This is a genomic window from Streptomyces phaeochromogenes, assembly GCF_001418655.1.
GTDB classification, from domain to species: domain Bacteria; phylum Actinomycetota; class Actinomycetes; order Streptomycetales; family Streptomycetaceae; genus Streptomyces; species Streptomyces phaeochromogenes.
In genome coordinates this window covers 1-56,325 of record NZ_LIQZ01000311.1, presented here as the reverse complement: position 1 = coordinate 56,325, position 56,325 = coordinate 1, and the positions used below count along the sequence as shown (strand labels likewise).

Annotated in this window: 51 protein-coding genes and 1 pseudogene; 32 read left to right on the top strand and 20 right to left on the bottom strand. The window is 70.4% G+C overall.

Features of this window, described 5'->3' with window-relative positions; translation table 11 throughout:
* Positions 1-105: 105 nt before the first annotated feature.
* Positions 106-275: pseudogene (locus tag AOK17_RS52730) on the top strand (GNAT family N-acetyltransferase); the annotation flags it as partial.
* 67 nt (positions 276-342) lie between these two features.
* On the opposite strand, the gene AOK17_RS34805 reads toward AOK17_RS52730, so the two are convergent.
* Complete coding sequence (locus AOK17_RS34805) at positions 343-975, bottom strand: TetR/AcrR family transcriptional regulator (RefSeq protein WP_055616582.1); 633 nt, start codon at positions 973-975, stop codon at positions 343-345.
* 137 nt (positions 976-1,112) lie between these two features.
* On the opposite strand from AOK17_RS34805, the gene AOK17_RS34800 reads away from it, so the two are divergent.
* From AOK17_RS34800 to AOK17_RS34790, 3 genes are all read left to right on the top strand, one after another.
* Positions 1,113-2,060 (top strand): MBL fold metallo-hydrolase, encoded by a 948-nt coding sequence (locus tag AOK17_RS34800; RefSeq protein WP_079053445.1) that lies wholly within the window; start codon positions 1,113-1,115, stop codon positions 2,058-2,060.
* Positions 2,061-2,240: 180 nt separating this feature from the next.
* A complete protein-coding gene (locus AOK17_RS34795; RefSeq protein WP_055616580.1) occupies positions 2,241-3,854 on the top strand; it encodes an MFS transporter in 1,614 nt (537 codons plus the stop codon).
* Positions 3,851-4,795 (top strand): fumarylacetoacetate hydrolase family protein, encoded by a 945-nt coding sequence (locus AOK17_RS34790; RefSeq protein WP_055616579.1) that lies wholly within the window; start codon positions 3,851-3,853, stop codon positions 4,793-4,795. The genes AOK17_RS34795 and AOK17_RS34790 overlap by 4 nt, the downstream gene beginning before the upstream one ends.
* Before the next feature lie 140 nt (positions 4,796-4,935).
* Here the strand turns inward: AOK17_RS34790 and AOK17_RS34785 are convergent, their stop codons facing one another.
* Positions 4,936-5,898 (bottom strand): threonine ammonia-lyase, encoded by a 963-nt coding sequence (locus AOK17_RS34785; RefSeq protein WP_055616586.1) that lies wholly within the window; start codon positions 5,896-5,898, stop codon positions 4,936-4,938.
* 305 nt (positions 5,899-6,203) lie between these two features.
* Here AOK17_RS34785 and AOK17_RS34780 point away from each other — a divergent pair, with 305 nt between their 5' ends.
* The 8 genes from AOK17_RS34780 to AOK17_RS34745 all read left to right on the top strand — a co-directional run bounded on the left by AOK17_RS34780 (position 6,204) and on the right by AOK17_RS34745 (position 16,383).
* Positions 6,204-9,053 (top strand): PQQ-dependent sugar dehydrogenase, encoded by a 2,850-nt coding sequence (locus tag AOK17_RS34780; protein ID WP_079053444.1) that lies wholly within the window; start codon positions 6,204-6,206, stop codon positions 9,051-9,053.
* Positions 9,054-9,070: 17 nt separating this feature from the next.
* Positions 9,071-10,840 carry a ThuA domain-containing protein gene (locus tag AOK17_RS34775; RefSeq protein ID WP_055616578.1) on the top strand — a complete coding sequence of 590 codons (1,770 nt, stop codon included), beginning with the start codon at positions 9,071-9,073 and terminating at the stop codon, positions 10,838-10,840.
* Positions 10,841-11,043: 203 nt separating this feature from the next.
* Positions 11,044-11,454 carry a winged helix-turn-helix transcriptional regulator gene (locus AOK17_RS34770; protein ID WP_055616577.1) on the top strand — a complete coding sequence of 137 codons (411 nt, stop codon included), beginning with the start codon at positions 11,044-11,046 and terminating at the stop codon, positions 11,452-11,454.
* Positions 11,455-11,548: 94 nt separating this feature from the next.
* Positions 11,549-12,421, top strand: a complete 873-nt coding sequence (locus tag AOK17_RS34765; protein ID WP_055616576.1) for a zinc-binding dehydrogenase — start codon at positions 11,549-11,551, stop codon at positions 12,419-12,421.
* Complete coding sequence (locus AOK17_RS34760; protein ID WP_055616575.1) at positions 12,418-12,939, top strand: SRPBCC domain-containing protein; 522 nt, start codon at positions 12,418-12,420, stop codon at positions 12,937-12,939. Before AOK17_RS34765 ends, AOK17_RS34760 begins: the two co-directional genes overlap by 4 nt.
* A 452-nt stretch (positions 12,940-13,391) precedes the next feature.
* The gene (locus AOK17_RS34755; RefSeq protein ID WP_055616574.1) at positions 13,392-14,882 is read left to right on the top strand and encodes a DUF1996 domain-containing protein; all 1,491 of its coding nucleotides are present in this window, start codon (positions 13,392-13,394) and stop codon (positions 14,880-14,882) included.
* A gap of 210 nt (positions 14,883-15,092) precedes the next feature.
* A complete protein-coding gene (locus AOK17_RS34750) occupies positions 15,093-15,668 on the top strand; it encodes a nitrobindin family protein (RefSeq protein WP_055616573.1) in 576 nt (191 codons plus the stop codon).
* Positions 15,669-15,717: 49 nt separating this feature from the next.
* Positions 15,718-16,383 carry an SDR family NAD(P)-dependent oxidoreductase gene (locus AOK17_RS34745; RefSeq protein ID WP_055616572.1) on the top strand — a complete coding sequence of 222 codons (666 nt, stop codon included), beginning with the start codon at positions 15,718-15,720 and terminating at the stop codon, positions 16,381-16,383.
* Positions 16,384-16,398: 15 nt separating this feature from the next.
* Here the strand turns inward: AOK17_RS34745 and AOK17_RS34740 are convergent, their stop codons facing one another.
* Positions 16,399-16,791, bottom strand: coding sequence for a DUF2255 family protein (locus AOK17_RS34740; protein WP_055616571.1), 393 nt, complete (start codon positions 16,789-16,791; stop codon positions 16,399-16,401).
* 18 nt (positions 16,792-16,809) lie between these two features.
* The gene (locus AOK17_RS34735) at positions 16,810-17,031 is read right to left on the bottom strand and encodes a hypothetical protein (protein ID WP_055616570.1); all 222 of its coding nucleotides are present in this window, start codon (positions 17,029-17,031) and stop codon (positions 16,810-16,812) included.
* 116 nt (positions 17,032-17,147) lie between these two features.
* Here AOK17_RS34735 and AOK17_RS34730 point away from each other — a divergent pair, with 116 nt between their 5' ends.
* On the top strand, positions 17,148-18,935 hold the full coding sequence (locus tag AOK17_RS34730) for an FAD-binding dehydrogenase (RefSeq protein ID WP_055616569.1): 1,788 nt from the start codon (positions 17,148-17,150) through the stop codon (positions 18,933-18,935).
* A 47-nt stretch (positions 18,936-18,982) separates the two neighbouring features.
* Here AOK17_RS34730 and AOK17_RS34725 read toward each other — a convergent pair whose 3' ends face one another.
* Entirely contained in the window at positions 18,983-19,198 is a 216-nt protein-coding gene (locus tag AOK17_RS34725; protein ID WP_055616568.1) for a tautomerase family protein, read from the bottom strand.
* Positions 19,199-19,266: 68 nt separating this feature from the next.
* Complete coding sequence (locus tag AOK17_RS34720) at positions 19,267-20,100, bottom strand: SDR family oxidoreductase (protein WP_079053443.1); 834 nt, start codon at positions 20,098-20,100, stop codon at positions 19,267-19,269.
* A 182-nt stretch (positions 20,101-20,282) separates the two neighbouring features.
* On the opposite strand from AOK17_RS34720, the gene AOK17_RS34715 reads away from it, so the two are divergent.
* From AOK17_RS34715 to AOK17_RS34705, 3 genes are all read left to right on the top strand, one after another.
* Entirely contained in the window at positions 20,283-21,143 is an 861-nt protein-coding gene (locus tag AOK17_RS34715; RefSeq protein ID WP_055616567.1) for a helix-turn-helix transcriptional regulator, read from the top strand.
* A gap of 108 nt (positions 21,144-21,251) precedes the next feature.
* Complete coding sequence (locus AOK17_RS34710) at positions 21,252-23,411, top strand: ATP-binding protein (protein WP_055616566.1); 2,160 nt, start codon at positions 21,252-21,254, stop codon at positions 23,409-23,411.
* 104 nt (positions 23,412-23,515) lie between these two features.
* A complete protein-coding gene (locus tag AOK17_RS34705) occupies positions 23,516-24,241 on the top strand; it encodes a hypothetical protein (protein ID WP_055616565.1) in 726 nt (241 codons plus the stop codon).
* Between the two features lie 73 nt (positions 24,242-24,314).
* Here AOK17_RS34705 and AOK17_RS34700 read toward each other — a convergent pair whose 3' ends face one another.
* Together AOK17_RS34700 and AOK17_RS34695 are read right to left on the bottom strand one after the other, a co-directional pair.
* Positions 24,315-25,229, bottom strand: coding sequence for a squalene/phytoene synthase family protein (locus AOK17_RS34700; protein ID WP_157881454.1), 915 nt, complete (start codon positions 25,227-25,229; stop codon positions 24,315-24,317).
* A gap of 74 nt (positions 25,230-25,303) precedes the next feature.
* Positions 25,304-26,218, bottom strand: a complete 915-nt coding sequence (locus AOK17_RS34695; RefSeq protein ID WP_055616563.1) for a lytic polysaccharide monooxygenase — start codon at positions 26,216-26,218, stop codon at positions 25,304-25,306.
* Between the two features lie 138 nt (positions 26,219-26,356).
* Here AOK17_RS34695 and AOK17_RS34690 point away from each other — a divergent pair, with 138 nt between their 5' ends.
* The 4 genes from AOK17_RS34690 (at position 26,357) to AOK17_RS34675 (ending at position 29,621) form a co-directional block, all read left to right on the top strand.
* Complete coding sequence (locus AOK17_RS34690; RefSeq protein ID WP_055616562.1) at positions 26,357-27,037, top strand: ABC transporter permease; 681 nt, start codon at positions 26,357-26,359, stop codon at positions 27,035-27,037.
* Positions 27,034-27,699 carry an ABC transporter permease gene (locus AOK17_RS34685; RefSeq protein WP_055616583.1) on the top strand — a complete coding sequence of 222 codons (666 nt, stop codon included), beginning with the start codon at positions 27,034-27,036 and terminating at the stop codon, positions 27,697-27,699. Before AOK17_RS34690 ends, AOK17_RS34685 begins: the two co-directional genes overlap by 4 nt.
* Positions 27,696-28,631: an ABC transporter substrate-binding protein gene (locus AOK17_RS34680; RefSeq protein ID WP_055616561.1), complete on the top strand. Its 936-nt coding sequence runs from the start codon at positions 27,696-27,698 to the stop codon at positions 28,629-28,631. Before AOK17_RS34685 ends, AOK17_RS34680 begins: the two co-directional genes overlap by 4 nt.
* A 78-nt stretch (positions 28,632-28,709) precedes the next feature.
* A complete protein-coding gene (locus tag AOK17_RS34675; protein WP_055616560.1) occupies positions 28,710-29,621 on the top strand; it encodes a hypothetical protein in 912 nt (303 codons plus the stop codon).
* Between the two features lie 95 nt (positions 29,622-29,716).
* On the opposite strand, the gene AOK17_RS34670 is transcribed toward AOK17_RS34675, so the two are convergent.
* From AOK17_RS34670 to rhaI, 7 genes are all read right to left on the bottom strand, one after another.
* Entirely contained in the window at positions 29,717-30,871 is a 1,155-nt protein-coding gene (locus AOK17_RS34670) for a betaine/proline/choline family ABC transporter ATP-binding protein (protein ID WP_055616559.1), read from the bottom strand.
* A gap of 22 nt (positions 30,872-30,893) precedes the next feature.
* A complete protein-coding gene (locus AOK17_RS34665; RefSeq protein WP_055616558.1) occupies positions 30,894-31,541 on the bottom strand; it encodes a LutC/YkgG family protein in 648 nt (215 codons plus the stop codon).
* The gene (locus AOK17_RS34660; RefSeq protein WP_055616557.1) at positions 31,538-33,004 is read right to left on the bottom strand and encodes a LutB/LldF family L-lactate oxidation iron-sulfur protein; all 1,467 of its coding nucleotides are present in this window, start codon (positions 33,002-33,004) and stop codon (positions 31,538-31,540) included. Before AOK17_RS34660 ends, AOK17_RS34665 begins: the two co-directional genes overlap by 4 nt.
* Positions 33,005-33,077: 73 nt before the next feature.
* Complete coding sequence (locus AOK17_RS34655; RefSeq protein WP_055616556.1) at positions 33,078-33,833, bottom strand: (Fe-S)-binding protein; 756 nt, start codon at positions 33,831-33,833, stop codon at positions 33,078-33,080.
* Positions 33,834-34,035: 202 nt separating this feature from the next.
* Positions 34,036-35,475: a rhamnulokinase gene (locus AOK17_RS34650; RefSeq protein ID WP_055616555.1), complete on the bottom strand. Its 1,440-nt coding sequence runs from the start codon at positions 35,473-35,475 to the stop codon at positions 34,036-34,038.
* Between the two features lie 43 nt (positions 35,476-35,518).
* Complete coding sequence (locus tag AOK17_RS34645) at positions 35,519-37,558, bottom strand: bifunctional rhamnulose-1-phosphate aldolase/short-chain dehydrogenase (RefSeq protein ID WP_055616554.1); 2,040 nt, start codon at positions 37,556-37,558, stop codon at positions 35,519-35,521.
* Positions 37,559-37,752: 194 nt separating this feature from the next.
* On the bottom strand, positions 37,753-38,913 hold the full coding sequence (gene rhaI / locus AOK17_RS34640; protein ID WP_055616553.1) for an L-rhamnose isomerase: 1,161 nt from the start codon (positions 38,911-38,913) through the stop codon (positions 37,753-37,755).
* A gap of 307 nt (positions 38,914-39,220) precedes the next feature.
* Here rhaI and AOK17_RS34635 point away from each other — a divergent pair, with 307 nt between their 5' ends.
* The 9 genes from AOK17_RS34635 (at position 39,221) to AOK17_RS34595 (ending at position 49,096) form a co-directional block, all read left to right on the top strand.
* Complete coding sequence (locus AOK17_RS34635; protein WP_055616552.1) at positions 39,221-40,738, top strand: sugar ABC transporter ATP-binding protein; 1,518 nt, start codon at positions 39,221-39,223, stop codon at positions 40,736-40,738.
* Positions 40,735-41,775 (top strand): ABC transporter permease, encoded by a 1,041-nt coding sequence (locus AOK17_RS34630; RefSeq protein WP_055616551.1) that lies wholly within the window; start codon positions 40,735-40,737, stop codon positions 41,773-41,775. The genes AOK17_RS34635 and AOK17_RS34630 overlap by 4 nt, the downstream gene beginning before the upstream one ends.
* Positions 41,768-42,763: an ABC transporter permease gene (locus AOK17_RS34625; protein WP_055616550.1), complete on the top strand. Its 996-nt coding sequence runs from the start codon at positions 41,768-41,770 to the stop codon at positions 42,761-42,763. The genes AOK17_RS34630 and AOK17_RS34625 overlap by 8 nt, the downstream gene beginning before the upstream one ends.
* Before the next feature lie 24 nt (positions 42,764-42,787).
* Positions 42,788-43,873: a rhamnose ABC transporter substrate-binding protein gene (rhaS, locus tag AOK17_RS34620; RefSeq protein ID WP_055616549.1), complete on the top strand. Its 1,086-nt coding sequence runs from the start codon at positions 42,788-42,790 to the stop codon at positions 43,871-43,873.
* Positions 43,874-43,901: 28 nt separating this feature from the next.
* Positions 43,902-44,222, top strand: coding sequence for an L-rhamnose mutarotase (locus AOK17_RS34615; protein ID WP_055616548.1), 321 nt, complete (start codon positions 43,902-43,904; stop codon positions 44,220-44,222).
* Between the two features lie 97 nt (positions 44,223-44,319).
* Positions 44,320-45,741 (top strand): BNR repeat-containing protein, encoded by a 1,422-nt coding sequence (locus tag AOK17_RS34610; protein ID WP_055616547.1) that lies wholly within the window; start codon positions 44,320-44,322, stop codon positions 45,739-45,741.
* Between the two features lie 78 nt (positions 45,742-45,819).
* Positions 45,820-46,845: a LacI family DNA-binding transcriptional regulator gene (locus AOK17_RS34605; RefSeq protein ID WP_055616546.1), complete on the top strand. Its 1,026-nt coding sequence runs from the start codon at positions 45,820-45,822 to the stop codon at positions 46,843-46,845.
* Positions 46,846-46,983: 138 nt separating this feature from the next.
* A complete protein-coding gene (locus tag AOK17_RS34600) occupies positions 46,984-48,285 on the top strand; it encodes an alpha/beta fold hydrolase (protein WP_055616545.1) in 1,302 nt (433 codons plus the stop codon).
* A 76-nt stretch (positions 48,286-48,361) separates the two neighbouring features.
* Positions 48,362-49,096 (top strand): PIG-L deacetylase family protein, encoded by a 735-nt coding sequence (locus AOK17_RS34595; RefSeq protein ID WP_055616544.1) that lies wholly within the window; start codon positions 48,362-48,364, stop codon positions 49,094-49,096.
* 29 nt (positions 49,097-49,125) lie between these two features.
* Here AOK17_RS34595 and AOK17_RS34590 read toward each other — a convergent pair whose 3' ends face one another.
* Positions 49,126-49,323 (bottom strand): DUF5999 family protein, encoded by a 198-nt coding sequence (locus AOK17_RS34590; protein WP_055616543.1) that lies wholly within the window; start codon positions 49,321-49,323, stop codon positions 49,126-49,128.
* A 216-nt stretch (positions 49,324-49,539) separates the two neighbouring features.
* On the opposite strand from AOK17_RS34590, the gene AOK17_RS34585 reads away from it, so the two are divergent.
* Positions 49,540-50,379, top strand: coding sequence for a pentapeptide repeat-containing protein (locus tag AOK17_RS34585; RefSeq protein ID WP_055616542.1), 840 nt, complete (start codon positions 49,540-49,542; stop codon positions 50,377-50,379).
* Here AOK17_RS34585 and AOK17_RS34580 read toward each other — a convergent pair.
* The gene (locus tag AOK17_RS34580; protein WP_055616541.1) at positions 50,347-51,870 is read right to left on the bottom strand and encodes a cytochrome P450; all 1,524 of its coding nucleotides are present in this window, start codon (positions 51,868-51,870) and stop codon (positions 50,347-50,349) included. The genes AOK17_RS34585 and AOK17_RS34580 overlap by 33 nt on opposite strands.
* Positions 51,871-51,978: 108 nt before the next feature.
* Here AOK17_RS34580 and AOK17_RS34575 point away from each other — a divergent pair, with 108 nt between their 5' ends.
* The gene (locus AOK17_RS34575; protein WP_055616540.1) at positions 51,979-52,587 is read left to right on the top strand and encodes a TetR/AcrR family transcriptional regulator; all 609 of its coding nucleotides are present in this window, start codon (positions 51,979-51,981) and stop codon (positions 52,585-52,587) included.
* 97 nt (positions 52,588-52,684) lie between these two features.
* The gene (locus AOK17_RS34570) at positions 52,685-53,410 is read left to right on the top strand and encodes a DUF2470 domain-containing protein (RefSeq protein WP_055616539.1); all 726 of its coding nucleotides are present in this window, start codon (positions 52,685-52,687) and stop codon (positions 53,408-53,410) included.
* Positions 53,411-53,443: 33 nt separating this feature from the next.
* Here the strand turns inward: AOK17_RS34570 and AOK17_RS34565 are convergent, their stop codons facing one another.
* The 3 genes from AOK17_RS34565 to AOK17_RS34555 all read right to left on the bottom strand — a co-directional run.
* A complete protein-coding gene (locus AOK17_RS34565) occupies positions 53,444-54,514 on the bottom strand; it encodes a hypothetical protein (protein WP_055616538.1) in 1,071 nt (356 codons plus the stop codon).
* Between the two features lie 88 nt (positions 54,515-54,602).
* Positions 54,603-55,850, bottom strand: a complete 1,248-nt coding sequence (locus tag AOK17_RS34560; RefSeq protein WP_055616537.1) for an FUSC family protein — start codon at positions 55,848-55,850, stop codon at positions 54,603-54,605.
* Positions 55,851-56,002: 152 nt separating this feature from the next.
* On the bottom strand, positions 56,003-56,325 hold a 323-nt coding region (locus AOK17_RS34555), incomplete at its 5' end, for an FBP domain-containing protein (protein ID WP_169801972.1).

Below are 56,325 nucleotides of genomic sequence, written 5' to 3'. Positions count from 1 at the left end.
GCCCCCGCCTCCGCCCCCGCCCGAGGCCGGAGGCGATGGGCGCGAGAACGGAAGGCGCCCCGGCATCGATCCCCGTCAGTCGGGGGGATAGGGCTTCGGCTCGTCACCGACGTGGTCGCGATGCTGTGCCACTGCGGTTTCCGCGTACGCGGCCTGCAGTGGCTGCAGATCGAGACGCTGTCGGACACCGCCGCGACGCCGCGACGCCGCGCTCCGCCGAGCACGACGGCTTGGTCCGCGAGGGCGTGCTGCGCTCATCCGCCAAGGCCCACGGCCTGCGCACCCGGGAGCATCGTCGCGTCCGGCGCGCATAGCGCCCACGGCTTCCGGCGCGACGGTTGTTCAGGAGGGCGTGAGGATGCCCGTGAGGACGATGTCGAGTGCCGCGTTGAGGCTGTCGGGCAGGTCGAAGGGCGGCGGCTCTTCCCTGATCCAGCGCAGGACGGTCGTGAAGTAGCAGGCCGCGAGCAGGGCGCCCGCCTGGTCGGAATCGACTTCGGGCCGGATCTCGCCGCGCTGCTTACCTTCCTCGACGATCTTCGTGAGTTCGATTTCCAGTGACGGATCCTGGAACAGCCGGCCGAACCGCGCGGAGGCGCTCATGAGGACCGTGGTCTCCCCGCGGGAGGCGACGTTCAGTTCGGCCATCTCCCGCAGGTAGCGCCTGAGGCGCTCACCGACCGGCAGGACCTCGGCATGCTCCTGGCCGAGGATCGCCGCGACCGACGCCCGGCGACGGACGCCCCACTCCTCCAGGAAGCCCACCTTCTGCGAGTAGTGGTTGAAGACGGTGGCCCGGGCGACGTCGGCGGTGTCGGCGATCTCGTCCATGGTCGTCGCCTCGAACCCCTGGGTGACGAACAGCCCGACCGCCGCTTCGTACAGCTGATCACGTACCTGGCGGCGCTTTCGCTCCCGGCGCCCGGGGGCCGGTGCCTCGTTCGCGGGGACGGCTCCTGCGTCCGGGATCTTCATGGCCTCCAGTACAGCACAGCGCCGCACGCCTCTTGACCGTATCCGCGGGTGGACTCTAGATTTCCGGTCATAGATGGACTCAAGTCCATCATTGGATTCCCATCTCGCAATGTTGCGGGACGCGGAAAGGAGGCAGCGTGGCTTCCGTAGTTCCCATGGCGGGCCGTGCAGACGTCGGCGGCGGGTGTCATGTGTGGCTTCCGGACCGGGGCGGCTGGGGCATGAGCAATGCCGGGCTGGTCGTCGGCCGGGGCGAGTCCCTGCTCGTCGACACCCTCTACGACCTGCGGCTGACCCGCGCGATGCTCGACGCGCTGGCTCCGGTGACCGCCGCCGCCCCCATCTCGACCGTGGTCAACACCCACGGCAACGGCGATCACTGGTTCGGCAATCAGCTCGTGGCCCGGGCCGAGATCATCGCGGCCCGCGGGTCACTGGCCGACATGCGGCAGGTGGGCCCGTCCGAGATGCGGCAGCTGGTAGCAGACCGGGGACTCACCGGGCGGTTCGCCCGCAGGATCTTCGGCGCCTTCGACCACACGGACATCGAGCCCGTCCTGCCCGGCCGGGTCTTCGACGGTGAACTGGTCCTGGACGTCGGCGGCACGGAGGTCCGGCTGGTCGACGTGGGCCCTGCGCACAGCTCCGGCGACACCATCGTCCATGTGCCGCGGGCGGGGGTCGTCTACACCGGCGACATCGTGTTCGCCGGCGCCGCTCCCGTCGTGTGGCACGGGCCGTTCGCCAACTGGCTCGCCGCCTGCGACCTGCTCCTCGGTCTCGACGCCAACACCATCGTGCCCGGGCACGGACCGGTCACCACCAAGAAGGCCGTCCGGGACATCCGCGACTACCTCGAATTCGTCCACGAGCAGGCCACGACCCGGTTCACCGCCGGACTGCCCGCCATGGACGCCGCACGCGACATCCGCCTCGGACGATTCGCCGGGCTGGACGAGAGCGAACGCCTCGCCGTCAACGTGCACACCGTCTACCGGGAACTGGACCCCTCCCTGCCCCCGCTCGACGGCCCCGGCCTGTTCGGCCGCATGGCCGAACTCGCCTGCCCTCACCCCGGTTTCTGATCCCTGAGCCTTTCGATCCACCGGCCAATTCCCGGACCGCCCACCGGCCACCCATCGTCCGCCCATCGGCCATTCACCGGGCCACCCACCGGTCTTTCACCCAACCGCCCACCGGACAACCCACCGGTCACTCACCCGACCACCCACCGGTCATTCCCCGGACCGACCTGAGGAGGAGACATGGTCTCCAGACCCGCCCACGAACCACCCACCGCGCCGGCCGACGGCCCGCCCGCCCGGCACACGGGCACGATCATCGCCGGCTGCCTCGCGGTGTGCCTGGCCCAGATCGGACTGGTGCTGCCCGCCGCGATCAACGGCGTCATCCAGCGCTCCCTGCAGACATCCGGCGCGGAACTGACGTGGATCAGCGACGCGTTCCTGGTTCCGGCCGCCGTGCTCGCGCTGACCTTCGGCGTACTCGGCGACCTGTACGGACGCAAGAAGCTGCTGGTGGGTGGTGCGCTGCTGGCCGCCGTCGGCTACGCGGTCTCCGCGACCTCCGACTCAGCGGCCCAGCTGATCACCGGCCAGGCACTCTCCGGCATCGGCGCCGCCGCGCTCTTCCCCGCCTCACTCGCCGTGATCACCGCGAGCACACCGACGCCCGCCGCCCGGGCCCGCGCGCTCGCCTCGTGGACCACGGCCCTGTCTCTCGGCGCGCTCATCGCCCCGCTGCTCTCCGGCGCTGTCGTCGAACACACCTCCTTCCGCTGGGCGTTCGCCGCCACCGGGGTGCTCGCTCTCGCGGCGGCGGCAGCGGCCTGGCTGCTGACCGGCGAGTCCAGCGCCCCCGAAGGCCGCTCCCTGGACTGGCCGGGGCAGATAACCATCGGCCTGGCACTGCTGGCCCTGCTGTACGGCATCATTCAGGGCCCCTCCGACGGCTGGGGATCGGCGCCCGTCGTCCTCTCCCTCGTTGCCGCCGCGGTTCTGCTGGCGGCCTTCATCCGCGTGGAGAACAGCAGTGCCTCGCCGATGCTGCGACTGGAGCTGTTCCGTATCCCGGCCTTCGCCGCCTCGGCCGCGATGGCGGTCATCGGGATGTTCGGCTTCCTGGGAGGCGCGTACGACCTGAGCATCCGGCTGGGCGTGATCCAGCACCAGAGCCCGCTGCAGTCGGCGGTTCCCTTCCTGGTGATCCAGGGCATCACACCCTTCATCTGGCCGCTGCTGGTACGGCTGCTGCACAGCGTCGGCCCCGGTCCGATGCTCGTCACCGGCTTCATGTCGTTGGCCGTCGCCCAGCTGTGGCTGCGGGAGGTGCCGATCCACGAGACCGGCCTGGTGCCCCTGCTCGGCCCGCTGGTTCTCAACGGCGTCGGCTTCGGACTGGTCGTCGCCGCCATCACCGCGGCTGCCGTCAACGTCGTACCGCCCAGTCTCACCGGCATGGCCAGCGCCACCACCAGCCTGGTCCGCGACCTCGGCCAGACCCTCGGCCCGGCCGTCGTCGGCGCGGTCGCCCTGGGCCTGGCGACCAGCCGGCTGACGGACGGCCTCGCCGGGGCGGGACTCACACCCGCCGAACACGGAACAGCCACCGCCGTCCTTGAAGCGGGCGGACCCATCGCCCTGCACACCGCCGAACTCGGCCCGCTCAGCGCGAAACTCTCCCCCTTCACCGAACGGGCGCTGGCCGACGGCTACAACGCGGGACTCGTCCTGACCGCCGTCGCCTGCGTGGTCGCCGCCGCGATCGCCGCTGTTTTCCTGGGAGTCAGGACCCGTGGCGGCGACGCGGGCCGGAAGCCCGAGGCACGGACAGCCGAGCCCGAAGGGGTCCGGCCGTGAAGTACGCGACCTTCCTCCACGACGGACAGCAGCGGTCGGGCGTCGTGGCCGACGACCGAATCCATCCCTTCGACCCCGGCGTCGGCCTGCTGGAGCTCATCCAGGCAGGCGAGACCGAGCTGCGGGCCGCCGGCGCCCGGGCCCTGACCGGATCACGGCCCCTCGCGCTCGGCGGGATCCGGCTCCTGCCGCCGCTCCAGCCGCCGACCGTACGGGACTTCATGACCTTCGAAGGGCATGTGGCCGCGGTCGCCCAGGGATACGGCGACACCGTGCCCGAAGAGTGGTACGCCCAGCCGGCGTTCTACTTCACCAACCCGTACGCGATGATCGGCGCCCACGACGACGTCCCCGTTCCGCCGGGCTGCCGGCGCTTCGACTTCGAACTGGAGGTCGCCGCTGTCATCGGACGAGCCGGGCGGGATCTGAGTCCCGAGCAGGCCCGGGAGCACATCATCGGCTACACGATCCTCAACGACTGGTCCGCCCGCGATCTTCAGGGCCCGGAGATGAAGGTCAAACTCGGCCCGGCCAAGGGAAAGGACACCGCCACCACCCTCGGCCCCTGGCTGGTCACCGCCGACGAACTCGATCCACACCGCGACCCCGAAGGCTTCCTGGATCTCGAACTCACCGTCGACGTCAACGGCGTGACCATCGGTCAGGACACCCTCGCCAACATGGCCTGGACCTTCGAGGAAATGGTCGCCTACGCCTCCCGGGGCACCTGGGTCCGGCCCGGCGACGTCCTCGGCTCCGGCACGTGCGGCAACGGAGGGTGTCTGGCCGAGCACTGGGGCCGAGCCGGCACATTCGAACCGCCGCCCCTGGAGCCCGGCGACACCGTCACCATCACGGCCCAGGGCCTGGGCACCGTCAGCAACACGGTGGTCGGGGGAGTGGCGCCCTTGCCCATAGCCACGGCGCGCCGAAGGCTGTGAAACCCCGCGGGCAGGTGGCGCCGGCACGGGCGGGGGTCAGCGCTTCCCCCCTCGGCCTCGGCGCACCCGACCTTGGCACGCCCGACCTTGGTACACCCGATCCCGGCACACCCGATCTCTGCACACCCGATTCCACCGGCTCACATGCGGACCCACCGACGGTAGGCGTCCAGGTCGACATTGCTGCCGCAGAGGACGGTGGCCACATGGCGGCCCGCGAAGCGGTCGCGATCTTCCAGGACGGCCGCGACGCCGAGGGCCGCTGAGGGTTCGACGACCAGGCCCGCGCGCTCCAGGAGCATCCGCATGCCCGCGACGATGGACGCCTCGCGGACCAGGACGGCGTCGTCGGCGACCGTGAGCAGGTCGTCCAGGACTGCGGGGATGGGGTGCCGCCCGGCGACGCCGTCGGCGATGGTGTCGGTCGAGTCGGTGGAGACGACCCGACGCTGTTGCCAGGACCGGGTCATCGCGGGTGCGCCGAGGGGCTGCACGCAGATCACCTCCACGTCCGGCGAAAGGGTCTTCAGGACGTGCCCCACTCCGGTGGCCATCGCGCCGCCGCCCAGGGCGATCAGGACCGCGTCGAAGGAGGAGGCCCCGTCGGCCAGTTCCAGGCCGATGGTCGCCGCGCCCTCGCAGGTCTCGATGTCGAGGCTGTCCTCGACGAGCCGGACGCCACGCTGTTGCGCGATGCTCACGGCCCGTTCGCGGGCCATCTCGAAGTCGCCGTCGACCAGTTCCAACTCCGCACCCAGCGCGCGGATCCGATCGAGCTTGGCGGCGGGCGCCCTGCGCGAAGCCACGACCGTCACATCGAGGCCGCGGCGGCGACCGGACCAGGCGAGCGCCAGGCCGAGGTTCCCGGCACTGGCGCACACCGCGGCCGTACGGCCCTGGCCGGTCAGCAGGCCGGCGACAAGCTCAGTACCGCGGGCCTTGAAGCTCCGCACCGGATTCGCCGTCTCCAGCTTGATGCTCACCGTGCAGCCGAGCTCGCGCCCCAACGCGTCGCACCGGTACAGCGGAGTGTCCAGGAAGACCGGGTCGATCTCCCGGCGGGCCGCGCGGATCCGGGCGAGATCGAGACGCGTCGTGACCATGACCAGCAACCTACCCTTCCGCGCTGCCGCGGTCGTGGTCGCGATCAACAGCCCTACGCCGCCCATGACTTCGCATGTCGCGGTCGCCCGGGCAAACAGGGGTTCCAACTTTGTCCCGTACGTGGAAGAAGTATCGAGATCATGCGTGAAAGGGGTTACGGAGCTCAACAAAGCTCGCTAACTTCCTTGAAATGAACCGGTCATAGAGCCGCAACCGGTCGTGACGGCGCGACGGCGCGCGCCTGTGCACTGCTTGGCAGCCCGGCGAGGGCTGCCGTCATCCCACCCCACTTTGGGAGACCTCTGTGCGCAACAAACCGCTCAGACGCAGACGTATCCGTTACCTGCTGACCGCCGTGGCCTGCGCCGTCGGCTGCCTGCTGCCCTTGCCCCAGGCCGCCGCCCGCCAGGCGGATCCGGCCGCCGGACCCAAGGCGGCGGCCGTCGAGTACCAGCAGGTCACACTCGCCAAGGGTGTGGCCGAGACGGGCGAGCCCATGACCCTGGCGGTGCTGCCGGACCGCTCGGTCCTGCACACCTCCCGTGACGGCACGGTCCGGCTCACGAACGCCGCGGGGACCACCGCCGTCGCGGGCAAGCTGGATGTGTACAGCCACGACGAGGAAGGCCTGCAAGGCGTCGCCGTGGACCCCGGCTTCGCGTCCAACCGGTCCATCTACCTCTACTACGCCCCCAAGCTCAGCACTCCGGCCGGTGACGCCCCGGCCGACGGCACGGCCTCCGACTTCGCCCCCTTCGACGGGGTCAACCGGCTGTCCCGGTTCGTGCTGAAGACCGACGGCACCCTGGATCTCGGCAGCGAGAAGAAGATCCTCGACGTGCCGGCCTCCCGCGGCATCTGCTGCCACGTGGGCGGCGACATCGACTTCGACGCGGCCGGAAACCTGTACCTGTCCACCGGCGACGACACCAACCCGTTCGCCTCCGACAGCTACACCCCGATCGACGAGCGCTCCACCCGCAACCCCGCCTTCGACGCCCAGCGTTCCTCGGCCAACACCAACGACCTGCGCGGCAAGGTCTTGCGGATCAAGGTCAACGCCGACGGGTCGTATGCGATCCCGAGCGGCAACCTCTTCGCGCCCGGCACCGCGAAGACCCGTCCCGAGATCTACGCGATGGGCTTCCGCAACCCCTTCCGTATGAGCGTCGACAAGCCCACGGGCATCGTCTACCTCGGCGACTACGGCCCCGACGCAGGCACCGCCAGCCCGACGCGCGGACCGGGTGGGCAGGTGGAGTTCAACCGGATCACCAAGGCCGGAAACTTCGGCTGGCCGTACTGCACCGGCGACAACGACGCCTACATCGACTACAACTTCGCCACCGGCGGCTCCGGGTCCGCCTTCAACTGCTCGGCGCCCACGAACAATTCGCCGAACAACACCGGCCTCACCGCGCTGCCTCCCGCCCAGCCCGCCTGGATCCCGTACGACGGCGGGTCCGTACCGGAGTTCGGCAACGGCTCGGAGTCCCCGATGGGCGGCCCGGTCTACCGCTACGACTCGGCCTCCACCTCCGAGGTGAAGTTCCCGCAGGAGTACGACGGCGACTACTTCGCCGGGGAGTTCGGCCGTCGCTGGATCAAGCGCATCGAGTCCGGCACCGACGGCACCGTGCAGTCCATCAACGCCTTCCCCTGGAGCGGCACCCAGGTGATGGACATGGCCTTCGGCCCCGACGGCGCCCTGTACGTCCTCGACTACGGCACCGGCTACTTCAGTGGCGACGAGAACTCCGCCCTGTACCGCATCGAGCACGTCACCGACGGGCTCGCCCCGACCGCACAGGCGAAGGCCGACGTCACCTCGGGCAAGGGGCCCCTGGCCGTCTCGTTCTCCTCGGCCGGCAGCACCGACCCGGACGGCGGTGCCCTCAGCTACGCCTGGACCTTCGGCGACGGCGCCACCTCCACCGCCGCCAACCCCTCCCACACGTACGCGACCAACGGCCAGTACACAGCCACGCTGAAGGTCACGGACACCACCGGCAAGTCCGCGACGGCCTCCGTGCAGATCACGGTGGGGAACACCGCGCCCACGGTGAAGCTCGACCTGCCCGCGGACGGAAGCATCCACGACTTCGGCGACGCCATCCCGTTCAAGGTGACGGTGACCGACCCCGAGGACGGCACGATCGACTGCTCCAAGGTCAAGGTCACCTTCATCGTCGGACACGACAGCCACGGCCATCCGCAGACCTCGACCACCGGATGCACCGGCACACTGCAGACGCTGGCGGACGGCGAGCACGACCCCAACGCCAACATCTTCGGCGTGATCGACGCCGAGTACACCGACAAGGGCGCCGGCGGCCAGCCCGCGCTGACCTCGCACGACCAGCACGTCGTCCAGCCCAGCCACCGGCAGGGCGAGCACTACGGCGCCTCCGCCGGCGTCGACGTGATCTCCCACGGTCCCGCACACGGCGGGAAGACCGTCGGCAACATCGAGAACGGCGACTGGATCTCCTTCCAGCCGTACGCCCTCGGCAACGCGACACAGTTCACCGCCCGGGTCTCCTCGGCGGGCGCCGGCGGCACCATCGAGGTCCGCGCCGGATCCACGACCGGCACCCTGCTCGGCACGGTAACCGTGCCGGTGACCGGCGGGTGGGAGACCTTCCAGGACGTGACGGCCGGCCTGAACAACCAGCCCACCGGCTCCACCTCCCTCCACCTCGTCTTCAAGGGCGGCAGTGGCGCGCTCTTCGACGTGGACGAGTTCTCCTTCACCACCTCCGGCGGCAGCACCCGCTCGGGTGAGGTGAAGGGCGTGAACGCCAAGTGCCTGGACATCGACAACGCCCAGACCAGCGACGGCACCAAGGTGCAGATCTGGACGTGCAACGGATCCGCCGCCCAGAAGTGGACGGTCTCCGGTGACGGCACGCTGAGGGCGCTGGGCAAGTGCCTGGACGTGTCCGACGCAGGCACGGCTGACGGTACGAAGATCCAGCTCTGGACCTGCAACGGGTCGGGCGCGCAGACGTGGGCGGCCCAGTCCGACGGCACGGTCCGCAATCCGCAGTCCGGCAAGTGCCTGGACGCCTCGGGCGGCACCTGGAACGACGGAACGGCGGTCCATCTGTGGACCTGCCACGCCAACGCCAACCAGAAATGGACCCTGCCGTAGGAGGGAGGAGACCGACCATGCGTACTTACCTGAAAGCGGCCCTCGGCCTGTTCGTGGGCGCCGCGCTCTGTCTGACCCCGCAGGCCGCGGCGCTGCCCGGATCGGTGGGCCAGTCAGCCACCGGTTCCGCGACCGCTGAAGCACGGCCACTAGAGGCGGCCGACCCGGCGTACAAGATCCTCGTCTTCTCCAAGACGGCGGGCTTCCGCCACTCCTCGATCGACGAGGGCATCGCGGCCCTGCGCGGTCTGGGCGCCGCGAACAACTTCACCGTGGACGCGACCGAGGACTCGGGGACCTTCACGACCGGCAACCTCGCGCAGTACAAGTCCGTCGTCTTCCTGTCGACGACCGGCGACGTGCTGAACGCCGCCCAGCAGACGGCCTTCGAGCAGTACGTCCAGGGCGGCGGCGGATACGTCGGCATCCACGCCGCCGCCGACACCGAGTACGACTGGCCCTTCTACGAGGGCCTGGCAGGCGCGCTCTTCCACTCGCACCCGGCCATCCAGTCCGCCACGGTCGAGGTGGAGGACCGGGCGCACGACGCAACCGCCCATCTCGGCAGCACCTGGCAGCGCACCGACGAGTGGTACAACTACCGCACCAACCCGCGCACCACCGCCCGCGTCCTGGCCTCGCTCGACGAGTCCAGCTACTCCGGCGGGAACATGTCCGGCGACCACCCGATCGCCTGGTGCAAGGACTACCAGGGCGGCCGGGCCTTCTACACCGGCGGCGGGCACACCGAAGAGTCGTACGACGAGCCCGCCTTCCGGCGGCACCTCCTCGGCGGCATCCGCTGGGCCGCCGGCATGACGGACGCCGACTGCCGCCCGGAGACCGGCTACACACCACTGTTCGACGGCTCGTCCACCACCGGCTGGAAGCAGGCAGGCCCCGGGCAGTTCAGCCTCGCGGACGGCACCCTCACCTCCGTGGGCGGGATGGGGCTGTTCTGGTACAACGCCCGGGAGTTCACCGGCGATTACTCCCTCAAGCTCGACTGGCGGATGGCCGGGGACGACAACTCCGGTGTCTTCATCGGCTTCCCGGCCTCCGACGATCCCTGGACGGCGGTGAACAACGGCTACGAGATCCAGATCGACGCCACCGACGCCGTCGACCGCACCACGGGCTCCGTCTACGGCTTCAAGTCGGCGGACATCGCCGCACGGGACGCCGCGCTGAATCCGCCGGGGGAGTGGAACACCTACGAACTCCGGGTCACCGGCGAGCGGTTGGAGATCTTCCTCAACGGCCGGAAGGTCAACGACTTCACCAACACCGATCCCGTACGCAGCCTGCGACAGGGGCACATCGGCATCCAGAACCACGGCGACGGCGACGACGTGTCCTTCCGCAACATCCGCGTCAAGCAGGCCGGCGGCCAGGAGCCCGGCCCTCGCTCGGGTGAGGTGAAGGGCGTCAACGGCAAGTGCCTGGACATCGACAACGCCCAGACGGCCGACGGTACGAAGGTGCAGATCTGGACGTGCAACGGGTCGGGGGCGCAGAAGTGGTCGGTCCCCGGTGACGGCACGCTGAGGGCGCTGGGCAAGTGCCTGGACGTGTCCGAGGGAGCCTCGGCGGACGGTACGAGGATCCAGCTCTGGACGTGCAACGGGTCGGGTGCGCAGACGTGGGCGGCCCAGTCCGACGGCACGGTCCGCAATCCGCAGTCCGGCAAGTGCCTGGACGCCTCCGGTGGCACCTGGAACGACGGAACGGCGGTCCATCTGTGGACCTGCCACGCCAACGCCAACCAGAAATGGAGCCTGCCCTGACGAACCGGCCGACCGGCACGGCACGGTGAACCACCCGCATCTCTCATGACTTCGCCCCGCTCGCCGGTGTGAGCGGGGCGAAGTCATGGTGCAGTGCCAGGCCCTTCCGTTTGCGAACTCAAACGCTACGCGCGGCAGGTGGGTTACGACCGAATCGAATGTAGGTACCTCTAGGTGCGTAGCGGTCCTGACAGAAGAGACGGATGACCACCAAGGCGAAGCCGACGCGCAAGATCGAGTCCGGCACGTACGAGGCGTACATGCACGACTGCCCCGCGGTGGCCTTGCTCTCGACGATCAGCAACCGGTGGGTCAGCCTGACGATGTGCACCCTCGGGGCGAACGGCGATGCAATGCGATACAGCCACATCAGCCGCGAGATCCCGGGCGTCAGCCAGAAGATGCTCACTCAGACCCTGCGCATGCTCGAGCGCGACGGCATGGTGGAGCGGACGGTCACACCGAGCGTGCCGGTACGTGTCGACTACGAGCTGACCCCGCTCGGGCAAGGCCTGTACGACCTGCTGTCCCAGGTACGCGACTGGGCCGCGGACAAAACCGATGATGTCGACGAGGCGCGAGCACGCTACGACACCCGGCAGGCCGACCAGTAGCCGACCAGTAACGACGACAGAAGCCCCGTGGGGACTGTGTGCCTGACCGTTTCGGGGCGTAACGAACTTTAAAGGACCCGAGGCTGTCGAGGTCTTGGAGGTACCTCTCCCGGAACCGGGTCCCCTGGAGGTCCGCATCAAGGTCGCGGCTGCCGCGCTCAATCCCGCCGACGCCGCTGTGTGGGCCGGGATCTTCCGGTCGTCGGAGGAGGTCGAGTACACCGGTCTGGGTCTGGACGCGGCCGGGACGGTCGACGCGGTCGGCACGGGTGTCGCGCTCAAGGTCGGGACCCCGGTGATCGCGTTCGACGCCCCAGTGCTGCGCTCGACGAAGGCCCAGGCCGAATATCTGGTGACCGATGTCCATTCCGTCGCCCCCGCCCCGGAGGGTATGGATCTGACGCTCGCGGCGACGATCCCTCTCAACGCGATGACCGCGTCACTGGCCCTGGACCACCTCCCGCTGCGCCCTCGCGACACTGTGCTCGTCACGGGTGCCGGCGGGGCCGTCGGCGGCTACGCCGTTGAGTTGGCGCGGACGCGGGGCGTGCGGATCGTGGCGCAGGGGCGGCCCGAGGACGAGGAGTTTCTCCGAGGGCGTGGCGCCACCTGGTTCGTGTCGCGCGACGAGGAGTTGAGTGAGGCGGTGCGCCGGTTCGTGCCGGACGGTGTGGACGGCGTGCTCGACGCGGCGGCACTGGGCGCCCCCGCGCTGGCGGCTGTCCGCGACGGCGGCGTCTTCGTGAGCGTGAGGGGTGACGTGCTGCCGGCCCCGGAGCGGGGTGTGGCCGTGCGGCTCACCACCGCCGGACCGGAAGCGACCCGTCTCTCGTACCTCTCCGCACTCGCCGAGGTTGGCGTGCTGACGCCCCGCGTGGTGCGGATCTACCCGCTGTCGCAGGCCGCCGAAGCCCACGCCCGGCTCGCCCGGGGCGGCCTGCGCGGCCGGATCGTACTGGTGCCGTGAACGCCGCCACCGCCGCCACCGCCGCCACCGACGGCACCGCCGACACCGATGGCACCGGAAGGGAGCGGATCGTGCGTGAAGGCCCCATTGTCACGGCGGTGACCAGGATCTCCGCTCCGGTGGAGGACGTGTGGCGCGTGCTCGTGGCGTTCGACGAGTATGCGCAGTGGCACCCGGTTCTGTCCCTCGACGCGAAGCCCGAACAGGTCGTGGTCGGGGCGGAAGTTCAGGGCCGCCGCTCGGGCGCCGACACCGGCCGGCAGGACGTCACGATGAGGATCGTCGACGTGCAGGCCCCCCACCGGCTCGTCTGGGAGGGCGGATCGCTCGACGCGATCCACGGCAGGCACTCGTTCGTGCTCACCGCCCAGCCGGACGGCACCACCGAACTCACCGACTCCGAGGAGTTCCACGGCGCCGCCGTCGCCGAACTCACCCCGACACTCGGCCGGCTCAGGGAGGAACACCCCCGATACGGAGCCGCTCTGCAGGCACGCGTGGAGGGACTGTCCGGCTGACGAGGTCGGTGAGCGTACGAGAAACCGTTCAGGTGGCCGAACATGAACGCCGTTGACACCGAACGCCGCCACAGCGCCCACACGATGACGACCCGCCAGACGGCGCAGCTACCGGCGTAGCCGCGCACACGAGGCCAACCGGCTCAACTCCCGTGTCGGCCCCGGCTTTTGTGTGGTGCCAGGTGCACTGGACGGGCCGTCGCGCCCCTTCTGCCGGTTTTCCGCCGGCAGGTGCCCCGCCTTCGCGGGCGGCAAACGCGTGAAGTTCGTAGATGCCTCGCGGGGAAAGTGGTCGCTCCGGCGCCCGAGTCCGGCTCCTATGCCCGGATTGCGGGTGGAGGAAACTATGAATCTGAGAATTCAGTGAACATCCTGTGACCACATCCGTATCAAGGGAGAGCTTCGCCCACACCGGAAGTCCCGCCGGTTCCGAGGATGTTCAGAGAGGCCTGATGAGACGCAACACGCGGAAGAAGTCGAAGACCACCGTTCGGGTGGTGGGCGCTGCGGCGGCACTGGCCATGGGGGCCGGCGGACTCGTCGCGGCCAACATCTACGCCTCTGCCGATGAAACCGGCGCAGCGAAGGGCACGGCCCAGAACCAGGCGTTGGCGGCCGGAACCTCCACGATCGACTGCCCCGACGTCGGCCAGCAGTTGAAGGCGGTGCCCGACAAGGCCCGAACCCAGGTCGACAGGGAGCTTGCCCTGCTCGACAAGCAGGTGTCCGAGGCCTACCAGCGCCTCTCCACCTCCCAGCAGGCGATCCAGCAGGACGCCAACTTCGCGCAGAACGCGATCGTGAACCCGCTGAAGGACAAGCGGAAGGCCACGATCGACCGGATCGTCATCGCCATCGGCCGTGTGGGCACCAAGCCGCAGGGTCTTGAGGCGCTGGCGCCCTGCACGTTGCGCTCCACGGGCAACCAGCCCGCTGCCGGTCAGCCCTCCGGTCAGCCCGCCTCCGGTCAGCCGGCTTCGGGCCAGCCCGCTTCAGGAGCGCCGGCCGCCGGCCAGCCCGCCGCGGGCAACGGGCCCGTCGCCGCCGACTTCGTGGACATCACCAAGGTCAAGCCCAACGTGAGCACGGCGCGCAAGTCGTCGAAGGCGTCCAAGGGCACCTTCGTCACCAAGTGCGGGGTGAACGCCAACAAGCTGTACAACAGCGACAACGTCATCGTCGCGCCCGGTGTCACCAACGGCGCCCACCACGTGCACGACTACGTCGGCAGCCAGGACAACGACGCCTTCACCAGCGACCAGGACTTCCTCAAGGCCAACACCAGCTGCAAGAACAAGGGCGACAAGTCGTCCTACTACTGGCCGGTGCTGCGCCTTCAGGACGGCACCAAGGAGTTCGACGCCGACCGGCTGGGCGGTGGGGCCGAAGGCAACACCGGCCGCATCCTGACGGCCAAGCAGGCCACGCTGGACTTCGTGGGCAGCCCGCGCGGCAAGGTCGTGGCGATGCCGCAGCTCCTGCGCATCATCACCGGTGACGCCAAGGCCTTCACGAACGGCCCGGGCAACGCCAACGCCTCCTGGAGCTGCACGGGCTTCGAGAACAAGGTGCAGCTGAAGGACAAGTACCCGCTCTGCCCGTCGGGCCGGGACGTGGTGCGCACCTTCAAGTTCCAGAGCTGCTGGGACGGCACCAACATCGACAGCGCCAACCACCGTACGCACGTGGCCTTCGCGGACGCCAAGGGCAACTGCCCGACCGGCTTCAAGGCCATCCCGCAGCTCGTTCAGCGGCTCGTGTACGACGTGGACGCGCCCAGCCTGAAGGACAACGGGAAGACCCGGCCGTTCTTCTCCCTGGACGGGTTCCCCGAGCAGGCGCACAAGCCGATCACGGACCACGGTGACTTCATCAACGTGTTCGACACGAAGGTGCAGAACAAGATGGTCCAGTGCATCAACTCCGGACGCAGGTGCAGCTGAGTCCGAACAGCGGGTCTAGTCAGCGGTATCCGCCGCTAGTGCGGTAATAGCGGTCGGGGTGGGCGTCGTGCGAACGGCGTCCACCCCGCCGCGTTCGCGCCCGCCTCGCCGCGTGCGCCGCCACCCCACCGCTTTCAGGGCGCCGAGCGGGTCGACCGCCTAGGCTTCCGGTCGGCACCGGAACCGGCACAGACCCCAGGAGCGCACACCGTGTTCGACCCCGCACCCGAGCACCCGTACCCCGACGGCCAGCGGCCGGACGAGGCGCCGACGCCGCACGCGCTGCTCGAACCCGTCCTCGGCCTCCTGGGTTCCTGGCACGGCCGGGGCCAGGGCGAGTACCCGACGATCTCCGGGGACTTCGCGTACGCGCAGGAGGTGACCTTCAGTCATGACGGCCGCCCCTTCCTGCGTTACGAGGCCAGGGCCTGGCTGCTCGACGCCGATGACGCTCCGCTGCGTCCGTCGGCCAGGGAGAGCGGCTGGTGGCGGCTGCAGCCCGACGGCCGGGTGGAGGCACTGATCACCCAGCCCACCGGCATCGCCGAGATCATGGTCGGCCGCGCGGTCGACAAGACGGTCGACCTCTCCACCCACCAGGTGGCGCTCGCCCCCACCGCCAAGAAGGTCGGCGCCACCCGCCGCCGCTACACCCTGACCGGCGACGACACGCTCACGTTCGACCACGACCTGGAAGCGGTCGGCCAGCCCCTGCAGCACCACCTCTCGGCGTTGCTGCGCCGCAAGACCGACGACGGCTCCGGCCGGCGGTTCATCGGGCGTTGAGCAGGAGTGACGCCCCGCGCCCGACCGACCCCGGAGATCGAGGAAGACCATGACCAGCATCGCCATCATCGGAGCCGGCCCCGGACTGGGCGCGGCCGTCGCGCGGCGCTTCGGGCGCGAGGGCTTCGACGTCGCGCTCATCGCCCGCGACCACGAACGGACGAATGCCCTCGCCGCCGAACTGGGCCGCGAGGGCGTCACGGCCCGGGGCTTCGCCGCCGACGTGCGGGACCCGAAGGCCCTCGCCGCCGCCCTCGACGCGGCGAACGCGACTCTGGGGCCGGTCGAGGTCCTGCAGTACAGCCCGGTCCCGCAACGGGACTTCATGCTGCCGGTCCTGGAAACCACCCACGCCGACCTCACCGGCCCGGTGGAGTTCTCCGTCTACGGGCCCGTCGTCGCCGTACAGCAGGTGCTCCCCGGCATGCGCGCCCTGGGCCGCGGCACCGTCCTCTTCGTCAACGGCGGCACCGCGGTCGTCCCCCACCCCGACCGCGCCGGCACGTCCATCGCCTTCGCTGCGGAGAGCGCGTACGGCCATCTGCTGCACGACGCTCTCGGCGGCGAGGGCATCCATGTCGCGCAGCTGATCGTCCCCGGCGCGATCATCGCCGGACACCACAGGAAGGACCCGGCCGTACTCGCGGACACCCTGTGGGGGATCCACCAGGAGCGGCACGGGTTCCGGCACTACGCCGACGACCTCGACTCCTGACGGCCGGCCGGTGGCCTAGGCGGCGGACTCCGCCGGGCGGGGGACGAGCCGCATCGTGGTGGAGTTCGCCTCGGGGCCGGTGATGGCCTTGATGATGTTCGCGGCGTAGTGGCCGTACTTGGCGCGGTAGGCGGCGTCGACCTCGTCGTTGAGGGCGGGATCGGCGTCGACGAAGGTCACGTCCTTGTCCACGCCACCGCCCTGGATGCGGCCCTGCAGCCGGGCACGGGTGCCCCGGTACCAGGCGGCCGTCGGACCGTTGACGGACCGTACGCAGATGTCGTCGCCGACGCGGACGACCCAGATGGTCCGCCAGCTGCCCGGCGATCCGTCGCGCCGCAGGGAGACGACACGCAACTCCTCGGCGTTCTCGATCCGGGCGAGTTCGTCATTCGGCCAAGTCGTCATCGACGCGTCTCCTTGTCGCTATCCGTGTGCCGCCTTCGGAACCAGACTCACCGCCGCGATCGGCACCGGCAACAGCACGGCGATCAATGGGCTGACGGGGTGCCGGCGGGCGTCGCGGATGCGGAGGGTGATCGTGCGGGTGAGGTGCTGTCCGCCCTGGTCGTCGAGCGGGGTGGGCGCCCGCCGGCGGAGGGAGACGGCCGGGTGCGGCCAACGTCCATGACCCCAGGGGGAGTTCACGCCGCACCACTCTGGCGCGTGCGCGATCACTTGGGCTACCGTCGGTAACACCTTGCCGTCGCAGCGGCATCTTTGGCGTCTCCCGCCCCCTCCGCACCTCCTCCGGAAGGCACCCCATGGAGAATTCAGCAGCCACGGCTGCCATCACGCGCCGCCGTGCCCTGACGGTGGCGGGCGGCACGCTCGCCGGTGCCGCCCTGGCCCAGTCGGCCGGATCCGCCTTCGCCGCCTCGGCGTCGGACGCGGACGCGATCGTCGTCGGCGGCGGGCTCGCCGGGCTGGTCGCCACGGCGGAACTGGCCGCGGCGGGCCGCAAGGTACTGCTCCTGGACCAGGAACCGGAGACGAACCTCGGCGGACAGGCGTTCTGGTCCTTCGGTGGTCTGTTCCTCGTCAACTCCGACGAGCAGAGACTCATGGGCATCAAGGACACCCAGGAGCTGGCCTGGCAGGACTGGCAGGGCACGGCCGGCTTCGACCGCGGCATCACCGACCCGAAGGGCCAGGACCACTGGGCCTACAAGTGGGCCGAGGCGTACGTCGACTTCGCCTCCGGTGAGAAGCGCTCCTGGCTCGCCGGCCTCGGGGTGCAGTGGTTCCCGATCGTCGGCTGGGCCGAGCGGGGCGGCGGTCTCGCGGACGGACACGGCAACTCCGTGCCCCGCTTCCACGTCACCTGGGGCACGGGACCGGCGGTCGTCGAGCCGTTCGAGAAGAAGGTGCGCGCCGCGGTCGAGGCCAACAAGGTGACCTTCAAGTTCCGGCACCGCGTCGACGGGCTCGTGACCACGGGCGGCGCCGTCACCGGCGTACGCGGCGCGATCCTGGAGCCGAGCAGCGCCGCCCGCGGCAAGCCCAGCTCCCGTACGGTCGTCGGCGAGTTCGAGCTGCGCGCCCCGGTCGTGATCGTCACCTCCGGCGGCATCGGCGCCAACCACGATCTCGTACGCCAGAACTGGCCGGCCCGGCTCGGCACCCCGCCCAAGACCATGATCACCGGCGTGCCCGCCCACGTGGACGGCCGCATGCTCGCGATCACCGAGAAGGCGGGCGGGCGGATCGTCAACCCGGACCGCATGTGGCACTACACCGAGGGCCTCAGGAACTACGACCCGATCTGGCCGGGCCACGGCATCCGCATCCTGCCCGGTCCGTCGTCCATGTGGTTCGACGCCACCGGCAAGCGCTTCAGCGCACCCGACATGCCCGGCTACGACACCCTCCACACACTCAAGTCGATCACCGAGACCGGCTATGACTACTCCTGGTTCGTGACGACCCAGAAGATCATCGCCAAGGAGTTCGCGCTCTCCGGCTCCGAGCAGAACCCGGACCTCACCGAGAAGAACATCTGGATGCTCCTCTCGCGCATCTGGCAGACCCCGGAGCCGATCGAGAAGTTCAAGAAGAACGGCGTGGACTTCGTCGTCGCCACGACACTGTCCGAACTCGTCCGCGGCATGAACAAGTTGACCGGGGACGGCCTGATCGACCTGAACGACCTCCAGCGGCAGATCGACGCGCGCGACCGGGAGATGGACAACCCCTACTCCAAGGACGCCCAGGTCATGGGCATCCGCAACGCACTCTCCTACCCCGGGGACACCCTCAGCCGCACGGCCGCCGCCCACAAGATCATGGACAGCAGCGCCGGGCCGCTGATCGCCGTACGCCTCAACATCCTCACCCGCAAGACCCTCGGCGGCCTCCAGACCGACCTCTCCGGCCGCGTCCTGAACGCGGCCGGAGAAGCCGTACCCGGTCTGTACGCGGCCGGTGAGGTGTCGGGATTCGGCGGAGGCGGCGTCCACGGATACCGCTCCCTGGAGGGCACGTTCCTCGGCGGCTGCCTGTTCTCCGGCCGTGCGGCGGGACGGGCCGCGGCAGCGGCGACCGCGACCTGACGCCGAAGCGGAGCCGATGCGGAGTCGATGCGGTGCCGGCGCGGAGATCAGTCCCGCGCCGGCGCCTGGAGCTTCGCGAGCGTCAGTACCTCGCCGCCGATGCCCCACCCGCCGTCGGTGACCTCCTCGACCAGTACGAGGGTGGTGGCGCGGGCGCGTTCGCCGTAGATCTCGACGTAGAGCTCGGTGGTACGGGTGATGATCTGCTCCTTCTGCTTCTCGGTGAGGGTGTCGGCGGGCACCTTGAAGTTCGCGAACGGCATGTTGGATCTCTTTCCTGTGGTTGCTCGTGCTTGCCGGCTGCTACCGGTGGCGCCGGGAAGGGCGGTCGTCAGACGATGCCGCCGTTGGCCCGGACGACCTGTCCGTTGATCCAGTGGCCGGCCGGGGAGGCGAGGAACGCGACTGTCTCGGCGATGTCGGCAGGAGTGCCGAGGCGTTCCAGCGGAGGCTGCGCGGCCAGCCGGGCGATGGTCTCCTCGTCCTTGCCGTCGAGGAACAGATCGGTCGCGGTGAGGCCGGGGGCGACGGCGTTCACCGTCACGTCCCGGCCGCGCAGTTCGCGGGCGAGGATCATCGTCAGCGCCTCCACCGCTCCCTTGCTCGCGCTGTAGGCCCCGTACGTGGGAAACGCGAGACCGACGACTGACGTGGAGAAGGTGATGACGGTGCCGCCCGGCCGGATCCGCCGGGCGGCCTGCTGGGCGACGACGAACGTGCCGCGGATGTTGGTGCGGTGCAGCGCGTCCAGATCGGCCAGGTCCAGGTCGACGACGGCCGCCGTGTGGGCCCGGCCCGCCGCGTGGACGACCACGTCGACACCGCCGTACGTGGACTCGGCCAGGTCGAACAGCGCGGACATGTCGTCCTCGTCGGCGACGTCCCCGCGTACGGCGATGGCCCGGCCGCCGGCCGCGGTGACCTCCTCGACCGCGGCTTCGGCGAGGTCCGCGTTGCCCGAGTAGCCGGCCACGACCGCGAAACCGTCGGCCGCCAGGCGGGCCACGGACTGGCGGCCGATGCCGCGTGAGCCGCCCGTGACGACGGCGACGCGTGAGTGGGCGCGCGCGTCCGGCACCTCCGGGTCCCGCACGTCCTCCGCGGGACGCGTCTCCGCTGGATTCGCCTCCACGGGGTTCGGCCCCGCCGGATTCGGAATGGGCATGATGGCGATGGCTCCTTGAGGTGTCTGAGGTGTCTGAGGTATCGGTGAGCGCTGTTCCGCGACCTCTCCACGGGCGCCCCGAGACCCACCATCGGCGGCTCTTCCCCCGTTAACCAGGGCTGTCTCGACCCTGGGGTCCGCATCCCCTGGCTCCGGATACGTGCGCGAGTGAGGATGAGGGGGTGACCTTTCCCGAACTGGCGGCATTCCTGAAATCCCGGCGCGACCGTGTGAAGCCGGGTGATGTGGGGCTGCCGGTCGGCCCCCGCAGGCGCGTACCGGGGCTGCGCCGGGAGGAGGTCGCCCAACTGGCCGGCCTGTCGGCGGACTACTACACCGAACTGGAGCAGGGGCGCGGCGCCCAGCCCTCGGAGCAGACCCTGGCCGCTCTCGCCCGCGCTCTGCGGCTGGCCGGCGACGAGCGCGACCACCTCTACCACCTCGCGGACCGGCGAGTACCCCCGGCCGCGCACGGCCCCGCCGCCCATGTCCAGCCGGCGCTCCTCCGCCTCCTCGACCAGCTCACCGGTACGCCCGCGCAGGTCATCACGGACCTCCACGAGACGCTGGTCCAGAACGAGGCGGCGGCTGCCCTGATCGGCCGTCCTCCGGCCGTCCGCGGACCGGCGGCCAGCTTCGTCTTCCGCTGGTTCACCGACCCCGCGGCCCGCTCCGTCTATCCGGCCCCGGACCATCCCCGCCAGTCCCGGGCCTTCGTGGCGGACCTGCAGGTGGTCGCCGCCCGACGAGGCCGCGATCCCGAGGTGACCCGGATGATCCGCGAACTACGCCGACGCAGTGCGGAGTTCACCGAGCTGTGGGACACCCACGAGGTGGGCCTGCGCAGGAACGACCACAAACGCATCGTCCACCCCGGCCTCGGCGTCATCGAGGTCGAATGCCTCACCCTCTTCAGCGAGGACGGCCGCCAGCGCCTTCTCTGGTTCACGGCCCCGCCCGGCAGCCGCGCCGCCGAGCAACTGCGGCTCCTCTCCGTCATCGGCACCCAGGACATGACCGAACCGGCCCCTCTCCGGCCGTGAACCAAACTCACGGCGACGCGCGCCCCAACCCTTCAACCGCGTTGAGCCGAACGACGTAATGTGATCGGTCATGAAAGATTCGGTTCGGTTCATGAGGGGCTCAGGGGTATGGGGGACGGCGGCTCGTTAGGCGACCTCGTGGTCGCGGCGCGGGACCGGGCGTTCGTCGGGCGGGCGGCGGAACGGGCGATGTTCCGGTCCGCGTTGGCGGGGGACCCCCACGGTTCTCCGGTGCTGTATCTGCACGGGCCCGGCGGAATCGGCAAGTCCACGCTGCTGAGGCGGTTCGCGCTCGAAGCGCGGGAGGCGGGACGGCTGGTGGTCGAGATCGACGGCCGTACGGTTCCGGCGACGCCCGACGACTTCGAGCGGGCCGCCGGAAAGGCGATCGGCGAACCCGGATCGGTGCTCCTGGTCGATGCCTTCGAGCACTGCCAGGGCCTGGAGCACTGGTTGTGGGAGCACTTCCTGCCGCGGCTGCCGCTGGGCACGGTCGCGGTGGTCGCCGGGCGCTCGGCCCCCGATCCGCGCTGGGTCGCCGATCCGGGATGGGCCGGCCTGATGCACGTCGTACCGCTGCGGAACCTGGCCCGGGGCGACGCCGCCACCCTCCTGCGGGTACGCGGTGTCCCGGACGGGGCACACCACGCGCTGCTGTCCTTCACCGGCGGCAATCCGCTGGCCCTGTCCCTGGCAGCGGCGGTCGTCGTGCGGCAGGACGCGGACGGTACGGCCCGGGCGGCCGACTGGGCACCCGGCCGGGACGTGATCGCGACGCTGCTGCCACGACTCGTGGGCGATCCGCCGAGCCCCGCACACCGCACCGCGCTGGAGGTCTGCGCCCAGGCCGACGTCACCTCCGAGGCCCTCCTGCGGGCGATGATGGGCGAGCGCGCCCCCGAACTGTTCGCCTGGCTGCGCACCCAGCCCTTCATCGAATCCACCGCGGCCGGGCTCTTCCCGCACGACGTGGTGCGCGAGGTGCTGGCAGCCGACCTGCGCTGGCGCGACCCGGACGGATTCGCCGCCCTGCGCCGACGGATGTACGAGTATCTGCTCGGCCGTGTCCGGGAGGCGTCCGCCGCGCAGATGCTCCCGGCGTTGCAGGCGCTGGTGTACCTGCACCGGACCTTCGGCCATCTCGCGAAGGCCTTCGAGTGGGAATCGTACGGTCAAGTGCGGGAACTCCCCTGCACTCCCGCCGACGAGAAACGCGTGGTGGAACTGGTCCACGAGACGGAGGGCCCCGAGTCCGCCGCGCTCGCCCGGCTCTGGCTGGACCGGCAGCCCGAGGCGTTCGTCGTCTACCGGTCGACCGGTACCGATGACATCGTTGCCTTCTCCGCCTGGCTGCAACTCGCCGAGTGGGAGGGGGAGGACGTCGATCCGGTGGTGGCCGCCGCCTGGGCCCATGTGCGTACGGCCGAGCCGCTGCGAGCGGGGGAGCGCGTGGCCGTCGCGCGTTTTCATGTGAACCCGCAGGCGTACCAGCGCCCTTCGGCCGCCATGAACCTGGTCCAGTGGCGCGTGATCGGGGAGATAGTCCGGTCCGACGATCTCGCGTGGTCGTTCGTCGTGATGCGGGACGACGGCTTCTGGGACGACTATCTCCAGCGCAGCGACATGCTGCCGACCGACGCCGGACCCGTCGTCGGCGACCACGGATACCGTCTGTTCGCCCACGACTGGCGTACCCGGCCCGCCCTGGCCTGGATGGTGGAGAAGAACAAGGCCCTGTTGGCCGGCGCCGGCATCGATGTCGGCGCCGGCGGCCAACTCGTCCACGCCATGGGTGAGTTGGTGCCTTCGGACTCGGGCGGAACTCCGCGGGAAGGCACGGACTACGTCGTGCTGTCCCGGCGGGAGTTCGACACCGCGGTACGGGACGCCCTGCGCGCGCTGTGGTGGCCCAACGAGCTCGCGGCCAACCCCCTCAGCCGCAGCCGCCTCGTCGCGGCACACGGCCAGAGCCTCCACGACGTCCTGCTGGGCGCCATCGACACCGTCCTGGCGGAGCGCGGCGGGGAGAAACGACACCGCGTGGTCACGACCACGTACAGCAAGGCCGCGCCCACCCAGGAGGCGGTGGCCAGACGTCTCGGGATGTCCTTCAGCACCTATCGGCGGCATCTGACGGCCGCGGTGAAGCGCGTCAGTGATGTGCTGTGGAGTCATGAACTGAGCGGAGAACCGATGGTGCCCGCCGGCCGGGACCTGACGCCGGACCAGCGGGACGGGCCGCCGCTCGACGCCCCGGGCCCGGGTTGATGGACAGCAATGAGCAGTCATTGACCACGAATACGGCTGTCGCCGAGGCTCCGGCCCGCCGAGAATTCCCGGCCGTGCCCATCCGACATCTGCCCAACCGACATATGTACTCGGCCTCTTCGCCGTCGACAGGGGAACTCGCCAACCCGTCCGCCGACTCCACGTCGACCGGCCGGCCAACCGCCTATCCGGTCGACGTCGTCGTCTCCTTACGGCGCGAGGGGACGGCCAGGCTGTTGCGCACCCTGCGCAGCCACCAGGTACTGCCCGCTCTCCTCCATCCGTGGGGCTCCGGAGCGGCCTACCGGTCGCTGCTGCGGGAGCCGGATGCGCTGAGCCTGCTGGACGTCCCGGAAGGGGCGGTGACGGACGATCTCGCGCAGCGCGTGCACGTGCTCAGCGCCCTCTCCTCCGTCGTCGTGCTGACCCCGGGCCACATCGACTCCGTCGACCTGCTGCGGGCGGGAGCCGCCAATGTGCTTCCCCGCGACATGCCGCCGCCCGAACTCGCCGGCCGGCTGACCGCCGAACGCCGCTGGCTCGGCACGTCCACTCCGTCGAGAGACCGCCGCGTGCGTGCCTTGCCCCAACAGGTCCTGCGGCCCCGACAGTTGTCCCAGGGGATACTCCTCGACGTCCTGCTGGCGTCCGCCCGCCCGTGGTGCTGCCACGACCTGTGTCTGCTCCTGGGCACGGCCCGGGCCCCGATGAGCCGGCGGGCCCTGCAGGCACGCATGCTCCGGCTGGGCGAACGCCTGACGCCGTACGGGCTGTCGGTCACCAGCACCGTCCAGTGGGGCAGGACCACGTACACGGGCATCAGCGGCTAGTCGGGCGGGAACGGCAATGCGCCCGCCGGCTCATTGAGGTTCGGCTCGCCCGCGTCCGCTCACCCCGGCCGCCTCATCCAGTGGCGCGGACCGGATGCCGTGCCGGACGCCCGGCCAGCAGCCGAAGGCACGCCACCGGACGGTCCCGTACCGGACGTCGGGCGACCGAGGCACCGCGGGCCGTCACCGACGCCAGTCGCTGGTGGTGCAGGTCCAGGATGAAACGCATCAGCCGCCGGTGTTCCTCGGAGCAGTGCTCCAGGAGCACGGTGGCCTCGTGGAGCGTGGTGCGCGCCGCCTCGACGGTGGCCGTGACCAGCGCGCGGACTCCGGGCAGGTCGCGCCCCTTTTCGAGGTCGGCGCGCGTGATGCCGTGCCGGTCGAGGTCGCTGAGGGGCAGATACAGCCGCCCGCCGCGCAGGTCCTCCGACAGGTCGGTGAGGATGTCCGTGCGCTGGGCCGCGTCGGCGAACAGCCGGCAGGAAGCCGCGAACTCGGCGCTCCCGCCCCCGAGATGGGCCAGCCCCGACGTGATCATCAGGAACGGCCAGGTGAGCTGCTCCACATACCGCTGGTAGTCGGCCTCGGTCTCGAACCCGGAGAAGTCGAGGTCGATCCGCGCACCCTCCAGATACGAGTCGACCCAGCGGCGCGGCAGTTCACGCTCCGCCGCGGTGTGCAGGAACGCCCGCAGCAGGGGATGCGCGGCGTCTCCCGTACTCAGTGCCGTACGCACCCGCTCGGCCCACGCGTCGTAGTGCCGTGTGCGTTCCTGGACCGTTCCCCGGTCGCAGACGTCGTCGGTGAACGCCGCGAAGGCGTACCCGGCCAGCACATGGGGCTGATGGGAGGCGGGCACCAGCAGCCGCACCGCCAGATAGCCGGCGGGCTCGCGCCGCTGCATGAACCGCGCGACCTTCATGTAGTCGTCACGCAGAGCGCCCTGGTGCGCTCCTGCCGATTCCAGACAACTCCGCCAGGTCCGCACGTACGTCTCCCACGCGATGGTTCCTTTTTATAACTAAAGAACGCGCAGGCTATCAGTCACGGTTTTCGAGCTCCTCACCGGCGGCGGCGCAGGGTGAACGCCGCGCCCGCCGTGATCAGCAGTCCGGCCGCCCCTCCCGCGACGAGAGGCAGGGCCAGGGCCTGGCTGTCGTCGTCGGAGTCGGGCGAGGAGACCGCCTCGCCGGCCGCGTCGGTCACGGTGACCGACGGTTCCACGGGGGCACTGGTGGCCTCGGCCGGGGACTCCGACGGTGTGGGGGTGGCCGCGGCCTTGGTGGGGGCGGCCTTCGTCGGTGTCGCCGCGGGCTTCTTCGACGTAGACCCGCCGGTCCCGGCGCCCGCGTTCTCCTTCGCCGCGGGGAAGACCACGTCCGAGCACGAGTAGTACGTGTCCGGTGTGCTCGTGTTCTGCCAGATCGTGTAGAGGAGATGGCGTCCGGTGCGGTCGGACGGCAGCTTGGCCTTGATCCGGTAGGCGCCGTTCACGAGTGCCGGGTCGGTGGCCGTGGCGAAGGGCTGCGACGGCAGGTCCGACCAGGTGAGGGGCTTCGTCGGGTCGTAGCCCTCCTTGGTCAGGAACAGCTTGAACGAGCCCGTGTGCGGAATCGTCGACCGGTAGGTGAGCGTCATGTTCGCCCCGCCGGTCAGCTTGGTCGAGGGCCAGTCGGCGCGGGCCAGGTCCAGGCCCCGGTAGGCGGCGATGCCCCCGCTGCACAGCTTGCCGTCGGGGACGACCTGGCGGTCCCGGCCGTTGACGCCCGCGAGACGCAGATTGTCGAAGGCCGCGATGCCGGAGGAGGCAGCCGCCCGGCACGCCGCCGACTGCGCCTGCTGCGCTCCGGGGGAGCAGGCCACCACCCGGCTCACGGGGTCCGTCGGCGCACCGTGCGCGGCGGCGGGCCCGGCGGCCCACACCGCGAGCAGGAGCGGTGCCGTCCCGAGGAGGGCGGCGGTGCGGTGTGCGGTCATGGGTCGGGTCCTCCTAGCACGGCAGACGGGTCGGGCCCGCTGCCCCTGAAGTACGGGGATCACACGAAGCCCGTTCAACGCTCCCCGTACGGGCGATCAATACGCGCCACCCCGTGCCCGCCCGGCTGGAATGGACCCGTGACCGCGCCCCCGGACGACTGCCTCGCGCGCAACGAGTGGATCTGCGGTGAATACCTCAGCACCCGCCGCGACATCCTCCTCGACGCGGTCGGCCAGCACCTCCAGCTGACGGCGTTCTCCGTCCTCATCGGGCTGGCCCTCGCCGTGCCGCTGGCCGTGCTGGCGCGCCGGTGGGGCTGGGCGGCGGGCCCGGTGCTCGCGCTGACGACGGTCCTCTACACGATCCCTTCGCTCGCCATGTTCTCGCTGCTCCTGCCGGCGTACGGGCTGTCGGCGGCCCTCGTCGTCGCAGGTCTCGTCCTCTACTCGCTGACCCTGCTCGTACGGAACATCCTGGCCGGACTGCGCGCCGTGCCCGAGGAGACCCGGCAGGCGGCCCGCGGCATGGGATACGGGCCCATCCGTCTGCTGCTCACCGTGGAACTGCCGCTCGCCCTGCCCGCCGCCATGGCCGGGCTGCGGATCGCGACCGTCTCGGCGGTGTCGCTGGCCACGGTCGGCGCGATCGTCGGCTTCGGAGGGCTCGGCAACCTCATCTACTCGGGCATGAACACCTTCTTCAAGGCGCAGGTCCTCACCGCGTCCGTGCTCTGTGTCCTCATCGCGGTCGTCGCCGATCTGCTGCTGCTCGGTGTGCAGTGGCTGATCACCCCGTGGACCCGGGCGGCCCGGGCGTGAACACACTGGCCGACGCCTGGGACTGGCTCACCGACTCCGCGAACTGGGCGGGCGACGCCGGCGTCTGGCACCGGCTCACCCAGCACCTCGTGCTGACCGTGGTCTGTCTCGTGATCAGCTGTCTGATCGCGCTGCCGGTCGCCCTCGTCCTCGGCCACCTCGGCAAGGGCGGCGCGCTCGCCGTCAACATCTCCAACGTCGGCCGCGCGATCCCCACCTTCGCCGTCCTGGTCCTGCTGCTCCTCACCCCCATCGGCAAGTGGGGCGAGGGCCCGACGGTCGTTGCGCTCGTCCTGTTCGCCGTGCCGCCGCTCCTCACCAACGCGTACGTCGGGATGCGCGAGGTCGACCGTGACGTCGTGCGGGCCTCGCGCGGAATGGGCATGACCGGGCGGCAGATGCTGTGGCAGGTCGAGGTGCCGCTCGCGATGCCGATGATCCTCAACGGGGTGCGCATCGCGGCCGTCCAGCTCGTCGCCACCGCCACGATCGCCGCGCTCGCGGGCGGCGGCGGCCTCGGACGCATCATCACCGCCGGGTTCAACCTCGCGAGTACGCCCCAGGTCGTCGCCGGAGCCGTCCTCGTGGCCGTCTTCGCGCTGCTCGTCGAAGCGGTCTTCGAGGTGGCCGAGCGACTGGCACCCAAGAGGGGCGCCAGATGAGGCGGCGCGCGGCTCTCGCGGGCCTGCTCCTGCTGACCGGCTGCGCCTCCGGTCCGTCCCTGGAGACCCAGGGCGAGGTCACCGAGGCGCCTGGGGACAGCAAGCATCTGACCATCGGCTCGGCCGGCTTCACCGAGAGCGATCTGCTCGCCACCATGTACGCGCTGCTGCTGAAAGAGGCCGGCTACAAGACGTCGATGCTCACCGTCGCCAACCGCGAACTGTACGAACCCGCCCTGGAGTCGGGGCAGATCGACGTCGTCGCCGAGTACGCGGCGACCTTCGCCGACTGGCTCAACGCCAAGACCAACGGGGCGGACGCGCCGGCCGTCGGCTCGCCCGACCTGACGGCCACGATGACCGCGCTGCGCAAGCTCGCCACCCCGCGCGGGCTCACCGTCCTCGATCCCGGCCGGGCGGTCGACCAGAACGCCTTCGCGGTGACCCGAGCGTACGCACGGCAGCACGGCCTCAAGACCCTGAGCGACCTCGGGAGGTCCGGCCTTGAGGTGCGGCTCGCGGCGGGCGACGAGTGCGTACAACGTCCGTACTGCGAACCGGGGTTGAGGAAGACGTACGGCATCGACATCACCGGTGTGGACCCGAAGGGCGTCGGTACTACGCAGGCGAAACGGGCCGTGCAGAACGGCCAGGACCAGATGGTGCTCACCACCACGACGGACGCGACGCTCGACGAGTTCGGACTCGTCCTGCTCGCGGACGACAAGCATCTGCAGAACGCTGACTACATCGTGCCGGTCGTGAACCGCTCCCGAGCGGGCAGCGAGGGCGCGACCGGGGCACTGGACAGGCTCAACGACGTACTCACGACTGCCGATCTGGCGTCCATGAACGAGCAGGTGGACAGCTGGCGCCGCCTGCCGGAGGACGTGGCGCGTACGTACCTGGAGGACAAGGGCCTCCTCAAGTGACAGGTCTGTGACGTCGGTGACCGTACTGGAGCGGTGGCTCGGGTTCCCGCGCCGGGCGCCCGTCGGTACAGGTACTTCATGGGGGACAAAAGCGGGGGAAACCGCCAGGACTGGCGGGAGAGAGTGTGGGAGACGATCGAGGGGGCGGGCACCGACCTCGATCCGCAGGGGCTGATGGACCTGGTGGAGCCCGAACTGCGGGACGCGTACATGCAGTTCGGCAGGTCGTTTCCCGAGGAGCAGCTGCACCTGCAGTCGCTCTACGGCGAAGCGCAGCGCGCCTTCGAGGAGAAGACCAGACAGTCGCTGCGGACCACGGTTCGGCGCGTGCTGAGAAACGTTCTGCGCGACCAGCGGCTGGGAGGCCCGGAGCCCGACAAGTATCTGGCCGCATATCTGGAACGGGAGATCCTGCGCATCCGGGTCCGCCTCGACCAGGACGGCGAGCTGGCCGTCAACCGCGGTCTCAACAGCGGATTCGCGCTGGGGATGGTCCTGCTGATCGTGCCGTTGCTGGTCGGGGAGAAGCTGCTCGGCCTCTGTGACGTCTCGCTGAAGTGCACCGACCGATGGAGCCTGCTGGGCGCGCTCGTGTGCGGGGGAGCGGGCGCGTTCGGGGCGGTGCTCAGTGTGCTGACAAGGCTGCGCAACAGCGGCGACCAGCTGATGCGCCGACCGGCCAACGGGTCGAGGGAGGCGGTCCCGCCCGGCCAGCAGGCCCGCGCCATGCGGCGCGGCGGGGTCCACCGGGTCTTCCTCGGCTGGCTGCTCGCGATCGCCGTCTACCTGCTGCTCGGCAGCGGTCTCGTCACCGTGATCGAGATACCGGCCGGCATCACCGACGTCTGCGCCCCGGACGGACGCGCGGACTCGGCGGGCACCGCCTTCTGGGGGTTCTGGGGCGCGATCGGCTTCCTGGCCGGGTTCAACGAGCGGTGGGCGTACGGACTGGTCGGGCGGGGGGCCACCTCGCGCAAGGGCAGCGGCTAGGCGCGGGCTCAAGAGGAGCGGCTAGTCGTCCGCCCAAGGGCAGCGGCTAGGGGTCAGCCCAAGGGCAGGGGGCAGGCGCCCGTCCAAGGGTAGAGCTAGGCGTCCGCCACCGAGTCGAACTCCACCTGGCCCCGCGCCACGCCCAGGGCGTCCGCGTCCACCGACCGCCGTAGCGCCTCGTGCAGCTTCGCGGGGGTCAGTACGCCGAGGAACCGCGCGCCCTCCAGCACGGCCACCCACCCGGCGTCGTGCTGGAGCATCACACCGAAGGCCTGTTTCAGCGGGGCGCCCACCGGCACCCAGGAGTTCATGTGGTGGGCGAGGTCGCCGACCGTGCCGCCCGCGGCGAGTTCGTCGACGCCGACCCAGCCGTGCAGCTCGTCGCCGGAGTCCAGGACGACGGCCCAGCGGGCGCCCTCCGCGTTCAGCCGGGCGGCGGCCCGCTCGGCCGGCTCGTCGAGGCGCGCGACCGGCGGCTGCTCCAGGTCGTCGGGCTCGATCTCGGTGACCGACAGCCGCTTCAGGCCCCGGTCGGCGCCCACGAACTCGGCCACGTACGGAGTCGCCGGGGTGCCCAGCACCGCCCCGGGCGTGTCGAACTGCTCGATGCGCCCCTGCCCGTACACCGCGATGCGGTCGCCGAGCCGGACGGCCTCCTCGATGTCGTGCGTGACCAGCAGCACCGTCTTGCGCACGGCAGCCTGCATCCGCAGGAACTCGTCCTGCAACTGCTCGCGCACCACGGGGTCGACCGCGCCGAACGGCTCGTCCATCAGCAGCACCGGCGGGTCGGCGGCGAGCGCCCGCGCCACGCCGACACGCTGGCGCTGACCGCCCGACAGCTGGTCCGGATAGCGCGAGCCGAACGTCTTCGGGTCCAGACCGACCAGGTCGAGCAGCTCGGCCGCCCGCGCCCGGGCCTTCGCCTTCTTCCAGCCCACGAGCGTCGGCACGGTCGCCGTGTTGTCGAGGACGGTCCGGTGCGGGAAGAGGCCGACCTGCTGGATGACGTATCCGATCCGGCGCCTGAGCTTCACGGGGTCCACCGCCGCGATGTCCTCGCCGTCCACGAGGATCCGGCCGGACGTCGGCTCGATGAGGCGGTTCACCATCATCATGGTCGTCGTCTTGCCGCAGCCGGACGGGCCCACGAGCGTGACTAGTTCGCCCTCGGACACCTCGAACGAGAGGCCGTCCACGGCCGTCGTACCGTCCGGGTAGCGCTTGGTGACCTGTTCGAACCGGATCATGCCTTCACGCTAACCGCGTCCGTCACTCTCCGCTCACCAGCACCACCTCTAGGGTGCGCGGACCGTGCACCCCCTCGACCCGGTCGAGTTCGATGTCACTGGTCGCGGAGGGGCCCGAGATCCAGGTGAGCGGGCGGGACGGGTCGAGGCGCTCCAGTCCCTGGGGCACGGAGGACACGACCTGTACGGGGACGCGTACGACACAGATGTGGTGGTCCGGGACGAGGGTGATCCGGCGGCGGCCCTGGTCCGGGCCGCCGTCCAGGACGATCGTGCCGGTCTCGGCGATCGCGACAGCGCACGCGGTGACGACGCTGTCGACGCGGTCCAGTTCGGCCGGGGTGCTGTCGAGCCGGTCCGGAACCCGCGTCACGTCGGTGGCCGCGAGCCACTCCGGGTCCAGCCCCGTCGGTACGACGACCGACGTCGAACCGCGCTCGGCCAGCAGCCCGGCGATCGTCGCCGCCAGCCCGTCGGCGTCACAGCGGTGCACCCGCGCCCGGTAGTCCGCCAGGTTCTCCGCCAGCAGATCCACCGTCTGCTCGACACTCCGGTCCCCGTGCTCGCGCAGATACCCGCGTTCGAAGGCCTGGTCGTACGGCGTGTCGTCCCGTGGCACGTCCGCCAGCGCGCGCCGCACCCGGGCCAGGATCAGATCCCTGCTGCTCACTTCGCGCCCCCGCCGCTCTTGTTCCCGCCGTGCGTCCGCTGCCACCAGTCGCGGAACGGCTCCGCTGGAACCGTCGGCAGCGCCCGCGTCTCGCTCCACGCCTTGCCGGGTCCGGGCAGCGTCCGCGGATGGAAGCGGCGGGTCCTGGACGCGAACCGCTGGCCGGTGCGCAGCGCCCCCGGGTGACCGAAGGCCCACCGCGCCGCGCGCATCGCCGCCCGCTCGGCGGCATGCCCCTTCGCGGGCTTGAGTACGACCTTGGCGCCGTCCCGTGTCACGACACCGCCCTCGACGATCCGCTCCCGCAGATGCACCAGCACCTCCGGGATGTCGATGGCCACCGGGCAGACGTCGTAGCAGGCACCGCACAGCGAGGAGGCGTACGGCAGTGAGGCGTCGATCTCGCTCTGGGTGCCCCGGAGTTGGGGGCTGAGGATCGCGCCGATCGGGCCCGGGTAGACCGAGCCGTACGCGTGGCCGCCCGCCCGCTCGTACACCGGGCAGACGTTGAGACACGCCGAGCAGCGGATGCAGCGCAGGGCCTGGCGGCCGACCTCGTCGGCGAGCGTGTCGGTGCGGCCGTTGTCGATGAGGACCAGATGGAAGCTCTGGGGACCGTCCTCGTCCGTCGTGCCCGTCCAGGTGGAGGTGTACGGGTTCATGCGCTCGGCCGTCGAGGAGCGGGGGAGCGTCTGGAGGAAGACCTCCAGGTCCTGCCAGGTCGGCACGATCTTCTCGATGCCGACGACCGAGATCAGTGTCTCGGGGAGGGTCAGGCACATCCGGCCGTTGCCCTCGGACTCCACGACGACCAGCGTGCCGGTCTCGGCGACCATGAAGTTGGCGCCGGAGACACCGACCTTGGCGCGCAGGAACTTCTCGCGCAGATGCACGCGCGCGGCCTCGGCCAGTTCGGCGGGCGTGTCGGTCAGGCCCTCCGGTGCCGGGCGGCCCCACTCGCTCATCTCGCGGGCGAAGATGTCCCGGATCTCGCCGCGGTTGCGGTGGATGGCCGGCACGAGGATGTGGGAGGGCCGGTCCTTGCCCAACTGCACGATGAGCTCGGCGAGATCGGTCTCGTAGGCGTTGATGCCCTCGGCCTCGAGAGCCTCGTTGAGGCCGATCTCCTGCGTGGCCATCGACTTGACCTTGACGACCTCGCTCTCGCCGGTCGCCTTGACGAGGTACGTGACGATCCGGTTGGCCTCGTCCGCGTCGGCGGCCCAGTGCACGGTGCCGCCGGCCGCTGTGACCGATTCCTCCAACTGCACCAGATACCGGTCGAGATGACGGAGCGTGTGGTCCTTGATCTGCTTGCCGGCCTCACGGAGCTCGGCCCAGTCGGAGACCTCCGCCACCGCGTTCGCGCGCTTGGCGCGGATGGTGTGGGTGGCGTGGCGCAGATTGCCGCGCAGGGTCTGGTTGTGGACGGCCTCGTGCGCGGCCTTCGGGAAGGACGGCATCCCGACGAAAGTCCCACCGCTCATGCGCTCGGCTCCTCTCCGCTGTGGCTGTTCGTGCCGACCGACGTTCCGCTCATGAGAGGGGTTCCTCCTCCGTGCTCGCCAGGATCTCCGCGATGTGCACCGGACGCATGTCCGTCCTGAGCCGGGTCATGGTGCCGCCGATGTGCATGAGGCAGGAGTTGTCGGCGGCGCACAGCACCTCGGCGCCCGTCGACTCGGCGTTGCGCACCTTGTCGGCACCCATCGCCGCCGATACATCGGAGTTCTTGACGGCGAACGTGCCGCCGAAGCCGCAGCATTCGTCCGCGCCGGGCAGCTCTTTCAGCTCAAGTCCCTTGACGGACTGGAGCAGTCGGCGCGGCCGGTCGCCGAGCCCGAGGCTCCGCAGCCCGTGACAGGTGGGGTGGTACGTGACGGTGTGCGGGTAGTACGCGCCCACGTCCGTCACTCCGAGCACGTCCACCAGGAACTCGGTGAGCTCGTACGTCTTCGGCACGACCGGCGCGAGTGTGGCCGCGAGAGTGTCCCCGCGGCCCTCGGCGCGCGCCCGCTCGCCCATCCGCGGATACAGCTCCCGCACCATCGCGCCGCACGACCCGGACGGGGTCACGATCGCTTCGTACCCACCGAAGACATCGGAGAAATGCCGGGCCATCGGCTCGGCCTGGTGGCGGTAGCCGGTGTTGTAGTGCGCCTGCCCGCAGCACGTCTGCGCCATCGGGAAATCGACGTCCACGCCCAGCCTGGTCAGCAGTTTCACCACGGCGCGGCCGGTGTCCGGATAGAGCGTGTCGTTGACACAGGTCAGGAACAGAGCGACACGCATCGCGGCTCCTTGGGGTCGATCATCGGATGAGTGCACATTACGCGGCGCTGGCTTTGCTGGGAATGAGGTTGCCCTCCGCGCGGGGTGCCGTTTCCCGGCCGGCGATTCCTGGAAGTGTCGTTCGGGGCTGCGGGTTGTTCGTGGCTGGGTGCGCAGTTCCCCGCGCCCCTAGGGGGCGCCTGTGCTGGGGCGGGGATACAGGTCATCGGCCTGCCAGGCGAGCCTCGGCGGCCTCCCACACCGACGTGGTGCCCCGGGGGGCGTAGCGGGTCAACTGCTGGGTGCGGGCCAGTAGTTCGCGCATCGACGCGCGGTCGTCGACCAGGCCGTGGGTGCGCGCCTGTACGAGGACGTTGCCCAGGGCAGCCGCTTCCGCCGGGCCCGAGACAACCGGGAGGCCGCAGGCGTCGGCGGTCAGCTGGCAGAGGAGGGCGTTGCGGGTGCCGCCGCCGACGATGTGTACGACGTCGACCGGGTGGTCGGCCAGTTCCTGGGCCTGGGTGATCGCCCGGCGGTGGGCCAGGGCGAGCGAGTCGAGGATGCAGCGCGTGATCTCGGCGGGCGACTCGGGCACGGGCTGCCCCGACTCCCGGCAGGCGTCGGCGATCCGGGCCGGCATCCGCCCCGGAGCCAGGAAGGCGGCGTCGCCCGCGTCCACGACGGACCGCAGCGCCGGTACCTCGGCGGCGGCCGACAGGAGGTCCCCCAGGTCGGGGTCCCCCCATTCCCGTACGCACTCCTGGAGCAGCCAGAGCCCCATGATGTTCCGGAGATAGCGGACTGTGCCGTCCAGGCCCAGTTCGTTGGTGAAGTTGGCCGCGCGGCTCGCCTCGGTGAGGACCGGCGCCTCCAGCTCCAGGCCCGCCAGGGACCAGGTGCCGGTGCAGATGTACGCAAAGCGCTCGCCACCCACCGCCGGAACCGCGGCCACCGCGGAGGCGGTGTCGTGCGAGCCGACCGTCGTCACCGGCACCGGACCGGTCAGCCCGGTCTCGTCCAGCACGCTCTGCCGGAGCAGCCCCGCCGGATCCCCGGGCCGCCGCAGCGGCGCGAACAGCCCCAGGTCGATGCCGAGGCGCTCCGCGACGTCGTACGACCAGTCGCGGGTGCGCGGGTCGATCAGCTGGGTCGTGGAGGCGTTGGTGAGCTCGGTGCCCAGCTCGCCCGTGAGCCAGTACGTCAGCAGGTCGGGGACGAGCAACAGGCGGCTCGCATACGCCAGTTGGGACGACGAGCGGGCGGCCACCAGTTGGTACAGCGTGTTGAAGGGGGCGTACTGGAGCCCGGTCGCCGCGTACAGGCCGGCGGCGGGCACGGTGGCCCACACCTTCTCCGCGACACCCTGGGTGCGGGTGTCGCGGTAGTGCACGGGGTTGCCGAGGAGCGCCCCGTCGGCGTCGAGCAGGCCGTAGTCCACGGCCCAGCTGTCGATGCCGACCGAGTCGACCTGACCTGCCGCGCGCAGCCCGTCGAGGACGCCCGCGTACAGCGCGAGGATGTCCCAGCGCAGCCCTTCGGGCGTCCGCACCGGCCGGTTCGGGAAGCGGTGCGCCTCCGTCAGCTCCAGCGAGTCGGGGCCCACGCGGCCGACCATGACGCGCCCGCTGGACGCGCCGAGGTCGACCGCGGCGTACGACTTCACAGCCGCCTCCTGAGGTTCACTGTCGCTTCCTGAGTCACGTTCGTCACCGGAGGAACGCGGCGGCGACACCGGCGTCGACCGGGACGTGCAGACCGGTGGTGTGTGTGAGGTCGCCGCCCGTCAGGGCGAAGACGGCGTTCGCGACGTGCTCGGGCAGCACCTCGCGCTTGAGGATGGTCCGCTGGGCGTAGAACTCGCCGAGCTTCTCCTCCTCGATGCCGTACGTGGCCGCGCGCTGAGCGCCCCAGCCGCCCGCGAAGATCCCGGAGCCGCGCACGACCCCGTCGGGGTTGATGCCGTTGACCCGGATTCCGTGCTCACCCAACTCGGCGGCCAGCAGCCGTACTTGATGGGCCTGGTCGGCCTTGGTGGCCGAGTACGCGATGTTGTTCGGACCGGCGAAGACGGCGTTCTTGGACGCGATGTAGATGACGTCACCGCCGAGCCCCTGCGCGATCATCACCCGGGCCGCCTCGCGTGAGACGAGGAAGGAGCCGCGGGCCATGATGTCGTGCTGGAGGTCCCAGTCCTTCGCCGTGGTCTCCAGGAGCGGCTTGGAGATGGAGATGCCGGCGTTGTTCACGACGAGGTCGACGCCGCCGAAGGCGAGCACCGCCGCCTTGAAGGCCTCGGCGATCTGCTCCTCGGAGGTCACGTCGACGGTGACGGCGACGGCCTTGTCGGGCCCGCCGAGCGCGGTGGCGACGTCGGCCGCGTTCTCCGCGTTCAGGTCCGCGATCACGACACACGCGCCCTCGGCGACCAGCCGCTCGGCGATCGCCTTGCCGATACCGCTGCCCGCACCCGTCACCAGCGCAACGCGCGTGGCGAGCGGCTTGGGCTTCGGCATCCGCCGGAGCTTGGCCTCCTCAAGGGCCCAGTACTCGATGCGGAACTTCTCCGACTCCTCGATCGGCGCGTACGTCGAGACGGCCTCGGCCCCGCGCATCACGTTGATCGCGTTGACGTAGAACTCGCCGGCCACGCGCGCGGTCTGCTTGTCCTTGCCGAAGCTGAACATGCCGACCCCGGGGATGAGGACGATCGCCGGGTCGGCGCCGCGCATCGCGGGGGAGTCGGCGTCAGCATGCCGCTGGTAGTAGGCGGCGTACTCCTCGCGGTACTCGGCGTGGAGCTCCTTCAGCCGGGCGATCGCCTCGTCCAGTTCGACGGTCGGCGGCAGATCGAGGACGAGAGGCCTGACCTTCGTACGGAGGAAGTGGTCGGGGCAGGAGGTGCCCAGCGCGGCGAGCCGCGGGTGCTCGGCGCTCGCGAGGAAGTCCAGCACGACCTCGGAGTCGGTGAAGTGGCCGACCTGCGGACGGTCCTGCGAGGCCAGCGACCGGATCACGGGCGCGAGGGCGGCGGCCCGCTCCCGGCGCTCGACGCCGCCGAGAGCCGCGTATCCCTCGACGACCGGACCGAAGGGCTCGTCCTTCCCGCGCTCGGCGAGGAATGTCTCGGCGGTACGGATGATGTGCAGCGAGTTCCGCTCGCACTCCTCGGCCGTGTCGCCCCAGGCGGTGATTCCGTGCCCGCCGAGGACGCAGCCGACGGCCTGCGGGTTCGCTTCCTTCACGGCGGCGATGTCAAGACCGAGCTGGAACCCGGGCCGGCGCCACGGCACCCACACCACACTGTCCCCGAAGCATTCGGCGGTCAGCTTCTCCCCGTCGGCCGCGCAGGCGAGCGCGATCCCGGAGTCGGGATGCAGATGATCCACATGCGCCGCGTCCACCAGCCCGTGCATGGCCGTGTCGATCGACGGAGCCGCCCCGCCCTTCCCGTGCAGGCAGTAGTCGAACGCGGCCACCATCTCGTCCTCGCGCCCGACCCCCGGATACACGTCCTTCAGCGCCAGCAGCCGGTCGATCCGCAACACCGCGAGCCCGGATTCGGTGAGGGTCCCCAGGTCGCCTCCCGACCCCTTGACCCACATCAGCTCGACGTCCCCACCGGTCACAGGATCGGTGTCGGTGCCCTTCGCGGACGTGTTCCCGCCCGCGTAGTTCGTGTTCCGCGGATCAGCGCCAAGCCGATTGGACCGAGCGAGCAGAGCAGCGGCTTCGGGATGGGGTGCCATGTTCCTAGTCCTTAAAGAGTGTGTGTATGTGCGCTTGAGTCCCGTAGGGACGCGGGGCGCCCTTCTTTCACGCGGGGCGAGGGTCGTGCCCCTTCAGGGGCGCGGGGAACTGCGCGGTCGGCTGAGGAAGACCCGCAGTCAGCCACCGACCTGCAGCCCTGCGGGGAGTGGGCCGGTCAAGCCCAGTGCAGCGGCTACGCTCCCCACCCCGCCTGCTGCCCACCAACCCGCTCCGCAGCGATCTTCTCGGCCCACCCGGAGCGGCGGTACGCCGCCATCGGGTCCGCGTCCAACCCCAGCTCCTCACGAACCTCGGCCACCAACGGCCGCACATCCGTGTTGTACGCGTCCATGACGACGGCGTTCGCAGCCAGCACGTCCCCTGACCGCTGGGCGACGACAAGAGCCTCGCGGTCCACCAGGAGCGCCTTGGCCGTGGCCTCCTGCACGTTCATCACCGACCGGATGATCGCCGGGATCTTCGCCTCGATGTTGTGGCACTGGTCGAGCATGAACGCCACATCCGGACTGAACCCACCCCCGCGAATCACCTCGTACATGATCCGGAACAGCTGGAAGGGATCCGCGGCCCCGACCATCAGGTCGTCATCGGCGTAGAACCGCGAGTTGAAGTCGAACGCCCCGAGCTTCCCCTCGCGCAGCAACGTCGCGACGATGAACTCGATGTTGGTTCCGGGAGCGTGGTGCCCGGTGTCGACGACGACCTGCGCCTTGGGCCCGAGCTTCAGACAGTGGGCGTACGCCGTGCCCCAGTCCGGCACGTCCGTCGTATAGAAGGCGGGCTCGAAGAACTTGTACTCCAGGAGCATCCGCTGGTCGTCGCCGAGCCGCTCGTACACCCGGGCGAGTCCCTCGGCGAGCCGGTCCTGGCGCTCGCGGATGTCGTCCTGGCCGGGATAGTTCGTACCGTCCGCGAACCACAGCTTCAGGTCCTTCGAACCCGTGGCGTCCATGATGTCGATGCATTCGAGCAGGTGGTCGAGCGCCTTGCGGCGGACCGCCGCGTCCGGGTGGCAGATGCTGCCCAGCTTGTAGTCGTCGTCCTGGAAGGTGTTGGAGTTGATCGCGCCGAGCGTCAGGCCTCGCTCCTCGGCGTGCTTCGCCAGCGCCGCGTAGTCCTCGACCCGGTCCCAGGGGATGTGCAGTGCCACGGTCGGCGCGGCACCGGTGAACTCGTGCACCTTCGCGGCGTCGTCCAGCTTTTCGAAAGGATCGCGCGGGACTCCGGGCTGCGCGAACACCTTGAAGCGGGTTCCCGAGTTCCCGTACGCCCACGACGGCGTCTCTACTGCCTGGGTCTTGAGGGCGGCCTTCACCGCGGCAAGCTCGGTCACTTCAGGGCTCCTGTGACTTCGGTTGTGGCTTCGGGTCCGAAGGGCTTCAGCGAGGCTTCCGCACGACATGCAGCGCGAGGTCCAGTCTGAAACGATTCAGAAGGCTGAAGCTATGAGCAGCCCGAAAGGCTGTCAACCCCTCCGACGAATACGTCTCTCCGTGACTCGGTTGTGACCTTTGGCTATCGAAAATTTCGGCCTGTACCCATTGACGTGACCTGGGCTACCTGCCTAACGTCCCGGCAACCTAGTTGAAACCTTTCACGACGTCGTGAGGCCGCATCGCCCGCGTCGTTGAGGAGCCCTCATGACCCACCGGTCCGACGCGGGTCCGGCCCCCGTGCTGGCACTGAAGGACATCTCGAAGTCCTTCGGCGCAGTACGCGCCCTGCGGGACGTGTCCCTCGAACTCTTCCCCGGAGAAGTGCACGCACTCGCCGGAGAGAACGGCGCGGGCAAGTCGACCCTCATCAAGACGCTCGCCGGCGTGCACCGACCGGACGCCGGTCAGGTGCTCCTGGACGGCGAGCCCACCGTCTTCCACGGCCCCGCCGACGCCCGGGACGCGGGTATCGCGGTGATCTACCAGGAGCCCACGCTCTTCCCCGACCTGTCGATCGCCGAGAACATCTTCATGGGCCGCCAGCCCCGGCGCGCGCTCGGCCGGATCGACCACAAGGCCACGCACGCGTCGACCCTGGCCCTGATGAAGCGCCTCGGCGTCGAGCTCGACCCCGACCGTCCGGCCCGTGGCCTGTCGATCGCGGACCAGCAGATCGTCGAGATAGCCAAGGCGCTCTCCTTCGACGCCCGCGTCCTGATCATGGACGAGCCGACCGCCGCCCTCACCGGCAGCGAGGTGGCCCGTCTGTTCGGTGTCGTGCGCACTCTGCGCGAGCAGGGCTCGGCCGTGCTGTTCATCTCGCACCGCCTGGAGGAGATCTTCCGGATCTGCCAGCAGGTGACGACCCTTCGCGACGGAGCCCTGATCTCCAGCGAGCCGATCGACGGCATGACCGAGGACGACCTCGTACGCCGCATGGTCGGCCGCGATCTCGACGAGCTCTACCCCAAGCAGGACGTCGACGCGGGCGAAGTCGCCCTGAGCGTACGGCGGCTGACCCGCGAGGGCGTCTTCACCGATGTCTCCTTCGACGTCCGCCGCGGCGAGATCGTCGGCCTCGCCGGACTCGTCGGCGCCGGGCGTACGGAGGTCGCCCGGGCCGTCTTCGGCATCGACCGCTGGGACGCCGGAGAGGTCGAGCTCGACGGGAAGAAGCTGACGAACGGCGCGCCCTCCACGGCCATGGCCGCGGGTCTCGCCCTCGTCCCCGAGGACCGCCGCGCCCAGGGCCTGGTGATGGACATGTCCATCGAGCGCAACATCGGCCTCACCGGACTGCGTACGACCGTCAAGGCGGGTCTGATGGATCCGCGCGCCGAGCGCAGCCGCTCCCTCGACTGGGCCGTCAAGCTCCAGGTCAAGTACGCGCGGATCGCCGACACCGTCAACACCCTGTCGGGCGGCAACCAGCAGAAGGTCGTCCTCGCCAAGTGGCTCGCCACCGGCCCGAAGGTGCTGATCGTCGACGAGCCGACCCGAGGCATCGACGTCGGTACGAAGGCCGAAGTGCACCGGCTGCTCAGCCAGTTGGCCGCCGACGGGGTCGCCGTCCTGATGATCTCCTCCGACCTGCCCGAGATCCTCGGCATGGCCGACCGGGTCCTCGTGATGCACGAAGGCCGGCTCACCGCCGAGATCCCACGCTCCGACGCCACCGAGGAAACCGTGATGGCCGCAGCCACCGGGAGGGCAGCCGCGTGACGGTCACCGCTCCCAATCCCGCCCCCGCCGCCGAGGTGCCCAAGTCCAGCGGCACCCGGCTGGTGGACCGCGTCTTCAAGATGCGTGAACTCGCCATCCTGGTCGTCTTCCTGGTGATGATCGTCATCACCCAGATCGGCAACAGCGACTTCCTGTCCGAGCAGGGCATCAAGGACCTCCTGCTCAACGCGACCATCCTCGTCCTGGTCGCCACCGGCCAGTCGCTGGTCGTCATCACACGCAACGTCGACCTCTCGGTCGGCTCCACGCTCGGCATCAGCGCCTTCGCCGCGGGCACTTACCTCCAGGGAGGCGGCAACTCCGTTGTCGCCGTGGCCCTCGCGGTCCTGCTCGGCATCGGCTGCGGACTGGTCAACGGACTGCTCGTCAGTCTCGGCCAGGTGCCCGCGCTCGTCGTCACCCTCGGCACGCTCTACATCATCCGCGGCATCGACTCCATCTGGGTCGGCTCCCGGCAGATCACTGCGGCGGGCCTGCCCGACGGGTTCATCGACTTCGGCTCCGGCGGCCTCTCAGCCGTGCCGTGGCTGGCGATGATCGCGCTGGTGGTGCTGATCGCGACGGCGTACTACCTCAAACACTTCGGCAGCGGGCGCGAGTTGTACGCGCTCGGCTCCAACCCGGAGGCCGCACGCCTCGCCGGCATCCCCGTACGCAAGCGGATCCTGGCCGCCTACACCTTCTGCGGAGCCCTCGCCGGACTCGCGGGCGCGCTGTACCTCGCCCGGTTCGGCAACGTCGACTCCGGCACCGGCAACGGCTACGAACTGACCGTCGTCAGCGCGGTCGTGGTCGGCGGCGTCGTCTTCACCGGCGGCTCCGGCAGCGTCTACGGGGCGGCTCTCGGCGCGCTCCTCCTGACCTCCATCAACAGCGTGCTGCCCGCCCTCGGCGTCAGCTCGGTCTGGGTGCTCGCCATCAACGGCATCCTGCTCATCCTCGCCATCGCGGTCGACCGGATCGTCGCCCTGCGCGTGGCGACCGCCCTGAAGAAGAGGAACGCCCGCCATGGCTGACTCCGCTCTCGCGCGCGCCGTCCGCTGGGACACGGTCGTCGGCGCCCTCCTCATCGTCGTCCTGCTGCTGTCCTTCGGAACCGTGGACGGCTTCGGCAACGCCCTCAACCTGTCGTTCCTGATCGGCAACACGCTGCCCATCGCGCTGATCGCGCTGCCGATGACCCTGCTCGTGGTGTCCGGCGAGATCGACCTGTCGGTCGCCTCCACGGCCGGCCTGTCCGGCGCGGTGATGGGTGCCCTGTGGAACGAGGGCATGACGATCGAGACGATCATCCCGATCTGCCTGCTCCTCGGTGTGGTGTGCGGGCTGATCAACGGTCTGCTGGTGACGCGGCTCGGACTGCCGTCCCTCGCCGTCACCATCGGTACCCTCGCCGCCTACCGGGGCATCGCGCAGATCGTCCTCGGCTCGGACGCGGTGACCGACTTCCCCACCCAGTACCTGGACTTCGCGTCCGGACGCATCGGCGACACCTTCATCCCGTACGCCTTCCTGCCCTTCCTCGTGCTGCTCGCGATCGCCGTGGTCGCGCTGCACGCCACACCGTTCGGGCGCTCGCTGTTCGCGATCGGCGCCAATGAGGAGGCCGCGCGGTTCGCCGGCATCCGTGTCAAGCGGCAGAAGCTGATCCTGTTCACCCTGACCGGTCTCATGGCCTCGCTGACCGGCATCTTCTGGGCGCTGCACTACGCCAGCGCCCGCTACGACAACGCCACCGGGCTCGAACTGTCCGTCGTGGCGGCCGTCCTGCTCGGCGGTATCGACTTCGACGGCGGCAAGGGAACGCTCGGCGGCGCGATCGCGGGAGTCTTCCTGCTCGGCGCGTTGCAGAACGTGATGAGCCTCCAGGACGTCTCCGCCCAGTCGCAGATCGTCGTCACCGGCGTTCTGCTCGTCCTCTCCGTGCTCGGCCCCCGGGTCGCACGGCAGATCTCCGTAGCGAGGGCGGGCCGCAGAGCCGCCTCCGCACCCACCACCTCGTAACTCCTGTCGAAAGGCTCTGCCACCATGTCTTCCACCAAGCTCCGTCGGGCCTGTGCGGCCCTGGCCGCCGTCACCTCCCTCGCCCTGGCAGGGACCGCCTGCGGTGGCGGTACCTCCAAGGACGACGTCAAGGACGAGGGCGGTTCGAACGCCACCGCCGGCAAGGCCGACCCGAACGCGGCCACCAAGAAGGGGCTGACCGTCGGCTTCCTGCCCAAGGCGGTCAACAACCCGTACTTCACCTCCGCCGACAAGGGCGGCGAGAAGGCCCTCACCGAGCTGGGGTCGAAGTACAAGGAGGTCGGCACCAGCAGCGCCACGGACACCTCGGGTCAGGTGAGCTACGTCAACACGCTCACCCAGCAGCAGGTCGACGCGATGGCCGTCTCCGCGCAGGACCCGGGCGCCCTGTGCACCGCGCTCAAGCAGGCCATGAAGAACGGCATCAAGGTCGTCACGTACGACTCCGACACCAAGGCCGACTGCCGCAACGCCTTCGTCTCGCAGGCCAGCGCCGAGGCCCTCGGCCGTACCGAGGTCCAGCTCCTCGCCGAGCAGATCGGCTACAAGGGCGAGATCGCGATCCTGTCCGCCGCGCAGACCGCGACGAACCAGAACACCTGGATCGACTTCATGAAGGACGAGCTCAAGGACCCCAAGTACAAGGACATGAAGCTGGTCAAGGTCGCGTACGGCAACGACGACGCCCAGCAGTCCTTCCAGCAGACCCAGGGCCTGCTCCAGGAGAACCCGAAGCTGGCCGGGATCATCTCCCCGACCACCGTCGGCATCAAGGCCGCTGCCCAGTACCTGTCCGGCTCGAAGTACAAGGGCAAGGTCAAGCTCACCGGCCTCGGCACCCCGAACGACATGCGCAAGTACGTGAAGAACGGCACCGTCGAGGCCTTCGAGCTGTGGGACCCGGCGAAGCTCGGCGAGCTGGCCGCGCGTACCGCCGTCGCGCTGTCGTCCGGTCAGATCACCGGCAAGGAGGGCGAGACCTTCAAGGCCGGTGCCATGGGCACCTTCACCATCGGCAAGGACGGCGTGATCGACCTCGGCAAGCCGACCGTGTTCGACAAGAAGAACATCGACCAGTTCGACTTCTGATCCCCCCTCACCCCGGGAGTTGCCCTTCATGCAGCGCGTCTGTTTCCTGCTCAAGGTCCGCGAGGGCCGGCTCGACGAGTACCGCGAGCAGCATGCCGCCGTGTGGCCCGAGATGCTCGAAGCGCTCTCGGCCACCGGCTGGCACAACTACTCGCTCTTCCTTCGCGAGGACGGCCTGCTGGTCGGCTACTTGGAGACCGAGGACTTCGCAGCCGCGCAGGCAGGCATGGAGGCCGCCGAGGTCAACGCCCGTTGGCAGGCCGAGATGGCGCCGTTCTTCGAATCGCTGGACGGCGCCAGGCCCGACGAGGCCATGAAACCCCTCACCGAGGTGTTCCACCTCGCCTGATGCACCGTGCTCTTCCCCGCTCTTCCCGCTCTCCCCGTTCCCCCTGCTCTTCCCCTCGCTCGTCCTCCTCGTCCCCGCACGTTCAAGGAGCCCCGACATGAAGAGACGCACCCTGCTGGCGACCGCCCTGCTCAGCAGCGTGGTGGCCCCCGGCATAGCCGGCACCGCCCGGGCTGCCGACCCCGGTCCCTCGGTCACCCAGACCGGCAACACCACGCTCGACGGCCAGGCCATCTTCTTCGTGTCCTACGACGGCCTCGTCAACAACAACTCGTTCCAGAAGAACGGCCTGCTGACCTACAAGGGCTACCAGTACGCCGTCTGGTACACCGCCGACCGCAACGCCGTCGTCGGCCGCCGTGTCCTCGGCGGGAGCACCTGGTCCACCGTCAAGGTCGGCCACACCCTGCGGTACAACGACTCCCACAACGTCATCTCGATGGGCGTCTCCAAGGTCGACGGCCGCCTCCACCTCAACATGGACTCCCACAGCGACGGCTTCACCTACGTGAAGTCGGTGGCCGGGCTGATGGACAACCCCGCCGGGCTGAGCTGGACCGCGAGCCGCTTCGGGGCGCCGCAGTCCACCCTCGACGGGCTCGCGCTCACCTCGCAGTTCACGTACCCGCAGTTCATCTCCACGCCCGACGGAAAGCTCCAGCTGAGCTACCGGGTCGCGGTCTCCGGCAACGGCCGCAACGCCCTCGCCGAGTACGACGGAACGTCCTGGACCGGCCTCGGCGAGTGGACCAGCTCCACCGGCACCTACACCAGCGAGCACGGGACCAGCACCGTCCGGAACATGTACCTGCACGGCATCGACTACGACAGGAACGGCCGGCTGCACTCCTTCTTCACCTGGCGCGAGCAGAACGGCGCCGTGATGTGCAACGGCGGCGGCATCACCAACCACGACACCGGCTACGTCTACTCGGACGACCGGGGCCGCACGTGGCGCAACAACGCGGGCACGGTGGTCGGCACCACCGGCGGCTCCGACAAGGTCGCCGTCACCGACAGCGGGCTGGTGATCGACGCGATCAACCCGGACCACTCCCTGATGAACCAGGAGAGCCAGTTCACCGACTCGGCGGGCCGTCCGCACGCGATCATCAGCTACGTACCGGGCCGCTTCGGCCAGTGCACCACCAACTACGTCGCCGACCGGACGGCCAACGGCCGTGCCTTCCACGTCCGCAAGACGTCCACCGGCACCTGGCGCAAGACCGAGATCCCGGTCCCTCTGAACTCCAGCCAGCGCACCAAACTGGTCCTGGACAAGTACGACAACGCGTACGCGATCCTGCCCTTCGGACGGATCGCCGCCGCGTCGGCCGCCTCCGGGCACACCGACTGGACGACACTGTTCGACGGCAGCGGCCTCAACGCCTTCGGTGAGGTCGTGGTCGACGAGACCCGGATCGCCCAGGACGGCGTGCTGTCGGTCCTCTACCAGGTGAAGTCCACCGGTACGACACCCTCGGCGCTCCATGTCGTGGACTTCAAGCTGCCCGCATGACGGAGTCCGTTCCACGTGGGCACGCGGGTAATGTGACTGCGTGCCCACCACTCCCCGTTCCCCGGAGGTAACCGCCTGATGGCCCAGTCGGTGGGTATCAAGGACGTCGCACGAGTCGCCGGAGTCTCCGTCGGCACGGTCTCGAACGTCATCAACCGCCCGGACACGGTCGCCTCCGAGACCCGCGCCCGCGTGCTCTCCGCCATCGACCGGCTCGGCTACGTCCGCAGCGAGTCGGCCCGCCAGCTGCGCGCCGGACGCAGCCGGATCATGGGCCTGCTCGTCCTCGACATGGGCAACCCCTTCTTCGTGGACGTGGCACGCGGCGCCGAGCGGGCCGCCCGCGAGGCCGGGCTCGGCGTGATGGTCTGCAACAGCGCGCAGAGCGCCGGCGAGGAGGCCGACTACCTCTCCCTCTTCGCCGAGCAGCGCGTCCGGGGCGTCCTGCTGACCCCCGCCGACGCGACCGGGCGCAACATAGAGGCGTTCCGCCGCCACGGCATCCCCTTCGTGCTCGTCGACCGCGTCGCCGAGGGCACCACCGAGTGCTCGGTGTCGGTCGACGACGTCGCGGGCGGCGCCCTGGCCGTACGGCACCTGATCGACGCGGGCCACCGCTCCATCGCGTACGTGAGCGGGCCGCCCGGACTGAACCAGGTCCGGGACCGCCGCACCGGCTCCCTGAACGCGCTGGCCGAGGCGGGGCTCGGCCCGGAACACCTGCGCGAGCTGCCCACCGAGCGGCTCGACGTGGCCGCGGGCCGCGACGCGGGCGCCCGCCTCCTCGGCCTCGGCGACCGCCCGACCGCGGTGTTCTGCGCCAACGACCTGCTCGCGCTCGGCGTACTGCAGGCCATGTTCGCGGCCGGGGTGAGCGTCCCGGACGACCTCGCGATCGTCGGCTACGACGACATCGAGTTCGCGGCGGCGGCGGCCGTCCCGCTGACCTCCGTACGGCAGCCCGCCGTGACGATGGGCGCGCTCGCGGCCTCGCTCCTCCTGGAGGAGACCGAGGCCGAGACGGCACCCACTCCGCACGAGCACCAGCGCGTGGTGCTCCAGCCGGAGCTGGTGGTGCGGCGCTCCAGCCTCCCGCCGCGCTGAGCGGTCGTTCAGTACGTAGGCGGTTCCCGGCCTGATCGGCCGGTCAGTACGATTTTCTTGATCCCCGGGCTCGGCTCGCCGGAGAACTTGTGCTGAACTGGTTCGCGGTCAGGAATCCGTCCGTCTCGGGAGCCCCCTTTGAGTGCCAGTTACCGTCAGCCCGGTGTCGTCCTCAGCGACCGCCGCTTCACCGTGCCCCTCGATCACGACAACCCCTCCGGGGAGACGATCGAGCTGTACGCCCGTGAAGTGGTCGGCAGCGACAAGGCGGACCAGGACCTGCCCTGGCTGGTGTATCTCCAGGGTGGCCCCGGTTTCGGGGCGAATCGTTTCGTCGGCAAGCAGGCCTGGCTCGGCCGCGCCCTGGAGGACTACCGCGTCCTGCTGCTCGACCAGCGCGGCACCGGCAGCTCCACGCCCGCCAACCGGCAGACCCTCCCGCTGCGCGGCGGCCCCCGCGAACAGGCCGACCATCTCGCGCTGTTCCGCGCCGACTCCATCGTTCGCGACTGCGAGGCGATCCGCCCCGCAGTCACCGGCGGCGCCCCCTGGGCCGTCCTCGGCCAGAGCTTCGGCGGCTTCTGCACGGTCCACTACCTCTCCACCGCGCCCGAGGGTCTCAGCACCGCCCTGATCACCGGCGGCCTGCCCACCCTCGACGGCCACGCCGACGACGTCTACCGGGCCGCCTACCCGCGCATCGAGCGCAAGGTCGCCGCCCATTACGCGCGTTACCCCCAGGACGTCGAGCGTGCCCGGCGCATCGCCGAGCACCTCCTGCGGCACGAGCCCGTCCTGAACGGCGGCTACCGCCTCACCGTCGAGGCCTTCCAGTCCCTCGGCATCCTCCTCGGCGGCGGCGAGGGCAGCCACCGCCTGCACTACCTCCTGGAGAACGCCTTCGTCCGTACCGCCCAGGGCCCGGCCCTCTCCGACGCCTTCCAGGAGGACGTCCAGTCCCTCCTCTCGTACGCCGGGCACCCGCTGTACGCACTGGTCCACGAGGCCTGCTACGCCCAGGGCGACCGCCCCACCGCCTGGTCCGCCGAGCGGGTCCGCGCCGACTTCCCGCAGTTCGACGCCGCCAAGACCCTCGCGGGCGACGGCCCGGTCCTCTTCACCGGCGAGTCCGTCCACCCCTGGACCTTCGACTGCGACCCGGCCCTGCGCCCCCTCCGCGAAGCGGCCGACCTCCTCGCGGAACGCACCGACTGGCCCGCGCTGTACGACCCCGACCGCCTCGCCGCCAACGAGGTCCCCGTCGCCGCGGCCGTCTACCACGACGACATGTACGTCGACACCGACCACGCCCTGACCACGGCCCGCACGATCCGCGGCCTGCGCACGTACGTGACGAACGAGTTCGAGCACGACGGCGTACGGGCGGGCGGCCCACGGGTCCTGGACCGCCTGCTGGCGCTCACACGCGACGAGGCCTGACGACAGGGGCGCGCCCAGCCGCACGCGGCCCGCGGAATTCGGATGACAAGGCCGACGAAACGCCTATTCTGCGACCATGACCGTCTCGACGAACGACCAACTCAAGCCCATGCCCGAGGACTGGAAGCGGGCCCTGGCGGTGGTGGCCCACCCGGACGATCTGGAGTACGGCTGCTCCGCGGCGATCGCGGCGTGGACGGACGGCGGTCGCGAGATCACCTACGTCCTGGCAACGCGGGGCGAGGCGGGGATCGACACCCTGGAGCCGGAGAAATGCGGCCCGCTGCGCGAGCAGGAGCAGCGGGCCAGCGCCGCCGTCGTGGGCGTCACGGAGGTGGAGTTCCTCGACCACAGGGACGGCGTCGTCGAATACGGCACCGCCCTCAGGCGGGACATCGCCGCGGCGATCCGCAGGCACCGCCCCGAGCTGGTGATCACCCTCAACCACCGCGACACCTGGGGCGGGGTCGCCTGGAACACGCCCGACCATGTCGCCGTGGGCCGGGCCACCCTGGACGCGGCCGGGGACGCCGGCAACCGCTGGATCTTCCCGGAGCTGGGCCTGGAGCCCTGGAACGGAGTGCGCTGGGTCGCCGTGGCGGGCTCCAACGCCCCCACACACGCCGTGGACGCGACCCCGGGCATGGAGCGCGCGGTGCACTCCCTGCTCGAACACCGCACCTACATCGAGGTGTTGACGAACGAGGACCCCGAGACGTACGTACGTTCCTTCCTCACCGGCTACGCGGAGTCCACCGGCGAACGCTTCGGCGGGAAGCCCGCGGTCGCCTTCGAACTCTTCAGCCGCTGAGCGAGGACGACCGACTCGCGAAGACGCCCTCAGGCGGCCACCGGCTCGCGCATCGTGCGCAGCGGGCCCACGATGCGTCCGTCCGGCAGGAGTTCGCCGGTGTCGTCGAAGACGATGGTGCCGTTGCACAGCAGGTTCCAGCCCTGTTCCGGGTGGGCGGACACGATGACCGCGGCGTGGTGGTCGGGGCTGTCGGCGGTGGGGCACGTGGGCCAGTGGGTGCACATGACGTCTCTCCGGGGTCTGTGAAGGGGCTCTTTCCTCCGTGATAGCGGAGTTTGTTTTCAGCTGTATTAGAGACGCCTCCGGCGCCGAGAACTCATCGGTGAGTTCGTTGCCCGTAAGGGAGTTGGACGGCCGGGAGGGAGTTGGACGGCCGGGGGGCGAACGGCCTTCCGGACTCCGGTGATCGACACGAGCGCGCGCTGCGTAGGGTGGGGGACATGCAAGACGAAACCGGCACCGCAGCACCCGTCCCCACCGAGCTGAAGGCGGACTGCGCCCAGTGCTTCGGGCTGTGCTGTGTGGCGTTGCCCTTCACGGCCTCGGCGGACTTCGCGATCGACAAGGCCGCCGGAAGCCCTTGCCGGAACCTCCGGACGGACAACCGCTGCGGCATCCACACGGAGCTGCGGCAGCGCGGCTTCAACGGCTGCACGGTCTACGACTGCTTCGGCGCGGGCCAGAAGGTCGCGCAGGTCACTTTCGGCGGCGTGGACTGGCGCTCGGGCTCCGGGGAGCGGGCCCGCCTCATGTTCGACGTGTTCCCGGTCGTACGTCAGCTCCACGAGCTTCTCCGGTACCTCACCGAGGCGTTGGAACTGCCCGCCGCCGGTCCGATCCACTCCGAACTGCGCCGCGAGCTCGACAGGGCCGAGGCGCTCACCCGTGAGGCCCCGGAAGAGCTCGCCGGGCTGGACGTGTCGTCGGTCCGCCAGGACGTCAACGTCCTGCTGCTGCGCGCCAGTGAGCTGGCGCGTGCCGGCCTCGGCCGGGGCAGGAAGAAGGAGCGCCGGGGCGCCGACCTCATGGGCGCCCGGCTCAAGGGCGCCGATCTGAGGGGCGCCAACCTCCGCGGCGCCTACCTCATCGCCGCCGATCTGACGGGCGCCGATCTGCGGAGCGCGGACCTGATCGGCGCCGACCTGCGCGACACCGATCTCACGGACGCCGACCTGACTGGCGCGCTCTTCCTCACCCAGCCGCAGGTCAACGCGGCGAAGGGCAGCTCCGGCACCAGGCTCCCGGCGTCAGTCACCCGCCCCGGTCACTGGACACCGTGAGGCCGAGGACGGCTCGGACACCGCCGGGGTCTCCGGACGCGCGGGAGCCGCGGGGGAGCGGCGGTCGAGGCGCAGGGTCAGCCCCTCCGGCATCAGCGTGAGCCGCTCGGCGACCCGCAGCCGGTACGCCGGATCCGGCCGCAGCTCGTAGCGGCGCAGCAGCAGCCCCAGCACCAGCGTCGCCTCGTGCAGCGCGAACTGCCTTCCGATGCACGCCCGCGCACCGGTGCCGAACGGCTTGAAGGTGTGCGCGGGCCGGGCCCGTACGGCACTCGGCTCGAAGCGGTCGGGATCGAACCCCTCCGCGTCCGCGCCCCACACCTCGGGGTCGCGGTGCAGCAGGGGGATCAGGACCAGGGCCCACGCGCCCCGGCGCATCGGATGGACACCGCCGAGGACCGTGTCCTCCTTGGCCTCGCGGGCGTACGCCGGCGCCGTCGGCCACAGGCGCAGCGACTCGTCGAGCACACGGCGTACGTACCGGAGCCTGGCGACCTGCTCGTAGGCGGGCCGGGGTGTGTCGCCCCAGACGCGGTCGACCTCCGCGCGGGCGCGGGCGGCTATGTCGGGGTGCCGCGCGAGGTAGTGCAGGGCGAAGGAGAGCGCGCCGGACGTCGTCTCGTGGCCCGCGATCAGGAAGGTGATGACCTGGCGGCGGATGTTCTCGGGAGTGAGGCGCTCGCCCGTCTCCGGATGGGCCGTGTCCAGCATCCGGTCCAGCAGGTCGCCTTCTCCGGCGGGCCCGTTGATGCGGGCCTCGACCACGTCGTCGACCGTGCGGTTGAGGTACGCCACGTCGGCGTCGTTGCGGCGGGTGGCGGAGCGCATCAGCACCGGGGCCAGCGGCACGGGCACGACGTTGAGCCGCTGCGCGTACATCAGGGCGCCGACCATGGCCGTGACGAAGGGGTGCGGCCGGGGGCGCTCGAACGAACCGAAGTCGTGGCCGAAGCCGGTGCGGGCGATCGTCTCCAGCGTCAGCTTGGTCATGTCGCCGGGCACGTCGACGGCCCGGCCCGCCGCCTGATCGCCGTCCCAGCGGTCCGTCAGCCGGCCCGCCACCTCCAGCATCATCGCGTGGTAGCTCTCCATCGCGTCGCGGCTGAAGCCGGGCGCCAGCACGTCGTGCGCCAACTGCCAGTTGGGCTCGTGGTTGTACGCGGTGAACAGGCCGTCCCCGGCGACCGGCCGGAGGTTGGCGACCCCCAGCCCCACGTGCTTGGCGAACCGCGACTCGTCCGCCATCTCGCCCGAGAGCTTCGCGCCCCACACGAAGACGATCTCCTTGCCGAACCCCTTGCGCCGGAAGATCGGCCCTAGCTGCCGTCCGACGCGCAGCGAATCCTGCAACGGGGTGCGGAGGTTGACGCCGACGACGTCGCCGACCAACGGCACGCGGTGCGGCGGACGCGGGATGCGGCGCAGCTCGGGCCAGCCCAGCTCGGCACTGCGGAACCCCTTCGGCAGCGTGCTCCTCGTCGTCCCCACCATCACGCCATCTCCCTTGTGCCAACCGCCGGTTGGGCTTGTTGTACGCGGATTCAACAGCGACTGTCAGTGTGATCCCGCTGTTGAACCGACGTCAAGTAAGGTGCGGACATGGTCGCCAACGAGGGGGAGCGCACACGCCGTCGGCTCAGCACCGAGGAGCGCCGTGAGCAGTTGCTCTCGGTCGGCGCGCGGCTGTTCTCCGAGAGCCCGTACGAGGACGTGTGGATCGAGCAGGTCGCCGAACTCGCGGGCGTCTCACGCGGGTTGCTGTACCACTACTTCCCGACCAAGCGGGACTTCTTCGCGGCCGTGGTGGAGCGCGAGAGCAAGCGGATGCTGCGGGTCACCGCCGCCGTGCCCGGTGTGCCGGTGCGTGAGCAGATCGACGCGGGACTCGACACCTTCCTGGAGTACGTCCAGGCGCACGCGCACGGCTTCCGCGCCTTCCACCGCGCCGAGGCTGCGGGGGACCAGGCCGTGCGCAGGGTGTACCGCGAGACGCTCGCCGCGCAGCAGCGGCAGATCCTGGAGGCGCTCGCGGCGGACCCGGAGACCGCCTGGACGGAGGAGGACCTGCCGACGCTGCGGATCGCCGTGCGGGGCTGGCTGGCCTTCATGGCGGCGGCCTGTCTGGAGTGGCTCAAGGAGCCCGGTCTGTCCCGGGATCAGGTGCGCGACCTGTGCGCACGGGCGCTGTTGGGTGCCATCACTCCGTGAATTCCCCGTCACCAAGGTGTGACGACCGGTGCCACGTGGTTGGCGTACACCCCGATCTTCGATAGGTTAGGCAAGGCTTACCTAAGGGAGGTTTGGGATGGGTGACCGTCACAGCTGGACGGCCGCGCCGGCCACGGCACAGCGTGCCCGCTCGGTGCTCGCCGCGGCATGGTCCTGCGCGGTGACCGCGGAGGGCGGTCGGGAGGAGTTCATCGGCGTGCACACCGTCGCCGAGGACGGCCGGGTGCTGCTGCATCTGCCGGACGACAGTACGCTCGCGGCGTCCACGATCTGCGCGCCGCGCGGAGAGCCGTCCGCCGTTCTCGAGTTCGCCGACGTGGCGCCCGTCCCCGTACGGCACCGCATCCGCGCCAGGCTCTGGATGGCCGGCTGGTTCGCGCCCGAGGAAGGGCACTTGGCGTTCCACACCACGCGCGTCGTGCTCCGCGAGCCCGGCGGGGCGGTAGTCGTCGACCTCGACGAGTTCGCCATCGCCGAACCCGACCCGCTGGCCCTCGCGGAGGCGCAGCTGCTGACGCACCTCGCCGACGCCCACCCGGACGCGGTCGAGCGGCTGACCCGCCTCGTCGAACCGGACAGCCTGCACGGCGCCGTGCGCGTACAGCCGCTCGCCGTCGACCGGCACGGACTGACGCTGCGCATCGAGCGTGCGCGCGGCCACGGCGACGTACGGCTGCCCTTCCACCGGCCCGCCGACAACGTCGGACAGCTCACCGAGCGCATGCACATCCTGCTCACACAGGCGAGCAGCGCGAGCTGCCCGCGTGCGCTCCAGCGGCAGCGCACGGAGGGCGACGGATGAGGTGAACACTCCGGCCGCGGGCCGGAGTCCGGTTCACCACTCGCCGTCCACGACGGGCTTGCCCGGCGCGTCTCCCAGCGGCTTGACCTGCTGGGGCGACGGCGGTTGCCACGGCGTGTGGTCGTCGCCGAGCCAGTCGCCGACCGGCTTCACGTCGCCGAGCGCGTCCGTGGGATCGAGGTCCGCGGCGTCCTGGTCGTAGTAGTCGAACCAGGGCAGTCCGGCCCGGGTGTAGGCCGCGCGGTCGACGGGCGACGGCGGGGGCGCCTCGCCCGTGATGCGGCGCCACTCGGGCGGCGTCACGAGGTGGACGAAGACACGGCCGGCCGCTGTGGTGGCCCAGTCCGACAGCGGACGGTCGTCCTTGTAGACCTCCTGGCGCATCGAACCGCCGACGCCGAGACCCATCGCCGCCGCGGCGCGCGGCGCACTGCCCGCCGCAGCCGGAGCCGGAGCGGGAGCGCCCCACTGGGGTGCGGAACCGGGCGCCATGGGCATCGCCGCGCCGTAGCCGGCCGCCTCGGCGCTCCTGCGGCGCTGCTCCGCCGCCTCCGCCAGCCGGCGCTGCTCCTCACGCCAGGCGTGCAGCGCGGTGTCGTTCAGCGGGAACGACTGCAGCTGTACGCCGCCCCACACCTCCTCGCCGGTGACCTGGCCCTCGACCGTGGCACCGAGACCCAGCGGCACCGCCACGAACTGACGGACCGTGCCCTTCCCGGAGTTGATACCGTCGAGCCACGGCTGCCGGGGCAGGACCACGTAGTTCTGCGGCTTCCGCGCCGGCCGGGGACTCCACGGCTTGCCGGAGACCGCGCACACCTTCCCGACGCCCACCTGGAGAGCGGCCGGTTCCGACGTACCGGCGAAGCTCAGCCACATCGCCTCGCGCAGATACACCGGCAGCATCACCCCGCCGCGCGCCAGCCACTCGGCGGGCACGGTCTCCGGGTAGTCCTCCACGCGCCGCAGCGGGAACTCGCCGAGCCCCGGGGGCAGGGGATGCGTACCCGTCTCGGGCAGGCGCAGGGTGCGGATGAACCGGACCTGCACACCGCCCGCCAGCCGCAGTGAGTTCCCGTCGATCCGCACGGTGCCGTCGGCCATCCGTAACTCCCTTTGTCGTCATGTGGACATGTCGTTCTGTGGTCGCCGTACGCGTCCATTGTCGGGAGGTCGTGCGGCGATCGGCACGTCACGTAGTACGACGTGAGGGGGCGGTACGGTTCCGCCGTGCGGAGCGCAGCCGTCGGCGGAGGCGGTCCAGGCGGGGCATGCGCTCGCGCTGTTCCTGCGTGCAGCGGTCCAGTTCCTCCAGGAGCCGGCGCGATCGGTGCTCCATGTCGAGTTCGTCGAGTATCCGGGTGACCTCGGTGAGGACGGCCCCGTGCAACTGCCACTGCCGGGCGTCCCGCTGGACCTCCTCCAGGAGGAGCTGGCCCAGCTTGTCGCGGGTGGCGGTCGCGGCGACGAGCTCGGAGGCGAGCCGGGACTCCGCCGACTCGGCGCTGCGACTGACATCCGTGGTGACCAGGACGGCGAAGCTGACCACGGCGTCACCGACCTCCGCCAGCAACTGCTCCAGGGTCGCCCCGATCTCCGCCTCGAACAACGGCTCGGGTGCCCGCTCCTTGGCGAGGTCCGTGAGGGTGCGCGCGAGGACCCGCAGCACCACCGTGCAGATCTCCAGCGTGTCGAGGCCGGTGCGCAGCACGACCCGGTGCAGCAGGCCCTCCCGTACACGCGGATTGAGCCGCAGGCTGTCCTCGGCCTGCTTGAGGGCCGCGTCCACCTCGACGATGTCGTGGTCGAGCTCCCGCGCCTCGTGGAGCCGCGCCGCCGCGACCGCCACCGGAGTGCGGCCGGCGGCCTCCTCGCCGACACGCAGCAGCAACTGCCGCATCCGGCGCGCCAGATCCTCGATGGACTCGCCCGCCGCGCCGACCCACACCGGGGGAGCGAACAGCAGATTGCAGCCGAACCCCACCAGGGCGCCGATCAGCGTCTCCAGGATCCGGGCCCAGGCCGTGTCGCCGACCCGGGTGACGCCGAGGACCAGCATGGCGCTGATCGCCACCTCGGGCACGAACTCGCTCACCCGCACCAGGTGCCCGACGGCCAGCGAGGCGAGGATGAGCAGCCCCAGACTCCACCAGGTCAGCCCCACGAGCGCGCTGAAGACGATGGCGACGAGGACGCCCGCCACCACGGAGTTGACGCGGCGTATGCCCGTCGTGAGGGTGGCGTAGAGCGTGACCTGGACGACGAGGAGCGCGGTCAGGGGAGCGGTGAGAGGGGCGGCCTCGGGGCTGAACCGCAGCGCCACCACGTACGCGATCGTCGCGGCTGCCGCGGAGCGGACCGTCTGGACGATCACCGGCTCCTGGCGCCACTTCGCGATCCTGGCCCTGCCCGCGGCCCACGCCTCACGTACATCTCGCATCCTTGGGCACTTCCCGTTCCACAGCCGCACCGAACTCGTCCAGACGGCGCAGCTCACCCGGGACGAAGGCGAGGAGGCACAGGCCGAGCGGCCAGTCTGACACGGCCGGGAACGCGTTGACCACGGCCGTTGCGGCCAGGCGGCGCGGTCCGTCAGGCGTACAACCTGTCCAGGAAGGCCGACAGATGGCCGGTCGCGCGGGCGATCTGCTGCTCCAGGGTGAGGCTCTCCTCGATGCGGGACCCGGAGTCGAGCTGCTTCTTGCCGCGCAGGTAGAGGGAGCAGGCGAGATCGGCGCACATGTAGATGCCGACCGAGTTGCCCTCGCGGCCGGCCGTGCCCGCCTTGCGGGCCGTCATCAGGGAGACGCCGTTGCCCGGGTGGGTCGTCAGGCAGACCGAGCACATGCTGCGGTGCAGGAAGCCGCGTTGCCCGGAGGGGAAGCGCAGGGTCACACCGGTGGGCCGGCCGGCCC

What these genes read in the sequence shown, in the direction of transcription:
- rhaS (WP_055616549.1), top strand. Translation starts at nt 42,788, where the DNA reads ATGTCTTCCACCAAGCTCCGTCGGGCCTGTGCGGCCCTGGCCGCCGTC.
- AOK17_RS34635 (WP_055616552.1), top strand. Translation starts at nt 39,221, where the DNA reads ATGACCCACCGGTCCGACGCGGGTCCGGCCCCCGTGCTGGCACTGAAG.
- AOK17_RS34675 (WP_055616560.1), top strand. Translation starts at nt 28,710, where the DNA reads ATGGGGGACAAAAGCGGGGGAAACCGCCAGGACTGGCGGGAGAGAGTG.
- AOK17_RS34775 (WP_055616578.1), top strand. Translation starts at nt 9,071, where the DNA reads ATGCGTACTTACCTGAAAGCGGCCCTCGGCCTGTTCGTGGGCGCCGCG.
- AOK17_RS34655 (WP_055616556.1), bottom strand. Translation starts at nt 33,833, where the DNA reads ATGCGTGTCGCTCTGTTCCTGACCTGTGTCAACGACACGCTCTATCCG.
- AOK17_RS34805 (WP_055616582.1), bottom strand. Translation starts at nt 975, where the DNA reads ATGAAGATCCCGGACGCAGGAGCCGTCCCCGCGAACGAGGCACCGGCC.
- AOK17_RS34755 (WP_055616574.1), top strand. Translation starts at nt 13,392, where the DNA reads ATGAGACGCAACACGCGGAAGAAGTCGAAGACCACCGTTCGGGTGGTG.
- AOK17_RS34570 (WP_055616539.1), top strand. Translation starts at nt 52,685, where the DNA reads ATGGGTGACCGTCACAGCTGGACGGCCGCGCCGGCCACGGCACAGCGT.
- AOK17_RS34740 (WP_055616571.1), bottom strand. Translation starts at nt 16,791, where the DNA reads ATGACGACTTGGCCGAATGACGAACTCGCCCGGATCGAGAACGCCGAG.
- AOK17_RS34615 (WP_055616548.1), top strand. Translation starts at nt 43,902, where the DNA reads ATGCAGCGCGTCTGTTTCCTGCTCAAGGTCCGCGAGGGCCGGCTCGAC.
- AOK17_RS34610 (WP_055616547.1), top strand. Translation starts at nt 44,320, where the DNA reads ATGAAGAGACGCACCCTGCTGGCGACCGCCCTGCTCAGCAGCGTGGTG.
- AOK17_RS34680 (WP_055616561.1), top strand. Translation starts at nt 27,696, where the DNA reads ATGAGGCGGCGCGCGGCTCTCGCGGGCCTGCTCCTGCTGACCGGCTGC.
- AOK17_RS34725 (WP_055616568.1), bottom strand. Translation starts at nt 19,198, where the DNA reads ATGCCGTTCGCGAACTTCAAGGTGCCCGCCGACACCCTCACCGAGAAG.
- AOK17_RS34730 (WP_055616569.1), top strand. Translation starts at nt 17,148, where the DNA reads ATGGAGAATTCAGCAGCCACGGCTGCCATCACGCGCCGCCGTGCCCTG.
- AOK17_RS34670 (WP_055616559.1), bottom strand. Translation starts at nt 30,871, where the DNA reads ATGATCCGGTTCGAACAGGTCACCAAGCGCTACCCGGACGGTACGACG.
- AOK17_RS34560 (WP_055616537.1), bottom strand. Translation starts at nt 55,850, where the DNA reads ATGCGAGATGTACGTGAGGCGTGGGCCGCGGGCAGGGCCAGGATCGCG.
- AOK17_RS34625 (WP_055616550.1), top strand. Translation starts at nt 41,768, where the DNA reads ATGGCTGACTCCGCTCTCGCGCGCGCCGTCCGCTGGGACACGGTCGTC.
- AOK17_RS34785 (WP_055616586.1), bottom strand. Translation starts at nt 5,898, where the DNA reads ATGGTCACGACGCGTCTCGATCTCGCCCGGATCCGCGCGGCCCGCCGG.
- AOK17_RS34580 (WP_055616541.1), bottom strand. Translation starts at nt 51,870, where the DNA reads ATGGTGGGGACGACGAGGAGCACGCTGCCGAAGGGGTTCCGCAGTGCC.
- AOK17_RS34565 (WP_055616538.1), bottom strand. Translation starts at nt 54,514, where the DNA reads ATGGCCGACGGCACCGTGCGGATCGACGGGAACTCACTGCGGCTGGCG.
- AOK17_RS34595 (WP_055616544.1), top strand. Translation starts at nt 48,362, where the DNA reads ATGACCGTCTCGACGAACGACCAACTCAAGCCCATGCCCGAGGACTGG.
- AOK17_RS34590 (WP_055616543.1), bottom strand. Translation starts at nt 49,323, where the DNA reads ATGTGCACCCACTGGCCCACGTGCCCCACCGCCGACAGCCCCGACCAC.
- AOK17_RS34660 (WP_055616557.1), bottom strand. Translation starts at nt 33,004, where the DNA reads ATGCCGTCCTTCCCGAAGGCCGCGCACGAGGCCGTCCACAACCAGACC.
- AOK17_RS34575 (WP_055616540.1), top strand. Translation starts at nt 51,979, where the DNA reads ATGGTCGCCAACGAGGGGGAGCGCACACGCCGTCGGCTCAGCACCGAG.
- AOK17_RS34770 (WP_055616577.1), top strand. Translation starts at nt 11,044, where the DNA reads ATGACCACCAAGGCGAAGCCGACGCGCAAGATCGAGTCCGGCACGTAC.
- AOK17_RS34645 (WP_055616554.1), bottom strand. Translation starts at nt 37,558, where the DNA reads ATGGCACCCCATCCCGAAGCCGCTGCTCTGCTCGCTCGGTCCAATCGG.
- AOK17_RS34705 (WP_055616565.1), top strand. Translation starts at nt 23,516, where the DNA reads ATGTACTCGGCCTCTTCGCCGTCGACAGGGGAACTCGCCAACCCGTCC.
- AOK17_RS34695 (WP_055616563.1), bottom strand. Translation starts at nt 26,218, where the DNA reads ATGACCGCACACCGCACCGCCGCCCTCCTCGGGACGGCACCGCTCCTG.
- AOK17_RS34795 (WP_055616580.1), top strand. Translation starts at nt 2,241, where the DNA reads ATGGTCTCCAGACCCGCCCACGAACCACCCACCGCGCCGGCCGACGGC.
- AOK17_RS34605 (WP_055616546.1), top strand. Translation starts at nt 45,820, where the DNA reads ATGGCCCAGTCGGTGGGTATCAAGGACGTCGCACGAGTCGCCGGAGTC.
- AOK17_RS34585 (WP_055616542.1), top strand. Translation starts at nt 49,540, where the DNA reads ATGCAAGACGAAACCGGCACCGCAGCACCCGTCCCCACCGAGCTGAAG.
- AOK17_RS34720 (WP_079053443.1), bottom strand. Translation starts at nt 20,100, where the DNA reads ATGCCCATTCCGAATCCGGCGGGGCCGAACCCCGTGGAGGCGAATCCA.
- AOK17_RS34710 (WP_055616566.1), top strand. Translation starts at nt 21,252, where the DNA reads ATGGGGGACGGCGGCTCGTTAGGCGACCTCGTGGTCGCGGCGCGGGAC.
- AOK17_RS34745 (WP_055616572.1), top strand. Translation starts at nt 15,718, where the DNA reads ATGACCAGCATCGCCATCATCGGAGCCGGCCCCGGACTGGGCGCGGCC.